The sequence below is a fragment of the Xenorhabdus griffiniae genome (genome assembly GCF_015163655.1).
Lineage (GTDB): Bacteria > Pseudomonadota > Gammaproteobacteria > Enterobacterales > Enterobacteriaceae > Xenorhabdus > Xenorhabdus griffiniae.
This window is the reverse complement of sequence record NZ_JADEUF010000015.1, coordinates 1-48,214: the sequence shown is the minus strand read 5'-3', so window position 1 is coordinate 48,214 and position 48,214 is coordinate 1. Positions and strand designations below refer to the sequence as shown.

Annotated in this window: 44 protein-coding genes, 3 tRNA genes and 3 pseudogenes; 21 read left to right on the top strand and 29 right to left on the bottom strand. The window is 44.3% G+C overall.

Annotated features, from left to right (window positions below; genetic code table 11):
- Positions 1-481: 481 nt before the first annotated feature.
- From deoD to IQ211_RS04385, 13 genes are all read right to left on the bottom strand, one after another.
- Positions 482-1,198, bottom strand: coding sequence for a purine-nucleoside phosphorylase (deoD, locus tag IQ211_RS04445; protein ID WP_189758297.1), 717 nt, complete (start codon positions 1,196-1,198; stop codon positions 482-484).
- A gap of 74 nt (positions 1,199-1,272) precedes the next feature.
- Positions 1,273-2,496 (bottom strand): phosphopentomutase, encoded by a 1,224-nt coding sequence (deoB, locus tag IQ211_RS04440; RefSeq protein ID WP_189758296.1) that lies wholly within the window; start codon positions 2,494-2,496, stop codon positions 1,273-1,275.
- A gap of 77 nt (positions 2,497-2,573) precedes the next feature.
- Positions 2,574-3,929, bottom strand: coding sequence for a thymidine phosphorylase (deoA, locus tag IQ211_RS04435; protein ID WP_189758295.1), 1,356 nt, complete (start codon positions 3,927-3,929; stop codon positions 2,574-2,576).
- An 84-nt stretch (positions 3,930-4,013) separates the two neighbouring features.
- Entirely contained in the window at positions 4,014-4,793 is a 780-nt protein-coding gene (deoC, locus tag IQ211_RS04430) for a deoxyribose-phosphate aldolase (protein ID WP_189758294.1), read from the bottom strand.
- A gap of 108 nt (positions 4,794-4,901) precedes the next feature.
- Positions 4,902-6,167, bottom strand: a complete 1,266-nt coding sequence (locus tag IQ211_RS04425) for a NupC/NupG family nucleoside CNT transporter (protein WP_189758353.1) — start codon at positions 6,165-6,167, stop codon at positions 4,902-4,904.
- Between the two features lie 369 nt (positions 6,168-6,536).
- On the bottom strand, positions 6,537-7,307 hold the full coding sequence (locus IQ211_RS04420; RefSeq protein ID WP_189758293.1) for a TatD family hydrolase: 771 nt from the start codon (positions 7,305-7,307) through the stop codon (positions 6,537-6,539).
- Entirely contained in the window at positions 7,308-8,414 is a 1,107-nt protein-coding gene (locus tag IQ211_RS04415; RefSeq protein ID WP_189758292.1) for a patatin-like phospholipase family protein, read from the bottom strand. It lies immediately after the preceding gene.
- 268 nt (positions 8,415-8,682) lie between these two features.
- The gene (locus IQ211_RS04410) at positions 8,683-9,081 is read right to left on the bottom strand and encodes a BON domain-containing protein (RefSeq protein ID WP_189758291.1); all 399 of its coding nucleotides are present in this window, start codon (positions 9,079-9,081) and stop codon (positions 8,683-8,685) included.
- A gap of 209 nt (positions 9,082-9,290) precedes the next feature.
- Positions 9,291-10,880: a peptide chain release factor 3 gene (gene prfC, locus IQ211_RS04405; RefSeq protein WP_189758290.1), complete on the bottom strand. Its 1,590-nt coding sequence runs from the start codon at positions 10,878-10,880 to the stop codon at positions 9,291-9,293.
- A gap of 197 nt (positions 10,881-11,077) precedes the next feature.
- Positions 11,078-12,085 (bottom strand): nucleotidyl transferase AbiEii/AbiGii toxin family protein, encoded by a 1,008-nt coding sequence (locus IQ211_RS04400; RefSeq protein ID WP_189758289.1) that lies wholly within the window; start codon positions 12,083-12,085, stop codon positions 11,078-11,080.
- The gene (locus IQ211_RS04395; RefSeq protein WP_228011585.1) at positions 12,078-12,686 is read right to left on the bottom strand and encodes a DUF6088 family protein; all 609 of its coding nucleotides are present in this window, start codon (positions 12,684-12,686) and stop codon (positions 12,078-12,080) included. Before IQ211_RS04395 ends, IQ211_RS04400 begins: the two co-directional genes overlap by 8 nt.
- 101 nt (positions 12,687-12,787) lie before the next feature.
- Positions 12,788-13,240, bottom strand: a complete 453-nt coding sequence (gene rimI, locus IQ211_RS04390; protein WP_189758287.1) for a ribosomal protein S18-alanine N-acetyltransferase — start codon at positions 13,238-13,240, stop codon at positions 12,788-12,790.
- On the bottom strand, positions 13,209-13,619 hold the full coding sequence (locus IQ211_RS04385) for a DNA polymerase III subunit psi (RefSeq protein WP_189758286.1): 411 nt from the start codon (positions 13,617-13,619) through the stop codon (positions 13,209-13,211). Before IQ211_RS04385 ends, rimI begins: the two co-directional genes overlap by 32 nt.
- Before the next feature lie 136 nt (positions 13,620-13,755).
- On the opposite strand from IQ211_RS04385, the gene rsmC reads away from it, so the two are divergent.
- The 3 genes from rsmC (at position 13,756) to IQ211_RS04370 (ending at position 15,205) form a co-directional block, all read left to right on the top strand.
- Complete coding sequence (gene rsmC, locus IQ211_RS04380) at positions 13,756-14,769, top strand: 16S rRNA (guanine(1207)-N(2))-methyltransferase RsmC (RefSeq protein ID WP_189758285.1); 1,014 nt, start codon at positions 13,756-13,758, stop codon at positions 14,767-14,769.
- 216 nt (positions 14,770-14,985) lie between these two features.
- Positions 14,986-15,072: transfer RNA gene (locus IQ211_RS04375), tRNA-Leu, on the top strand.
- A 46-nt stretch (positions 15,073-15,118) separates the two neighbouring features.
- Positions 15,119-15,205, top strand: a tRNA-Leu gene (locus IQ211_RS04370).
- Between the two features lie 32 nt (positions 15,206-15,237).
- Here IQ211_RS04370 and IQ211_RS04365 read toward each other — a convergent pair.
- From IQ211_RS04365 to IQ211_RS04345, 5 genes are all read right to left on the bottom strand, one after another.
- A complete protein-coding gene (locus IQ211_RS04365; RefSeq protein WP_189758284.1) occupies positions 15,238-15,516 on the bottom strand; it encodes a DUF1435 family protein in 279 nt (92 codons plus the stop codon).
- A gap of 136 nt (positions 15,517-15,652) precedes the next feature.
- A complete protein-coding gene (locus IQ211_RS04360; protein ID WP_189758283.1) occupies positions 15,653-16,195 on the bottom strand; it encodes a GNAT family N-acetyltransferase in 543 nt (180 codons plus the stop codon).
- Positions 16,196-16,268: 73 nt separating this feature from the next.
- Positions 16,269-17,762, bottom strand: a complete 1,494-nt coding sequence (locus IQ211_RS04355) for an aldehyde dehydrogenase family protein (protein WP_189758282.1) — start codon at positions 17,760-17,762, stop codon at positions 16,269-16,271.
- A 15-nt stretch (positions 17,763-17,777) separates the two neighbouring features.
- Positions 17,778-18,158 (bottom strand): cupin domain-containing protein, encoded by a 381-nt coding sequence (locus tag IQ211_RS04350; protein ID WP_189758281.1) that lies wholly within the window; start codon positions 18,156-18,158, stop codon positions 17,778-17,780.
- Positions 18,159-18,190: 32 nt separating this feature from the next.
- Positions 18,191-19,492, bottom strand: coding sequence for an NAD(P)/FAD-dependent oxidoreductase (locus tag IQ211_RS04345; RefSeq protein WP_189758280.1), 1,302 nt, complete (start codon positions 19,490-19,492; stop codon positions 18,191-18,193).
- Between the two features lie 441 nt (positions 19,493-19,933).
- On the opposite strand from IQ211_RS04345, the gene uriH reads away from it, so the two are divergent.
- Entirely contained in the window at positions 19,934-20,884 is a 951-nt protein-coding gene (gene uriH / locus IQ211_RS04340; RefSeq protein ID WP_189758279.1) for a uridine-preferring nucleoside hydrolase UriH, read from the top strand.
- Between the two features lie 65 nt (positions 20,885-20,949).
- On the opposite strand, the gene IQ211_RS04335 is transcribed toward uriH, so the two are convergent.
- Positions 20,950-21,738 (bottom strand): sulfite exporter TauE/SafE family protein, encoded by a 789-nt coding sequence (locus tag IQ211_RS04335; protein WP_189758278.1) that lies wholly within the window; start codon positions 21,736-21,738, stop codon positions 20,950-20,952.
- Between the two features lie 267 nt (positions 21,739-22,005).
- Positions 22,006-22,176 carry a helix-turn-helix domain-containing protein gene (locus IQ211_RS04330; RefSeq protein WP_311062235.1) on the bottom strand — a complete coding sequence of 57 codons (171 nt, stop codon included), beginning with the start codon at positions 22,174-22,176 and terminating at the stop codon, positions 22,006-22,008.
- 218 nt (positions 22,177-22,394) lie between these two features.
- Between IQ211_RS04330 and IQ211_RS04325 the strand changes: the two genes are divergently transcribed.
- Entirely contained in the window at positions 22,395-22,607 is a 213-nt protein-coding gene (locus IQ211_RS04325) for a helix-turn-helix domain-containing protein (RefSeq protein ID WP_047766682.1), read from the top strand.
- A 39-nt stretch (positions 22,608-22,646) separates the two neighbouring features.
- Here IQ211_RS04325 and sugE read toward each other — a convergent pair whose 3' ends face one another.
- Positions 22,647-22,961 carry a quaternary ammonium compound efflux SMR transporter SugE gene (gene sugE / locus IQ211_RS04320; protein WP_189758277.1) on the bottom strand — a complete coding sequence of 105 codons (315 nt, stop codon included), beginning with the start codon at positions 22,959-22,961 and terminating at the stop codon, positions 22,647-22,649.
- A gap of 204 nt (positions 22,962-23,165) precedes the next feature.
- A complete protein-coding gene (gene efp / locus IQ211_RS04315; protein ID WP_189758276.1) occupies positions 23,166-23,732 on the bottom strand; it encodes an elongation factor P in 567 nt (188 codons plus the stop codon).
- A 40-nt stretch (positions 23,733-23,772) separates the two neighbouring features.
- Here efp and epmB point away from each other — a divergent pair, with 40 nt between their 5' ends.
- The gene (gene epmB / locus IQ211_RS04310; protein ID WP_189758275.1) at positions 23,773-24,804 is read left to right on the top strand and encodes an EF-P beta-lysylation protein EpmB; all 1,032 of its coding nucleotides are present in this window, start codon (positions 23,773-23,775) and stop codon (positions 24,802-24,804) included.
- Positions 24,805-24,970: 166 nt separating this feature from the next.
- Here epmB and IQ211_RS04305 read toward each other — a convergent pair whose 3' ends face one another.
- The 4 genes from IQ211_RS04305 to IQ211_RS04290 form a co-directional block, all read right to left on the bottom strand.
- The gene (locus IQ211_RS04305) at positions 24,971-25,312 is read right to left on the bottom strand and encodes a DUF4156 domain-containing protein (protein WP_189758274.1); all 342 of its coding nucleotides are present in this window, start codon (positions 25,310-25,312) and stop codon (positions 24,971-24,973) included.
- A 110-nt stretch (positions 25,313-25,422) separates the two neighbouring features.
- On the bottom strand, positions 25,423-27,069 hold the full coding sequence (gene groL / locus IQ211_RS04300; protein ID WP_189758273.1) for a chaperonin GroEL: 1,647 nt from the start codon (positions 27,067-27,069) through the stop codon (positions 25,423-25,425).
- Positions 27,070-27,127: 58 nt separating this feature from the next.
- Complete coding sequence (locus IQ211_RS04295; protein WP_074020370.1) at positions 27,128-27,421, bottom strand: co-chaperone GroES; 294 nt, start codon at positions 27,419-27,421, stop codon at positions 27,128-27,130.
- 175 nt (positions 27,422-27,596) lie between these two features.
- A complete protein-coding gene (locus tag IQ211_RS04290) occupies positions 27,597-28,115 on the bottom strand; it encodes an FxsA family protein (RefSeq protein ID WP_189758272.1) in 519 nt (172 codons plus the stop codon).
- Positions 28,116-28,494: 379 nt separating this feature from the next.
- On the opposite strand from IQ211_RS04290, the gene aspA reads away from it, so the two are divergent.
- From aspA to IQ211_RS19965, 6 genes are all read left to right on the top strand, one after another.
- On the top strand, positions 28,495-29,919 hold the full coding sequence (gene aspA, locus IQ211_RS04285) for an aspartate ammonia-lyase (RefSeq protein ID WP_189758271.1): 1,425 nt from the start codon (positions 28,495-28,497) through the stop codon (positions 29,917-29,919).
- 140 nt (positions 29,920-30,059) lie between these two features.
- The gene (locus IQ211_RS04280; protein ID WP_189758270.1) at positions 30,060-31,361 is read left to right on the top strand and encodes an anaerobic C4-dicarboxylate transporter; all 1,302 of its coding nucleotides are present in this window, start codon (positions 30,060-30,062) and stop codon (positions 31,359-31,361) included.
- 147 nt (positions 31,362-31,508) lie between these two features.
- On the top strand, positions 31,509-33,284 hold the full coding sequence (locus IQ211_RS04275) for a protein-disulfide reductase DsbD (RefSeq protein ID WP_189758269.1): 1,776 nt from the start codon (positions 31,509-31,511) through the stop codon (positions 33,282-33,284).
- A gap of 18 nt (positions 33,285-33,302) precedes the next feature.
- Entirely contained in the window at positions 33,303-33,875 is a 573-nt protein-coding gene (gene dicD / locus IQ211_RS04270) for a division control transcriptional repressor DicD (RefSeq protein ID WP_189758268.1), read from the top strand.
- 129 nt (positions 33,876-34,004) lie between these two features.
- Positions 34,005-34,080 (top strand) — tRNA-Phe (locus IQ211_RS04265).
- A gap of 308 nt (positions 34,081-34,388) precedes the next feature.
- Positions 34,389-34,613, top strand: a complete 225-nt coding sequence (locus IQ211_RS19965) for a helix-turn-helix domain-containing protein (RefSeq protein ID WP_223281563.1) — start codon at positions 34,389-34,391, stop codon at positions 34,611-34,613.
- Here the strand turns inward: IQ211_RS19965 and IQ211_RS04255 are convergent.
- On the bottom strand, positions 34,550-35,158 hold the full coding sequence (locus IQ211_RS04255; protein ID WP_189758267.1) for an NAD(P)H-dependent oxidoreductase: 609 nt from the start codon (positions 35,156-35,158) through the stop codon (positions 34,550-34,552). The genes IQ211_RS19965 and IQ211_RS04255 overlap by 64 nt on opposite strands.
- 92 nt (positions 35,159-35,250) lie before the next feature.
- Between IQ211_RS04255 and IQ211_RS04250 the strand changes: the two genes are divergently transcribed.
- Entirely contained in the window at positions 35,251-35,868 is a 618-nt protein-coding gene (locus IQ211_RS04250) for a TetR/AcrR family transcriptional regulator (RefSeq protein WP_189758266.1), read from the top strand.
- Between the two features lie 55 nt (positions 35,869-35,923).
- On the opposite strand, the pseudogene IQ211_RS04245 reads toward IQ211_RS04250, so the two are convergent.
- Positions 35,924-36,037 (bottom strand): annotated as a pseudogene (locus tag IQ211_RS04245) (IncC plasmid conjugative DNA transfer DtrJ family protein); the annotation flags it as partial.
- An 88-nt stretch (positions 36,038-36,125) separates the two neighbouring features.
- On the opposite strand from IQ211_RS04245, the pseudogene IQ211_RS04240 reads away from it, so the two are divergent.
- From IQ211_RS04240 to IQ211_RS04215, 6 genes and pseudogenes are all read left to right on the top strand, one after another.
- Positions 36,126-36,545, top strand: a pseudogene (locus IQ211_RS04240) (transposase); the annotation flags it as partial.
- A 66-nt stretch (positions 36,546-36,611) separates the two neighbouring features.
- Positions 36,612-37,378 (top strand): annotated as a pseudogene (locus IQ211_RS04235) (IS5 family transposase).
- 103 nt (positions 37,379-37,481) lie between these two features.
- Positions 37,482-37,910, top strand: a complete 429-nt coding sequence (locus IQ211_RS04230) for an IS110 family RNA-guided transposase (RefSeq protein ID WP_338113342.1) — start codon at positions 37,482-37,484, stop codon at positions 37,908-37,910.
- A 292-nt stretch (positions 37,911-38,202) separates the two neighbouring features.
- Entirely contained in the window at positions 38,203-39,228 is a 1,026-nt protein-coding gene (locus IQ211_RS04225) for an IS3 family transposase (protein WP_193836330.1), read from the top strand.
- Between the two features lie 255 nt (positions 39,229-39,483).
- The gene (locus tag IQ211_RS04220; protein ID WP_189761012.1) at positions 39,484-44,181 is read left to right on the top strand and encodes a hypothetical protein; all 4,698 of its coding nucleotides are present in this window, start codon (positions 39,484-39,486) and stop codon (positions 44,179-44,181) included.
- Positions 44,178-46,409 (top strand): hypothetical protein, encoded by a 2,232-nt coding sequence (locus IQ211_RS04215; protein WP_189761013.1) that lies wholly within the window; start codon positions 44,178-44,180, stop codon positions 46,407-46,409. The genes IQ211_RS04220 and IQ211_RS04215 overlap by 4 nt, the downstream gene beginning before the upstream one ends.
- A gap of 449 nt (positions 46,410-46,858) precedes the next feature.
- On the opposite strand, the gene IQ211_RS04210 is transcribed toward IQ211_RS04215, so the two are convergent.
- The gene (locus IQ211_RS04210) at positions 46,859-47,014 is read right to left on the bottom strand and encodes a hypothetical protein (RefSeq protein WP_223281845.1); all 156 of its coding nucleotides are present in this window, start codon (positions 47,012-47,014) and stop codon (positions 46,859-46,861) included.
- A gap of 476 nt (positions 47,015-47,490) precedes the next feature.
- Between IQ211_RS04210 and IQ211_RS04205 the strand changes: the two genes are divergently transcribed.
- Together IQ211_RS04205 and IQ211_RS04200 are read left to right on the top strand one after the other, a co-directional pair.
- Positions 47,491-47,724 (top strand): hypothetical protein, encoded by a 234-nt coding sequence (locus IQ211_RS04205; RefSeq protein WP_189761014.1) that lies wholly within the window; start codon positions 47,491-47,493, stop codon positions 47,722-47,724.
- Positions 47,725-48,074: 350 nt separating this feature from the next.
- The coding region (locus IQ211_RS04200; protein ID WP_193836329.1) for an IS1/IS1595 family N-terminal zinc-binding domain-containing protein at positions 48,075-48,214 on the top strand (140 nt) is incomplete at its 3' end.

Here is a 48,214-nt window from a genome sequence, read left to right as displayed (position 1 = left end):
ATATAAAATCATGATATTTATCTAACCAACATAATTATCAAGCGAATTGTTAATTGAAAATATCACTTAAAAAAACCGTTCAAATATTGTTAAGGTAATTAATTTTCATTCGCTTTTCAGAAAAATTAAAACAAAGGAAATACCTATTAAATAAATAGCTAAAAACTATTCTCAATAATATACCAATCGACTTTTATGGTGCGTCTTATATCTACCCGCATAGCGGGAAGATATATACCAATCTCACTTCAAGATGCGTGTGATTTCTCCCCGCGAAGCGGGGAGAAATCAGGTTTCATATCGTGTTATAAATTGCAGCTTGAAGTTTAATGCGTATAAACAATCACATTGATTTGAAGCTGCAACTTGAAGTTGGATTGGTATAGATATCAATTGGCCTGTAATTTATAAAAAAAACCCTTTCCAATAATGGAAAGGGCCTGTAATTCTTTAATGAAAGACTTAAACTATTTACGCTTTTTTAATTGTCACCCATCAGTATGGATTCAAGCGCAATCTCAATCATGTCATTAAATGTATTTTGGCGCTCTTCCGCCGTGGTTTGTTCACCAGTGCGGATATGGTCAGACACAGTACAAATCGTCAACGCTTTTGCCCCAAATTCAGCAGCCACACCATAAATACCCGCGGCTTCCATTTCAACACCCAGAATGCCGTATTTTTCCATGACGTCGAACATTTGCGGATCTGGCGAATAAAACAGATCCACAGAGAAGATATTACCAACACGCACATTGACATCTTTTGCCTTCGCCGCATCCACTGCATTACGCACCAGATCAAAATCAGCAATAGCAGCGAAATCGTGATCTTTAAAACGCATACGGTTTACTTTGGAATCCGTACATGCCCCCATACCGATCACAACATCACGGATTTTAACGTCTTTGCTGACGGCGCCACAGGAACCAATACGGATGATTTTTTTCACACCAAATTCAGTGATCAGCTCCTTGGCATAAATAGAGCAGGATGGGATACCCATTCCATGCCCCATAACAGAGATGCGGCGGCCTTTATAAGTACCGGTGAAACCCAGCATACCGCGAACATTGTTAACCTGACGAACATCTTCCAGAAAAGTTTCCGCAATGTATTTTGCGCGCAGTGGATCACCAGGCATCAAAACAACATCAGCAAAATCGCCCATCTCAGCATTAATATGTGGGGTGGCCATAAATGTATTTCCTTGTTTTTATTACGTATCAAAATAGATGAAAATGGGGGAGACCTGTAGGTCTCCGTCAAAACTTAAAACATCGCTTTACCATAATCCATTGGGGTTAGATCGAAGTATTTTGCTACTGTCTGCCCCATGTCGGCGAACGTTTCACGATGGCCTAATGAACCCGGTTTAACTTTAGGTCCGTAAACCAGAACCGGAACATGTTCACGGGTATGATCTGTTCCCACCCAAGTTGGGTCACAACCATGGTCAGCGGTCAAGATCAGAATGTCATCTTCTTTAACCAATTTCAGCATTTCTGGTAAACGACGGTCGAACAGCTCCAGTGCTGCCGCGTAACCGGCGACATCACGGCGGTGACCGTAGGAAGAGTCAAAATCAACAAAGTTGGTAAATACGATAGTGTTATCCCCCGCCTGCTCCATTTCAATCAACGAAGCATCAAACAGGGCATCAATGCCTGTCGCCTTGACCTTTTTGCTGATCCCGACATTCGCGTAGATATCTGCAATTTTGCCAATGGAAACCACTTCACCTTGCTTTTCATCAAGGAGTTTTTTCAAGACGGTTGGCGCTGGTGGCTCAACGGCCAAATCATGACGGTTGCCAGTACGTTGGAAACTTCCGGCTTTATCCCCCACAAATGGGCGGGCAATAACGCGGCCAATGTTATATTCGCCAATATTCAACTCTTCACGCGCGATTTCACACAGCTCGTACAGACGATCCAGGCCAAATGTTTCTTCATGGCAAGCAATCTGGAAAACAGAATCCGCAGAGGTATAAAAAATCGGCTTACCGGTTTTCATGTGCTCTTCGCCCAACTTGTCCAGAATCACAGTACCAGAAGAGTGACAGTTACCCAGATAACCAGGCAGATTTGCACGTTCGACCAGTTTATCCAGCAATTCCTGTGGGAAGCTGTTTTCTTCGTCACGGAAATAACCCCAGTCAAACAGAACCGGAACGCCTGCAATTTCCCAATGCCCTGACGGCGTGTCTTTACCAGAAGAAAGCTCACTCGCGTAACCATAGGCACCAATAATTTCGGCTTCTTTATCCAGGCCAATCGGGAACGTTCCGCAAGACTCTTCTGCAGCCTTACCCAATCCCAGACGACTTAAGTTTGGCAAATGTAGTGGTCCCTTACGGCCAATATCAGCCTCACCACGGGCACAACGTTCTGCTATATGACCCAAGGTGTTAGATCCCGTATCACCAAACTTTTCGGCATCAGCAGTTGCACCGATACCAAAGGAATCCAATACCATGATGAATGTACGTTTCATAATTTTCTCCTGCGTCAATTCACGCTCTCAATGCGGAAACTGCCAGCTATTAAAATCAATTTCATTGCTTGTATGGTTTATTCTCGGATATAACGATAAACCATCGGTGTAGTAGCTTGTGTCTCGCTTTCCTTAAAAACAAGAGCCTTACGTACTGCTTCTGCGGCTTCATGCCAATCATGCTCACTGCTAGCATGAATCATTGCCAAGGGAGTATCTGCATTCACGTTTGTGCCTAGCGCAATGATATCACTCAGCCCCACACTGTAATTAATCGGATCTGTCGCCTTACGACGCCCTCCACCTAATGCAACAACAGACATTCCTAAGGCACGGGTATCCATTTCTGCAACAATGCAATTTTTTCCCGCTAACGTCTGTTCAGCTAACACCTCTCCAGCCAATACTGGCTTGACAAATTCCGCAGTCGGGAAGTAACGCGTGTAATTCTCAACAAAATCAATCGGCCCTTTCTGCGCTGCCACCATACGACCAAATGTTTCCGCCGCCCTGCCACTGTCCAGTGCTGCCTGTAACTTATGGTATGCATCGCCACGATCAACTGCCAAATTACCTGACACCAGCATTTCAGCAGACAATGCCATGGTGACTTCGAGTAACCGCGGGTTACGATATTCCCCCGTCAGGAATTGGACAGCTTCACGCACTTCCAAAGCATTACCCGCGCTGGATGCCAAAACTTGATTCATATCCGTCAATAGTGCCGTAGTCTTACATCCCGCACCATTGGCGACTTCAACGATGGCTTCAGCCAGCCGTTCCGATTGTTCGTAGGTCGGCATAAATGCCCCAGAACCCACTTTCACGTCCATGACTAAAGCATCCAGCCCTTCAGCTAATTTTTTACCCAAGATAGAGGCGGTAATCAAAGGGATAGAATCAACGGTCGCCGTGATATCGCGTGTCGCATAAAAGCGTTTATCCGCAGGTGCCAGCGAATTTGTCTGGCCGATAATGGCAATGCCTACATCGCGAATAATATCGCGGAAACGGTGCTCATCAGGGAAAATGTCAAAATCGGGAATGGATTCTAATTTATCCAGCGTTCCGCCGGTATGCCCCAAGCCACGCCCCGATATCATCGGTACATATCCCCCGCAAGCCACCACCATTGGGCCAAGTATCAGGGAAGTCACATCCCCCACACCGCCCGTCGAGTGTTTATCGACAATCGGGCCGGGTAAATTCAATTTCCTCCAGTCTAAAACCGTACCGGAATCACGTATCGCTAATGTCAATGCAACACGTTCATCCATCGTCATGTCCTGGAAATAGATAGTCATTGCCAGTGCGGCAATCTGTCCTTCAGAAACCGTATTATCGCGGACGCCGTTAATAAAGAAGCGGATCTCTTCTTCATTCAATGGATGACCATCACGTTTTTTGCGGATAATTTCCTGTGCCAGAAACAAAGCTACCTCCCAATCATTATTATCTGAAAAGAATGGCAGTAATGCACACTATCTTAACCTGTGTGCAATTAATCATTATTGATCTCAATAACCACTACTCTGTTTTTGGCTCTGGTAACCAAGAGTCGTCAGCAAACTGCCCAACAAACTGGAAGCACCAAAACGGAAATGGCGGGAATCAACCCATTTGTCGCCCATAATGCATTCTGCCAACGCCAAATATTGTGCGGCTTCTTGAGTCGTGCGCACGCCACCCGCCGGTTTAAAACCAACGCTATCACCTACGCCCAGATCACGGATCACACTCAGCATAATTTCGGCACTTTCCAGCGTCGCATTAACCGGAACCTTACCGGTTGACGTTTTGATGAAATCCGCTCCAGCCTGAATGGAAATTTCAGATGCCTTACGAATCAAGGCCGCTTCTTTTAATTCACCTGTTTCAATGATGACTTTTAGCCAAACGCCCGATTCAGCACAAGCCGTTTTACAGGCTGTGACCAAATCAAAACCAATCTGCTCATTACCAGCCATCAATGCGCGATAAGGAAAAACAACATCCACTTCATCAGCACCATAAGCTATGGCAGCACGAGTTTCAGCCAGTGCAATGTCGATATCATCATTGCCATGCGGGAAATTAGTCACCGTGGCAATGCGAATATCAGGGGTTCCCTGTTCACGTAATACCTTACGTGCCACAGGGATAAAACTTGGGTAGATACAGATAGCGGCTGTCTGTCCGGCAGGACTGTTTGCCTGACGACAAAGTGCAGCCACTTTCTCATCTGTATCATCATCATTAAGCGTAGTTAAATCCATCAAACTCAGCGCCTGCTGAGCGGCGGCGGTTAAATCGGTCATAAAACTCTCCAACGGTATTATTATCGTCACTGAATCAGACAACAGACTTAAAACAAATGCAGGTGAGAAATCTCACCTGCATTCAATGTGATATAAACTTCCGACGTCTTACAACGAGAGGAAGAATCCGGCAATTGTTGCACTCATCAAGTTAGAGAGTGAACCCGCCAATACAGCTTTCAAACCGAAACGGGCAATGTCACCGCGACGGTTTGGTGCCATACCACCTAAGCCGCCCAGAAGGATCGCGACAGAAGACAGGTTAGCGAAACCACACAGAGCAAAAGAGATAATGGCTTTAGTATGATCAGAAAGCACTTGCAGACCTGCTGCCTTAACGACATCATCTGTTGCCAGGTATTCACTAAAGTTCATGAATGCCACGAATTCATTGACAACTAATTTCTGCCCAATGAAAGAACCCGCGATTGTTGCCTCATTCCACGGAATACCAATCAGGTAAGCGATTGGTGCAAAAACCCAACCCAAAACCAATTCCATCGATAATTGAGGATAATCAAACCAGCCGCCGATACCGCCTAAGATACCGTTTAGTAAAGCAATCAATGCGGTGAAGGCTAATAGCATGGCGCCGACATTCAGGGCTAACTGCATACCGGATGCGGCACCCGATGCTGCAGCATCAATAATATTTGCAGGGCGCTCTTCCGCCGCAACCAACGACATCGCGTCAGCCGTATCGTGCGTTTTTTCTGTTTCCGGCACCAGCAATTTTGCAAACAGCAGACCACCTGGCGCAGCCATAAATGAAGCCGCAATCAGGTATTCTAATGGAACACCCATAGATGCATAGCCCGCCAGTACAGAGCCAGCAACAGAAGCCAATCCACCGCACATCACAGCGAACAACTCAGATTGGGTCATGGTCGCGATATAAGGGCGTACAACCAAAGGGGCTTCGGTCTGACCTACGAAAATATTCGCCGTTGCAGACAAAGATTCAGTCCGTGAGGTTCCCAGTATTTTCTGCAATCCGCCACCCAATATTTTGATGACGATCTGCATAATGCCCATGTAATACAACACCGCAATGAGTGATGAGAAGAAAACAATGACTGGCAGGACACGCAGGGCAAAAACAAAACCACCGCCGCCGAACAATTCAAACATTTTGTCGGACACCAGGCCGCCAAAAATAAAATCTGTTCCTTTTTGTCCGTATCCTATTACGTTGGAAACGCCTTTTGACATTCCCCCCAGAATATCTTTACCGGCTGGTACGTAAAGTACAAATGCCCCAATGGCAACCTGAATCAGAAAGGCGCCCAGGACAGTGCGGATTTTAATGGCTCGATAATTACTGGAGAAGAGTACTGCGATAAAAACCAGCACTGCCATACCGACCAGGCTCATAAGGAGTTGCATTGGAAGAATCCCTGTTCACTAAAAAATAATAAGAAAATATGTCAGTTATTCCATAAGATTCTACTGACATTGTGTGTGGGCCGATTATACCTAGGACTAAAAAAGAACAAGCAACTAACATCACAAATTAATACAGCAAAAAGTAATATAAAAATGAAAAATGAGACATGCATCACATAAAGCCATCTAATTTCGGTAGGATTAGATAATTTAACGGAGGAAAAGGTAAAAAACAGGATAAACAGGCAAGAAATACAAGTTAAGCATTATTAATATGTTATATACCAATCTAGCTCCAAGATGCGTGTGATTTCATAGAGTGTTGTAAATTGCAACTTGAAGTTTAATGCGTATAAGTCAACCCAGTGCAAATAGGGTCATACTATTTTGATAAATTTGATTGGCAATTTCATCTGTCGACTCTCGACGCAACTGACACAATACGGAAAAAACCTGTGCAACTCTTTCTGGTCGATTTGGCTGCCCCTGAAATCCCGATAATGGCATGTCAGGCGCATCCGTTTCCAATACCAAAGATGACAGAGGTAATTGTGCGATAGCACTACGTGTTTTTTGTGCCCTGTCGTAGGTAATTGTCCCTCCGACACCAATGTAAAATCCCAGGCGAATAAAAGCTTGAGCTTGGGATAAACTCCCCGCAAAACCATGAATAACCCCGGCTCGTGGTAATTTGTGTTTTCTCAAGATTGCCGCCAATTGATCATGGCTTTTTCTGGAATGGAGGATCACAGGTAGATCGTATTGTTTAGCGAGTCTTAGCTGTACTTCTAACATGCTTTTCTGCTTTTCAAACTGCGGATTTGGCATATAAAGGTCAAGGCCAATTTCACCTACCGCCACACATTTGGCCTCTTTTTTCTGTAATTTTTGCGCCAACGCATCCAAATGAACCTGTTGGTGTTCAGCAATATAGAGAGGATGTAAACCAAATGCGGCATAAATCGGAGAATAAGTCTCAGCCAACGCAGAAACTCTCTGGAAGTTTGTTTGACTTATTGTGGGAACGATAATTTTTTCCACCCCCATTTGGCTGGCTTGTTGCAGACTCGCTATTTCATCACCAGCAAAAGGAGGAAAATCAAAATGGCAATGTGTATCAATAAGCATTTAGTCCAACTTATCCATCATGAGGGTTCTTGACGGCTCTACCACCTCAGGCGCAGGCGGTTCCACTGGCGAACAATGATTGCCACTGTTCAGGAAATGGTTTCGCCGAAAACAGTTGCGATCAGAACTCAACCCTGTACGGCATACCCCATAACTTTTACGTTCTGGATATCCAAATTTTCCTTCAACAAAAGTATGCCCAATCGTTGCCAGAAAATATCGTCCGCAACGCCGCCCCAAATGATAATCCTGATTTAGCGCATTGAGCCGACTGCCTAAAGCCATTGTTGCCAATGGTGCTGGTGGATAAATTTCGAAGATTTGCACATCATCCGGTGGATTTTCGATAAATTTCTGAGTTCGACGGTAACTTTGTGCATGAAGGTTAAGCATCTTGACCATTTTTTGCAAACTACTTACCTCTAACCAACGCTCTATGCGCTTGAACCACTGAGGTGTATAGTAAAGCTGTGAAGGCACTGTGCGAATCACAACAATAGTATCCGCGCCTCGGCGATAGGCTTCCTGCACAGGGATCGCATCACAAATACCCCCATCTTGATAAACCACATCCCCAAGAGTCACACCATTACGATAAAATCCCGGAATGGCACTTGAGGCTTTGACAATATCCATCCAATTTTTGTCATCTGGATGCAGGTAACTCGGTTCAAAATTATCCGAACGGCAAGCACACATGTAAAATTCACGTCCAGCATCAAACTGACGCATCGCAACAGAAATATTGAGCGGTAACTGCTCAGATATGGTATCGATATACCAATCTAAATCGATCAAATGTCCACCACGCACAAAGCGCAATGGATTAAAAAAAGCCGGGTCGGTTGTATAACGGTTGATTACCTTGCGGGCATATCCTCTCTGACCACAAATATAGGCAGAAAGGTTTTGCGCTCCCGCAGATGTTCCAAGGAATAGTTCAAACGGATTAAAACCAAGACGGAGAAACTCATCCAAAACACCAGCAGTAAAAATCCCTCGCTGACCACCACCTTCACAAACGAGAGCAATTTTCCCAGGTTTAATCTGTGATTTATAAGCTAAAGGTTCGATATTACCCAATGTTATTGAAATATGTTTCCCCACTCTTCTCTCCCTCTGAAAGCCGCCGGATATTTATCAGTATATCGTTGCTCAAACAACTTGCTTGTAACATTTTTATAAAAAGTGAAGAAATAAAGCATCAATCGTTAAATTGATATGAGAATAGCAAGTTACCAAAATACCGCCAGCGAATAGCATTCCTATGCATAATCTCGTCACTTAACAAGATATTATTTGAGGAAAAGAAGCAGAAAGAGTGGCTATTATCAGCCACTCTATTCTCAATATTTGTTATTTTTTCAGATTAAGATTATTTTTTAATCTCTATCGTGCTTTTTACTGATTTGACACCTTTTATTCCATGAGCAATCTTAACTATCTTTGCCGCTTGATGTTTGTTTTTGACAAAACCAGAAAGATGGACAATGCCTTTTTCCGTTTTCACCGCAATGTCACGGCTATTTATGCCCTTATGTTCCAGCAATTTTTTCTTCACTTTTGCTGTAATGGCACTATCGTCTAAATAAGCATCTGCTTTTTTCAAGGAGTTATCAATTTTATCTCCTGCTTTGTCTAGAGATTTATCGATTTTTTGTCCTGTACTCTCCAACGTTTTTCCCACAGAAAGATCCGCTGCCAGAGCACTACTGGTCAATACCGAGCCTAGAAAAACAGCCAGTAGTGAATGTGTAAACTTAATGCTTTTCATCCTACCACCTTATTTAATTTCAGCCTAAACACAGTTATCAAAACAATATGCAGTATGTCAATTAGGCAATGGCGATAAAATCAGATTTACAAAAAATAACGTATATTTTCATTAACACAGGGAGTTATTCTTTTATTAGTATGAAAAACAGCATATACAGATAGAATAAATAATAAGGGCCAACAGAATAGTTGGCCCAGAAAGAAGGATTAATGTTCCCGTGTTTTGCGGAAGGAAACATCAGGATAGCGTTCACTGGTCAAGTTTAAATTGACCATGGTTGGTGCGATGTAGGTTAAGTTATCGCCACCATCGAGAGCCAGGTTCTGCTCATTTTTGCGCTTGAACTCTTCCAATTTCTTCGCATCGCTGCACTCTACCCAGCGAGCCGTAGAAACGTTAACAGGTTCATACAGCGCTTCAACGTTGTATTCACTCTTCAGACGGGCAACAACTACGTCGAACTGAAGCACACCTACCGCCCCGACGATCAAATCGTTATTGGACAGCGGGCGGAATACCTGTACAGCACCTTCTTCTGACAATTGCACCAGACCTTTCAGCAACTGTTTCTGCTTCAACGGATCGCGCAGACGAATACGGCGGAACAATTCAGGGGCAAAGTTAGGGATGCCGGTAAACTTCAGCTCTTCGCCTTGGGTAAAGGTATCGCCAATCTGGATGGTGCCATGATTGTGCAGACCGATAATGTCCCCCGGATAAGCGTGCTCGACATGAGAGCGATCCCCTGCCATAAAGGTCAGTGCATCAGAAATGACAACATCTTTCTTAATGCGAACTTGACGCAGTTTCATGCCTTTTTCATATTTACCGGAAACAACACGCAAAAATGCCACACGGTCACGGTGTTTCGGGTCCATATTCGCCTGAATTTTGAAAACAAAACCGGTGAATTTTTCTTCACTGGCAGAGACTTGACGCGCATCAGTCTGACGCGGCATTGGGGTTGGAGCCCATTTAACCAGGCCGTCCAGCATGTGATCAACACCAAAGTTACCCAATGCAGTACCGAAAAAGACCGGTGTTAATTCTCCCTGTAAAAAAGCTTCCAGATCGAATTCATGGGATGCACCTTTGACGAGTTCCAACTCTTCACGCAATTGATCCGCCAGCTCTTCACCCACTGCCGCATCCAGTTCAGGGTTATCCAATCCCTTGATAGCACGAACCTCTTGAATGGTATGTCCCTGGCCTGATTGGTACAGGTAAATTTCATCAAGGTAAAGATGATAGACGCCTTTAAAGGACTTACCACAGCCGATTGGCCATGTAATCGGGCTACAGGCTATGTTCAGCTCATTTTCCACTTCATCCATCAGCTCCATCGGATCACGAATATCACGGTCGAGCTTGTTCATGAATGTCAGGATCGGCGTATCGCGCAGGCGAGTGACTTCCATTAACTTACGGGTACGATCCTCAACCCCTTTCGCGGCGTCAATGACCATCAAACAGCAGTCAACGGCTGTCAAAGTACGGTAAGTATCTTCCGAGAAGTCTTCGTGCCCTGGAGTATCCAGTAAGTTAACCAAACAGTCAGCATAGGGAAACTGCATCACGGAAGTGGTAATAGAGATACCACGCTGTTTTTCCATCTCCATCCAGTCTGATTTAGCGTGTTGGTTGGAACCTCGGCCTTTTACCGTCCCCGCTTTCTGGATCGCCTGTCCGAACAGTAATACTTTTTCGGTAATGGTTGTTTTACCCGCATCCGGGTGGGAAATGATTGCAAAAGTGCGTCGTTTCGCGACTTCCTGCTGAAATGAGGAGTTTGACATCAATTAGAATCTTCTAGTCCGTAGGCGGATTGATATCACTTGGAAAGCGCCTCGTGATTGGCGCCCCACTTGCAAATCCGTCGTGTTAATCGTGATTGGCGCTTATTTTGGCTGAACTTGGCGTTATAAACAATCAGTGATTTGTAGACGATTATCCAAATCTACTTCAAATAACGTCGAGCGCAGTAAAAGTCGAATTACTGCCATGCGTTAATTTTGTATTCAATTTGTTTTACAACCTCTATCAGTTCCCCGAACGAAGGTGCAATACCGTATATCATCTCAGCAGAAATCATGTTTTGGTAATCAGCTTTAAGCGCCGATAACCCTTCGCTATTTGGCAACAATAATAATCGTCCAGCTAAACATTCTTCATATCCGGCATAACTTGCGTTAAAAAAGACTGACTTATGCCTGATGACATCTTCAAGAAGAGTGCGATCACACATGGCCTTATAGCCGACTTCATGCCGAGCCAACATCACTAAATCGTACCAATGCCTTGAAAGGCGAGCTGCACTTTCTCTGAGACCACGACGACACTCAACATGAATCAACGTGGCTTTTTCCCAAAAAGTACGCTCTGGAGACAGAACAATGACTTGTCCGGTAGGAAACTCAAGTTCGGGGATTAAATCCGACACATAAGGTTTAACAACATGCAATTCATTCGGATCGATAACATTGCGTCCCCCTAATTCAATTAGAACTTCACTCCTTAAATACTCATCAATTTCCTCGGTAACAGATGGATAGCTCATCCAAATTTTTTCACCTGAATCATCAATTCGAATTGAGTGTAATTCAGCAGAAGGAAGTTTATTTAATTGAGAGCGAATATGAGGAACCATAATGTCATTTGCATACTGTTGCACATGCTGCTTAAGTTGTTCACTCAACTTTCTTAACTTATTTTTACTATGGCCGCCCCAAAAAGGATCAAAGCCATTTGCAAAATGCCGATAATCAAGGGTGATATCAATATCTTCAGAGAATCGATTGATAATATTAAAAACTTTTGATAACGAAGTTCCCCCTTTAAAAGCCATAGGAGGTGCGTCTGTTAGGCTGAATAATGTTTTTAATACCCAGCAAACCCAAATATCTTTTTCTAAGACATTTTCAGAGCGCCCTAACTGCTCCGCTGCATATCCCAAAATCGCCTGTTGTTCATCAGGCATAATCGCAAAATAAGAGTCAGTCATGGCGGGGAACACTATTAACATAGTGAATGACTGATGACATCCACGCAGGTAATTTGCAAGTTTTTAATAAACCAAATTCGTCCTCACTCATTAAGCTACGGACTTGCTCTACAGTGGCAGGCGTAACTGATTCTTTTCCCAAATACCATAAAGCTGAAATAGCCATACCAATTTTCGTACCTGCATATTGAAGTTTACGTTGGCTGGAAGTATGGATCAGTTTTACTTTACGATTTCCAATCCTTACCTGCCTTGATGAACCACTGGTATAGTAAACCAAAGTCGTTGGCATTTGAGTACTCAACTTAAACCTACGAGCAGCCTCAGCACCATGAATTTGGATCGTTTCACCATTTTGACATGTGATCATTTCAACCACTTTTGCGATATCAGGATGCACTTTTCCAACGAACCGATTCACTTTTGGCTTGATAAAGATACCACGTGCAACACGTTCAATTTCTCTCTTTTCGACCAAACGGGAAAGCGCCTTGTCAACCGCAGCACGTGAGCCAAAAGACAGGAAAGATTCACTCGTAAATAGCTTTCCTGCCCCATAACTGTGGATGCATTGCCTTATCGATTTTGAAGTTGTCATCATTTCCTCCATAAGACAGAAAAACTCATATATTTTCTGACATCTGGCAGCAAATTATGACCACAAAAAGAGCAAAAATCAACCAACCGATCAATAAATAGTTATCATTTTCCACCAAACAACGGCAATGCCATAATAATGGCATCTTCCTTACCCGCCGCTGTCGGGTAATAATTCTTACGGATGGAAACTTCATTTAAGCCCATCTCTTCGTATAAACGAATGGCGGCTAGGTTAGAACGCCGGACTTCAAGCCACAATGTATTAATCTGTTTTTCAGGTAATATGTTGATGAGATACGCCAGCAATGCCCTGCCATAGCCTCGTGATTGATATTGAGGATGAATAGCGATATTAAATAGTGTTGCTTCGTCCATCACACACTGTGTTATCGCAAAACCGATAATTTGGTCATTCTGCGTTATCTTATAGTTGAGATAACGTTCCCCTTGATTAGAGTAAAAGGTCTTTTCACCCCACGGAAACGCATGGCTGGCCTGTTCTATTTGAAATGCTGTGGAAAGATCAGCGGGAGTTAATAGAGAAATATTCTTCATAATGGTAAATTTGTTGCCAAAGAGCGCGTTTTGCATTCCCATCAAGAGATAAGTCATTTAATGCCGGGCTTCTCAAAGAAATCCCTTGTACTGGTAAGGTAATATCAACCCCCAGCAGCCAGCTTGGGCAATGGATTGATTCCGAAAGTAGCTCAACATCTTTTGTCGTGATGCAATATACCGATGAGGCTTCGATCCCCATGGCTGTAAAAATATCAGCAAACAATGAATGACTTAAGTCAATGTGATCATGGCTAATGATCAATAGACGGGTTGAATCAGGGATGAGGACAGATAATTCACCTTGCAAAGCCATTGGGCTACGCAAAATCCATTGGGTGATCCCCAACCGGGAGAGTAATCTGTCACGCTTTGTCATCGTGTTTTATTCCATCTGCCATAAGAAAATAACAGGTCATATATTATCAGAGGGCTTAGCTCTGCGCCAACCAGCCTGTCAGTACTGCCCGCTGATATTAATATTCAGATAAAGATTTATAAGGAGCTATACATAGATGTCAGTATTAACCCCGGCCAGCGAAGTTATCCTGCGCCATCATGAGCAATTTCGCTCCCATCATCTGCTTTTTGCCGGTGATCTTCAGGATAACCTGGCAACGGAAATCGAAGCCGCAAGTGTGCGTGTGCATACTAACCAATATCACCACTGGCAATCCCTGATCCGCCAGCTTGGTGATAATGCTTGGTTTGGCCTGGTAGCGGACAGCGCATTTATCAAAGGATGTGATACGCTGATTTATTATTGGCCAAAAAGCAAACAGGAAGCGCGTTTTCAACTACGCAACCTGTTTTCCATCCTGCCACCCGGTACGGATATTTTTATTGTGGGTGAAAACCGTAGTGGTGTACGCAGTATTGATAAGTTAATGGAAGGCATCGCTACTTTCCACAAAATTGATACGGCACGCCGTTGTAGCCTGTTTTACGGCCAATTGAAAAACCAGGTTCAATTTGATCAAAACAATTGGTGGAACAGCTATCAAGTGGAAGATATCGCTGTTAATACGCTGCCCGGCGTATTTAGCCAGGATAATTTGGATATCGGCAGTCGTCTGCTGCTTTCTACTTTCGATACCCCTATCTCTGGCAGTCTGTTGGATATGGCTTGCGGTGCTGGGGTATTGGCAGCCGTGTTAGGTAAAAAGAACCCAGATTTGTCCCTGACACTAAGCGATGTCAATGCTGCCGCCATCGTATCCAGTAAGGCAACCCTGCAAGCTAATAAACTGAAAGGCAATGTCGTCACAAGTAATGTGTATTCTGCCATTGAAGAAAAATTCGACTGGATTATTTCTAATCCTCCCTTCCATGATGGCCTGAAAACCAACCTGACGGCGGCTGAAGATATGATCCGCATGGCACCTAATTATCTGAAATCCGGCGGTAAATTGCGGATCGTTGCAAACGCTTTTTTACCTTACCCTAATCTGCTAGATAATACCTTTGGCAGCCATGAAGTCATTGCGCAAACAGGTAAATTCAAAGTATATCAAGCAACTAAGAAATAATTCAGGTAGCAAACGCAATCCCTGTGTTGCCTGCCCGTTAAATTGAGGCAGGCAATTTCTATTTTCCGGCATGTCATTCTGTCCTGACCAAACATATTGACATGCTGATTTTTACACCAATCACACATTTTCTCCCTAAATAATGATTGACGCCAGCCATAAAATCTCTAGAATGCGCCTCCATGCTATTCGTTTAAGCAATAGTATCTGATTAACGCGAGGGTGGCGGAATTGGTAGACGCGCTAGCTTCAGGTGTTAGTGTTCTTACGGACGTGGGGGTTCAAGTCCCCCCCTTCGCACCAAATCAGATGGCTATCGATTAAACAAACTAGATAAATGGCAGTACCTGCGAGGGTGGCGGAATTGGTAGACGCGCTAGCTTCAGGTGTTAGTGTCCTTACGGACGTGGGGGTTCAAGTCCCCCCCTTCGCACCACTGTTACATTTTTCTTCTCTCCCTGATCTTCCTTAATATCCCAAATAGCGCAAGCAGGCGAACAAGCTGCATATCACTGCAATGCCGGCAGGTATCAATAGAAAATGACGGGCATTACGATGCAGTAACAGAACAAGTGTCAGCAGTAAGGCGCCTTGAATGATAAATTTAAATTGTTCTATTCCTGCACCGACTATTTCCAGCACGGATACAACCAGTGCTGATGTGACCAGACTGGATAACAGCAATCCCCAAAATCCCATCATGCTTTGGCAAAAAAACGGCTTTAACTTCCACTTTTCGCTAAACATAGTCAGCCCCCACTACAACAATAATGATTCTCAATACCAAATATGATAGCGAATTAATCACAAGTTGAAAGTAAATCACCGAGATGATAAGCAACATGATAGAGAAAAGAGGCGGGAGAACATTTCCCGCACTGTATTAAGTAGCGATGGTATAAACCAGGTGAATATCGTCAGGTTCCCGTTGGTAAAGTTCAATATCAGGCTGAGCAATCAGCACACATCCTATATGCCGATAGAAATTCACCGCATTTTCAGACGGTATTGATGAGATATATAACCCTTTCGCGCCTTTTTCCTTGGCAAAATCAATACAGCAATGAAATAACTGTTTTCCCAACCCTAAGCCACGATATGCCTTGCTAATATGCAAAAATGACAATTGAAGCAGGTCACTATTTTCACCTCGCCAATGAGGATCAACGCTGGCGACAGCAATCAATTTGTCATTTTCGTTCTCTGCGAAAACGCCTAGAAAGAATGCCCCGCGATCATAACTATCCAGAAGAATTGGGGTATAAATTTCAGCTTCCCCTTCCGGCCAGCCTTGCATATCAAAACATTGCGGCGTAAGTATTAATTGATCTCGTTGCTGGACATATAAATTTTCGATCAATTCAGTGCGATCAATATTCCAGACTTCAGGGATTTCCTGACGGGATAACTGACGGATCGTCCTCATTTGTCACCATAATTTACTATCATAACTACGCTACCTTTTGCATAGAATAAAAAAGCTATTATTAACGTCTCCATTAATAACGCATCATGACCGATTTTAGCTCCGTATAATGTTCTATGAATGCACTGCCAAACTCACGGCCAACTCCTGAAGATTTAATCCCTCCAAATGGAACCGCAGGATCAAGGAACGTATGCATATTAATCCATAGCATACCCGCTTTAATGCATGGGGTCATACGCATCGCTTTACTCATATCATTCGTCCAGAGGCTGGCAGACAACCCAAATGGTGTCGCATTCATCATGGTAATAAGCTCTTCCTCATCATCATAACTGAGGAAAGTACCAATCGGCCCAAATGTCTCTTCGTTCATTAATGTATCTTTAACACTATTGGCTTTAATCACTGTTGGTGCGACAAAAAATCCCGGCCCCTCCAAGGCATAGCCTCCGTAGACAATTTCATTGCCCTCCTGACGCGCTGTTTCAAACATAGACAAAATTTTTTCGTAATGTTTTTTGTTTGCCAAAGGCCCCATTTCTGTTGATTCATCAAGGGGTGAGCCAATTTTCATCGCAGATAAACGTTCAGTAAGTAATGTCAAAACAGCATCCATGTGAATGGATGGAATATAAAAGCGCTCCGCGGCTGCACAAATTTGCCCTTGATACACATATCCCGCTTCCAGTATGCCATCAACGATCTTTTCAACGGCCATATCAGACAGAAAAGCCGCCGCGTTTTTACCGCCAAGTTCCAGCGTTGTGCGCTTCAATCCCTGCTCCAAGGCCAATTTTCCCACGCTTATTCCTGTTGGAACGGAGCCTGTAAAAGTGACTTTGGCACATTGAGGGTGATTAACCAGAGAAGATCCAACCCGAGCACCTGTACCGTTAACGATATTGATCACACCATCTGGAATTCCCGCTTCTTTTGCCAGTTCAGCCACACGAAGTAAGGTTAAGGGCGTATATTCACTGGGCTTAAGCACAATCGTACAGCCACAGGCCAGTGCCGCCCCCAATTTCCAGATCGCAATCATGATGGAAAAATTCCACGGAATAATGCCAACTACGACGCCGATAGGCTCACGGCGCGTGAATGCAGAATATTTTTCCCCTTTAAACGATGGCAATGAAACATTCAGTGTTTCACCCGTAATTTTGGTTGACCATCCGGCAAAATAGCGTAAATAATCGGCTGATGCTGCTACATCCAGCATACGGGATAATTGAATCGGTTTACCGGAACATAAACTTTCCAGCTGTGCTAACTCGTCACTATTTTTTTGTAATAGATCAGCCAACCGATTCAGGCAATTTCCCCGCTCCATAGGAGAAGTCTGCGCCCACACGCCGTGAAAAGCATCTGATGCTGCCTGCATTGCCTGATTAACTTCGTCCTCTCCACCCTGATTGACCGTAGCTATCGTTTCACCGGATGCTGGGTTAATGATAGAGAAAGTTTCATTTTCCTGACCAGGAATAGAGACGCCATTAATATAATGGCCATGAGAGTGCTGCAAAAAAGTTGTCACGGACTCCAGCAAATGAATGTCACTCATCACTTTTTCCCCTGTTTAATCAGACAATTGCCCATTTATACAAGCCATATAATGTTTGACGAAACGCTCACTGGTGATATCCCACAATACTTCGCACCCTTTTGCCGCAAACCACGAATCGCCTTTATGGTATTCGACCATCACCCCTGTTTTGACGTCTGTCAGTTTCACTGAACCTTCATGCACTGTTGCCATTTCATCAAAGGGATAGATCATTTTAAATTTGCCCTTGGTACAGGCAAAAATACCACATGTCAGATTATCCGATGGTTCCCCGTGGATCATGGCGACACTTGCCTGCGGATCGCCCTCCACCACAACAGAACCAAGATTAGTAACACTGCCAATTGGCATTAATTCAGGAAGAGTTTTATCTAACAATAATGGCTTTATCATAACTTTTACCTTTAACTGTGACCGTTGAAAAACTAACGACGCCCTTTCCAGTAACCTGAAGCCTGATGCCAAGTCTTACCGACAGAGAGCAACACATTTCTCAGTTTATCTTTCCCGATAATATCGAGGTGTGGAATCGAACTAAGTAGCGAATAACGCTCCGAACCTTCACTCATTCCCTCAGCCAGAATTTTGCAGATGATGTGGCTTGGCGTTACCCCAAATCCCGAATAACCTTGAACATAGAACACATTTTTATGATTAGGCAGAGAACCCATTTGTGGAAACAAATTAGCGCTGCAACATAATGGCCCGCCCCATGCCAGTTCTATCTCTACGTCTTTCAAATAAGGGAAAGTCTTGAGCATGAGATTGCGGTTCCATGCTTTTAAATCGGAAGGTATATATTCAATAAAGTGTGTCGCGCTGCCATATAGCAAGCGATTTTCTTTGGTAACACGGTAGTAATCAATGACTGGACTAATATCACTGTAGGCTCCTCGAATTGGGCTGATCCTTTCAATCAAATCATCCGACAGTTCTTCCGTCATCAATTGGAAAGCATAAGTATTGATTGTTTTTCTATAAATAGTCGGTTCGAGTCCATCCAAAAAGCCATTACATGCCCACAGCATCTTATTGGCGCGCACTGATCCCGTTACTGTGCGTACTGTGACTCTGGGACCATACTCTACGCTCACAACTTGACTGTTTTCGAAAATTTTGACGCCATATTCAGAAACAGCTTTGGCTTCTCCCAGCAGCAAGTTGAGTGAGTGAACATGCCCACCCCCCATATGTTTTAGGGCACTGGTATAACGGTCTGAGCCAATAACTTTTTTAACATCAGCTCCCGTATAAAGCTCAATTTCCTCATCGGGGAAAGCCGAACGAAATTCCTGCAACCAACTATGCAGGGTTTTATCATGACGCGAATTCCAGCCAAGATAGGCATAGCCTTGGCAAAAATCAGCCTGAATATCATATTTGGCAACTCGATCACGAATAATTCCCGCTCCCAAGCTGCTGATTTTAAATATAGTTTCCAGGCCTTTTTTACCCACGTGACGTTTGATCTTATCCAAATCATGACCAATGCCCGTCATCACCTGACCACCATTACGGCCTGTACCGCCATACCCCAAAGTTCGGCCTTCCAAAATAGCAATATTGGTGATGCCTTTTTCTGCCAACTCTAATGCGGTATTGATACCGGAAAAACCTCCGCCAATGATAACGACATCAACATCCAAATCTTCTGTCAGCATTGGAAAACGAAGATCATATTTTTTCGTCACCGTATAGTATGTTAATGAATCAAGTTTATTATTCATGTTATACCCCATGAGCATCTGCTTATCCCCTGATGGCGTAACCTTGCTATTCCTTTTATCAGGGGTGCTTATCACATTTTTTGAACATTAGTTGTTCATGTGTATTAACAAAACAATAAAGAACAAAACATTAATAAGTTAATAAACTAATAAAATCAGACATCCATGCATTTTGTGTCTGGTATATATATGAATCATATGTACTTGAAATGCTCAAATCATTTGTTGTTTTCATGTTAACAAAATCACAATTATTAAAATATTTATTAATAAATTGTAATTTTTACATTTTCATTTTGTGATGGAGTTGGAAGGAATTTTTTCTGTTAGTAAATTATCCTGAACGTAAATATTTACATATGTACTTAATAGGTTTCGAGTTGTAGCCGACAAAACAGCAACTTGAGAAATGAAGTTCATAATCACTGGAAAGGAATAAATATGCTACCCAAGAAAATTATCCTTGACTGCGATCCGGGGCATGATGATGCCATTGCTCTCCTGCTTGCCCACGGAGATCCCAATATTGAATTGTTGGCGGTAACGACAGTTGTTGGTAATCAAACCCTGAATAAAGTCACCCGCAATGCGCTTTGCGTTGCACGCATCGCTAATATTCATAACGTTCCTTTCGCAGCAGGTTGCCACCGACCACTGGTTCGGGAGATCAATACAGCCCCAGACATTCACGGTGAAACAGGTCTGGATGGTCCTATTCTTCCTGAACCTAGTATGAAACTGGATGAACGCCATGCCGTCGATCTCATTATTGATGTGATTATGGAAAATCCGCCCAAAAGTGTGACTTTAGTACCAACTGCGGGTTTGACGAATATCGCGATGGCCGCACGCAAAGCACCACAAATTGTTGAACGTGTAAAAGAAGTTGTATTAATGGGAGGGGGCTATCATAAAGGAAACAGAAGTGCTGTTGCAGAATTCAATATCGTGATCGATCCAGAAGCTGCCCACATTGTTTTTAATGAAAAATGGCCGCTGACGATGGTCGGTTTAGATCTCACTCACCAGGCACAAGCAACGCCTGAAATTATTGAAGCAATCACCCAGATTAAGACACGTTCCGCCCAGTTCGTTTTGGATGCACTGAAGTTTTATGGTGACAGGTATCGTGAGCACCAAGGATTTGGCTATCCTCCTGTGCATGATCCCTGTGCTGTAGCTTATGTGATCGATCCTGATGTTATGACAACCCAAAAAGTTCCCGTTAATATCGAACTGATGGGAAGCTTAACCACTGGCATGACCGTTGCGGATTTCCGTTTTCCACCACCTGAAGATTGCCATACGCAGGTCGCTGTCAAACTGGATCATGCCAAATTCTGGCAATTGGTGATTGATGCTCTAAAAAATATTGGTGAAACAACTTACTGATATTATTAATTTATTCTTTGGCTATTGAGGTTATCTTTCTGCCTCAATAGTCAAAAGCATTTCTGTCAAACTAACCGGATACCCATTAACACAGCACTACATAAGATCAAGAGTAATGTGACATATTGCAGCACTTTGTCAGACAAATACTTGATCAAATAATTGGCAAAAGGGATCGCCAGCAAAGAGCCAACAAACAGTACCAGAGCCAGTTTCCAATCCGTATGTCCGCCATAGGCATAAGCAAAAGCCGATGAGCCGGATAATATCATCGTGATAAAAAGGGAAACACCCACCGCTTGTTTAATACTCATTTGTCCATAGCGTAATAATAATGGCAATACCACTATACCACCTCCCACTCCTGTCGCCCCAAGCACCAACCCCGCCCCCGTACCAGGCAGCAGAAAAGGCTTAATCAACCCAGATTGTAATTGTGATTGCGTTTGGTTCATGTGCAACTGTGGCTGACGTATTCGGCAGTAAAAAAGATAAAGGGAAAACAAGATAGCCAATAAAACCAGTACATTAATTCCCCATTCAAATTGTCCCCGATCATGGCTTAAATGACTGAGCATTGTGATGCCATAACTGGCGAATACTGTGCCGGGTATCATGATCAGCAGAATAATCAAAGATTGGCGTAAGGGAATATTTCCCATGCGAAAGTGCATATAAGAAGATGATATTTTCATCAACATTGAAAGAAAATTAGCTGTCGCGACAGAAGCTAATGCATCTAATCCAAAAAAATAGGTCAGGATCGGTAAGACTATCACTCCACCACCAACACCGGTAATACTGATAATCAAACCAACAACCGCCCCAATCACAAGTTCAGGGATCACTAACATCGTTTTGTTCCCAGCTGATATCTACATTTTCTTACCAAATTTCAGCAAGCCTTGCTTACAATATGACAAAAATATATATCATATTCAAAAATAGAATATCACTCTCAGTTTGGCGCTAGGGCCAAACGACAAGTAAACATGGTTCTTTCAAGTCGCAGCTTTATTGGCTGCAACTTTGCAATTGAAAGTAAAGAAGATGAAAATATAGGAGATAAGTTGCTGAAATTTATATTTCTAACGAGCTGTATTTTATCTTACTCGTTGATTTTAATGGGGAGGATGTATTGTCCCAAAATCGAACAATTCACTGAGTTCAATCTGTAGTCCATTTGCTATCACATTAATTATTTCCAAGGTAGGATTCCTGACACCACGTTCAATACCACTGACATAAGTGCGATCCAGTCCACATTTATCGGCAAAAGCCTCTTGTGACATCCCAGCTTCTCTCCTGAGATACCTAATTCTTTGACCAAAAAGGGATCTGATGTTGTTCGATTTTTTCATCCGATAAGTATCGATTCATGTTACTTATCCGACCACGGACTATAAGTCACGTTTCAGCTAGATTTATGCTATGATGTGTGACTTATAGTCTACTGAATACTCATTTACTTTTTAATTAAAAAGATAATTGATAACTGGAGAACTTAAGAATGGAAAAAAAAGACTGGCATTCTGCTGACATCATCGCTGAATTGAAAAAACGCGGAACAACACTGTCAGAAGTATCGCGAACAGCAGGCTTGGCGTCATCCACTCTTGCCAATGCATTGCAACGACACTGGCCAAAAGGCGAACGTCTCATTGCAGCAGCGCTGGGACGCACGCCGGAAGAAATATGGCCTTCGCGTTATGAAAAAAAATAATCATAAACCCAGCACTACGCTGGGTTTATTTATAAGTAATCAGCTCGCTAACTTTAAGCCAATAATGCCAATCACAATCAGGCCAAGGCTCAATATCCGAGCGAAATTTGCAGATTCCCCCAACACCATGATGCCGAAAACCGCCGTCCCTACCGCACCAATACCTGTCCACACTGCATAGGCCGTTCCTGCCGGTAGGTTTTTCATGGCATAAGCCAGTAACCCCATACTGACCACCATTGCGCTGATCGTAATTAAACTCGGCACCCAGCGTGAAAAACCGTGGGTATATTTTAGGCCAACCGCCCACACGACTTCCAACAAACCAGCAATAAGAAGGATCAACCAAGACATGTCTTTCCCTTTATATCAATGACAAGTGGGGCCGTCCCCGATGAGATGACGTTTATCCAGGTCGTCCAGGATAACGATAAGAAATGAAATTGGATTATAGCTACCCGATTTAATAGCTGCAATGAGGCTAACCAAGAAGTGATGACAAAAAAACCGCAACCTCTGGACGAAGAGGCTGCGGTTTTTTTAGAATAGCAAACGCGGTTATTTCACGCGAGAAACGTATTCGCCAGAACGAGTGTCAACTTTGATCACTTCGCCGATTTGGACAAACAGAGGAACTTTAACGACAGCGCCGGTGCTCAAGGTTGCAGGTTTACCGCCAGTACCAGCAGTATCACCTTTCAGGCCTGGATCAGTATCAACGATTTCCAGTTCAACAAAGTTTGGTGGAGTTACAGCGATAGGACGGCCATCCCACAGAGTCAGAATACATTCTGCCTGATCGATCAGCCATTTTGCATTATCACCAACGGCTTTCTCATCCGCAGCCAACTGCTCGAAAGTCTCGTTATTCATGAAATGCCAGAATTCACCGTCGTTGTACAAATAAGTCAGGTTGACATCCATGACATCTGCACTTTCAGCAGAATCTGTTGATTTAAAAGTTTTTTCCAGCAGTTTACCAGAAATCAGCTTACGAATACGAACACGGGCAAATGCCTGCCCTTTACCTGGTTTAACAAATTCACTGTCAAGAATAGCGCACGGCTCGCCATCTAACATGATTTTAAGACCTGAACGGAATTCATTGGTACTATAAGTAGCCATGGAGATCCTCTAATTTTTAACAAAATGGCTTAGCCAAAAAATGGCACACATTATAACCCATATTCACCCCGTCAGAGAAGTCTGGCTACAACAACTCGCGGATGTTATTACTGATCCCAATGAGTTGTTGCAACTATTATCCTTAAACACACATACGAAGCTGCAAGAAGGTAATGAAGCAAAGCGCTTATTTCCTCTGCGTGTGCCAAGAGCATTTGTCACACGAATGAAAAAGGGCGATCCTCGTGATCCTCTTCTATTACAAGTCCTGACCTCACGGGAAGAGTTTGCTATATCCCCTGGTTTCACCCCTGATCCATTGGATGAACAACGCAGTGTTGTGCCAGGTCTATTGCATAAATATCACAATCGAGCCTTGCTATTGGTCAAAGGCGGCTGCGCGGTTAATTGTCGCTATTGTTTTCGCCGCCATTTCCCTTATGAGGATAATAAAGGCAATAAAAACAATTGGCTGCTTGCTTTGGATTATATTGAACAACACCCTGAGCTTGACGAAATTATCTTCTCTGGGGGTGATCCATTAATGGCTAAGGATCATGAACTGGACTGGTTGATCAACCGTCTTGAATCTATCCCACACATTAAGCGGTTACGTATCCATACACGTTTACCGGTTGTGATCCCCGATCGTATCACGCTTTCATTGTGTAATCGTCTAGCACAAACTCGTTTGCAGGTCATCATGGTAACCCATATCAACCATGCAAATGAAATTGATAATACGTTCCGCACAAGTATGATGCGACTAAAACAAGCTGGAGTGACACTGCTGAATCAAAGTGTGATGTTACGTGATGTCAATAATAATGCAGATACTTTGGCTGACTTAAGTAATGCACTCTTTGATGCGGGCATATTACCTTACTACATCCACGTTCTGGATAAAGTTCAAGGTGCTGCACATTTTCTCGTGGACGATGAAGAAGCAAAAGCTATCATGCGAGAATTATTAACTAAAGTATCCGGTTATTTGGTTCCAAGCCTGACCAGGGAAATTGGTGGAGAGCCAAGCAAAACTCCGCTGGATTTAGGACTAACACAAAACGAGTGATCGTTCCTATACCAATCGATCACTGGATAGGCCACGTTATTACCATTAACGCTCTTCTAAACAGGCAGTGCACAGAAACTAAATGTATACGCAAATCTTGCTGTTGCGAAACATTCTTTCTGGGCATTGCCCAAACCATTTCTTCACTAACCCCATTGATTAATGCCTAGGGACACTTGTAGACCTGACCAATCATTTTACTATCCAGGGGGACAAAACTTGCCAACAATCCCTCTGATGGACTATTGATGCCATAAATAACATTGCCACCCATGTCAGCCGCCTTATTACGTAAGTCATTGGCTGCACTACGCATAGAACTGCTCTCATTGCTAACGCCATTGAGCCAGTTGCTTTGAGTGCCAGTCACTTCACCTAACCGCTGGCATTCACTACCTGGTTGAGTATCCGCAAAATGCACATTAGCGCCAGCAGAGGTTAATTGATGAGTTGTTGTACAACCGGCCAACAGTAATACTGACGCACCAAACAAAATTTTAATTCGCATAACTTCCCTTATTAGTGATAGGAACAATAAAAAGGCGAGCAAGTTTTCCCTGCTCGCCTTTAAAGACTTATCCTAACGGATGGGCAATACCATCATCAGGATGAACAGCATTACATCATGCCGCCCATTCCACCCATACCGCCCATACCACCAGCAGCACCTAAGTCAGCTTTGTCATCTTTAGGCTGTTCAGTCACCATTGCTTCGGTAGTGATCATCAAACCAGCAATAGAAGCTGCGAATTGCAGTGCAGAACGGGTTACTTTAGTTGGATCCAGGATACCCATTTCGATCATATCGCCGTACTGTTCAGTTGCAGCGTTATAACCGTAGTTGTCTTTACCTGCTTTCACGTTGTTTACAACAACAGAAGGCTCTTCACCTGCGTTGTCTACGATCTGACGCATTGGCGCTTCCATTGCACGCAGTGCAACACGAATACCAACGTTCTGATCTTCGTTGTCACCAGTCAGGTTAGAGATCGCGCTAGCAACACGCACCAGAGCAACACCACCACCAGCAACAACACCTTCTTCTACAGCCGCACGCGTTGCGTGCAGTGCATCATCAACGCGAGCGCGTTTTTCTTTCATTTCAACTTCAGTTGCTGCACCTACTTTGATTACAGCAACACCGCCTGCCAGTTTAGCAACACGCTCTTGCAGTTTTTCACGGTCATAATCAGAAGTAGATTCTTCGATTTGCTGACGGATCTGAGTAACACGTGCAGCAATTGCGCTTTCTTCACCAACACCATCAATGATAGTTGTAGTGTCTTTGTTGATAACAATACGTTTTGCCTGGCCCAGATCTTCCAGAGTCGCTTTTTCCAGCTCCAGACCAATCTCTTCGGAGATAACAGTACCGTTAGTCAGGATAGCGATATCTTGCAGCATGGCTTTACGGCGATCACCAAAGCCAGGTGCTTTAACCGCAGCAACTTTCACGATACCACGCATGTTGTTAACAACCAGAGTTGCCAGCGCTTCACCTTCAACATCTTCAGCAATAATCATCAAAGGCTTGCTTGCCTTAGCGACGCCTTCCAGAACTGGCAGCAGTTCACGGATGTTGGAGATTTTTTTGTCAACCAGCAGGATGTATGGGTTTTCCAGTTCAACAGAACCCGCTTCTGGTTTGTTGATGAAATAAGGAGACAGGTAACCACGGTCGAACTGCATACCTTCAACAACATCCAGTTCGTCTTCCAGGCCAGTACCTTCTTCAACGGTGATTACACCTTCTTTACCGACTTTGTCCATCGCTTCTGCGATCAGTTTACCTACAGTTTCGTCGGAGTTTGCAGAGATAGTACCAACCTGTGCAATAGCAGTGGAATCAGAGCAAGGTACGGACAGTTTTTTCAGCTCCTCAACAGCGGAAACAACTGCTTTATCGATACCGCGTTTCAGATCCATTGGGTTCATGCCAGCAGCAACAGCTTTCAGACCTTCAGTGACGATAGCTTGAGCCAATACGGTTGCTGTAGTGGTACCATCACCTGCCGCATCATTAGCTTTAGAAGCGACTTCTTTAACCATCTGAGCACCCATGTTCTCGAATTTGTCTTCCAATTCGATTTCACGTGCTACAGATACACCGTCTTTAGTGATGACAGGCGCACCGAAAGATTTATCCAAAACTACATTACGGCCTTTAGGACCCAGGGTCACTTTAACTGCATCAGCCAGTACATTCACACCGCGTAGCATTTTGCTGCGAGCATCATTACCAAATTTTACGTCTTTAGCTGCCATTGTGTCTTTCCTTTAAATTCGTTCAATTAAGAAGATCTAAGCGTAATAAGATTCTCAATTACGCTTCAACAATTGCCAGAATGTCGCTTTCAGACATGATCAATACTTCTTCATTATCGATCTTTTCTGTTTTAACGCCGTAACCTTCATTAAAAATAACGGTATCACCCACTTTTACGTCCAGCGCCTTCACTTCCCCATTTTCGAGAATGCGACCATTGCCGACTGCCAAAACTTTCCCACGGGTAGATTTGCCCGCAGCAGAGCCAGTCAAAACAATACCGCCAGCGGATTTTGATTCAACTTCTGTACGCTTAATGATAACGCGGTCATGTAATGGACGAATTTTCATTGATAGATCTCCTATAAATAAAGTCCATATCAGGTAAGAGGATTGATACCAGAACCCAACAGAACCAGTATCATGAAGCTACAAATTGGGGCTTGAGATCATGACTTCAAGGGTAGGTAACAAAAAAATTTTACTTTTTTCTTACTGTCTGAAATCCCAGCCAATGTAACGGCAATCATTTCTTATTGCGCTCACTGTCAGATTCACCACAATTTTTTTGGTCATCCGATATACGGGAAGCGTCATCTTGCCTGCGCTCATATTCTCCCTCAAAAGTCTGCCCGTTCTGCCCATAACCGCCATGATGATTACCGGAACCATAAAAAGTATTCGGGCGATAAACCTTAATATGAGGCAATAACTTCGCTGTCAGAAGTTTCTGTACGGGAGACAATAACAACAGTAATCCGAGAAAGTCGGTGAAGAAACCGGGCAATATCAGCAAGAATCCAGCGATGACCAGAGAAACACTCTTAACAGCTTCTTCCGCAGGACTCTCACCGGCTGCGAGTTTTTGCTGCATAGAGAGGAAATTCTTAATACCTTGATTACGCACAAGGGATACACCAAGACAAGACGTCAGGATAACCAATAACAGAGTCAGCAAGACTCCAACTTCAGAGGCAATCCGAACAAACAGGACAGACTCGATGTAAACCAGAAGGCATATAAGGATAAGCGGGAGCCAACGCACGTGGTTCTCCTTTCATTATTATTGGGGGTTCACACTATTCGATCATTCACACTCTGTGTGACACCTAATATCGGGTTAGATCACATAATATGGTGTTAGATAACCTATGTGGGGATAATCGTGGCCGTTTTCAACACGTCAAACTCTCAACTTTTTCCTCCCGTAATCGTGACCTTAGTCACACATATGTTATTTCATCAATAAAATAGCACTATAAAGTGATCCAGGTTCAAGGCATTTCTTACAAATCCACATATGATCGCGCCAGCAATTTCATGATAAGTGTCTAATATCAGGGAAATTGTTATTGGCAACATTATTTTTCAACAAACACGTAATAGAACAGTCAAAAAACGTATCCAATTTTAAGAAGGTTCTCATGTCAAACAACATTCGTATCGAAGAAGACCTGTTAGGTAAACGAGAAGTTCCTGCTGAAGCCTACTACGGTATTCACACTCTACGTGCGATTGAAAACTTTTATATCAGTGACCGTACCATCAACAATGTGCCTGAGTTCATCCGAGGCATGGTGATGGTGAAGAAAGCTGCGGCACTGGCAAATAAAGAACTCCATACTATTTCTGGAAAAGTGGCAGATATTATCGTCAAAGCATGTGATGAAGTTCTCATTAAAGGCAAATGTATGGATCAATTCCCTGTTGATGTTTTTCAGGGCGGCGCCGGTACTTCACTGAACATGAACACGAATGAGGTGCTGGCAAATATTGGCCTGGAGTTGATGGGACATCAAAAAGGTGAATATGAGTACCTGAACCCAAATGATCACCTAAACAAAAGCCAATCAACCAATGATGCTTACCCTACCGGCTTCCGAATTGCTGTTTATAACGCACTGATGCACTTAATTGATTCCATTGAATTGCTGAAAGAGGGTTTTGACAAAAAAGGCGTTGAATTCGATGACATCCTGAAAATGGGCCGTACCCAGTTGCAAGACGCGGTTCCCATGACTCTGGGCCAAGAATTCCGTGCTTTTTCTGTGCTGTTGAAAGAAGAGATCAAAAACATCACTCGCACGGCAGAGCTGCTGCTAGAAGTAAACCTTGGCGCGACTGCTATCGGTACTGGCTTGAATACTGCACCAGGTTACCAAAAGCTGGTCGTTGAAAAATTGGCCGAAGTCACAGGATTGCCTTGCCAACCAGCAGAAGATTTGATAGAAGCCACCTCTGACTGTGGCGCTTACGTCATGGTTCACAGTGCGTTGAAGCGTCTGGCTGTTAAGATGTCCAAGATTTGCAACGACTTGCGTCTGCTCTCTTCCGGCCCTCGTGCTGGCCTGAATGAAATTAACCTGCCAGAATTGCAGGCGGGTTCTTCTATCATGCCAGCGAAAGTTAACCCTGTGGTGCCAGAAGTTGTTAACCAAGTTTGCTTCAAAGTCATCGGTAATGATACCTGTGTCACTATGGCAGCAGAAGCAGGCCAATTACAGCTTAACGTCATGGAACCGGCAATTGGTCAGGCTATGTTTGAATCTATGTCTATCCTGAACAACGCCTGCCGTAATTTGGTGGAAAAATGCGTCAACGGCATTACTGCCAATAGAGATGTTTGCGAAAACTTCGTATTCAACTCCATCGGGATCGTGACTTATCTGAACCCCTTTATTGGTCACCACAATGGCGATATCGTGGGTAAGATCTGTGCTGAAACAGGCAAAAGTGTCCGTGAAGTTGTGCTTGAGCGCGGTTTACTGACCGAAGCTGAATTAGATGATATTTTCTCCGTTGAGAACCTAAAACATCCAACTTATAAAGCAAAACGTTTTGATGACTAATTAAATGATTATAATAACGAGTTCGTCTTAATTATTAAGGCACGCTATTCCAACCGGATGCGTGCCTTTTTAATTTTCTGCAAACACAAATTATTAACCATAGATTTTCATAATACTAAATAAATGAAGGAGTATTTAACATGTTAGCCGTAGAATTGGTCATTGTTCTGCTGGCCATTTTTTTGGGGGCACGATTAGGGGGAATAGGTATTGGTTTTGCTGGTGGGATTGGTGTTCTCGTCCTTGCCGCCATCGGTGTTAAACCAGGCAGTATTCCATTTGACGTTATTTCAATTATCATGGCCGTCATTGCTGCGATATCAGCCATGCAAGTGGCGGGAGGACTAGATTATCTCGTTCAGCAAACTGAAAAATTACTGCGCAAGAATCCCAAATACATCACAGTTCTTGCACCTATTGTCACTTATTTTCTGACGCTATTTGCAGGTACGGGGAACATCTCACTGGCAACATTACCTGTTATTACAGAAGTTGCCAAAGAGCAAGGCATAAAACCATGCCGTCCACTCTCTACTGCCGTTGTCGCTGCTCAAATCGGGATCACTGCTTCACCTATTTCTGCGGCGGTTGTTTACATGGCATCGATTATGGAAGGTCAAGGCATCAGCTATATCCACCTGTTAATGGTATTACTGCCTTCAACATTTTGTGCCATCATCCTTATGTCATTCATTATTTCATGGCTGTTTGATGCCAAATTGTCGAATGATCCTGTTTACCAAAAACGTCTTGAAGATGGCTTGATAGAAATGCGTGGCGCCAGCCAGATTCAAATCAAACCCAAAGCAAAATGCTCTGTTCTGTTGTTCCTGCTCGGTGTTGTCGGTGTTGTCATTTATGCGATTATTAATAGCCCAAGTGTCGGCCTGGTTGAAAAACCGCTAATGAACACCACCAATGCGATTTTGATCATCATGCTCAGTATCGCTACGCTCACCACCATTATTTGTTCCGTCGATACTGATGCCATCCTGAACTCAAGCACTTTCAAAGCAGGTATGAGCGCATGTATCTGTATCTTAGGAGTTGCATGGTTAGGCGATACATTTGTTCAAGCGAACATAGACTGGATCAAAGAAACCGCGGGTAGTTTGATTCATGCCCAACCCTGGTTACTGGCAGTCATCTTCTTCTTCTGTTCAGCATTACTCTATTCACAAGCAGCAACAGCCAAGGCATTAATGCCAATGGCTCTGGCTCTGAATGTCACGCCATTAACGGCGATCGCTTCTTTCTCCGCAGTGTCTGGTTTGTTTATCCTGCCAACTTATCCGACACTGGTTGCAGCCGTACAGATGGATGATACTGGAACCACCCGTATAGGACGTTTTGTTTTCAACCATCCATTCTTTATTCCGGGTACTCTTGCCGTTGTATTAGCGGTCACATTCGGTTTTCTGTTTGGTGGTATTATCCTGTAGCTTCACAATTTCGATTATTTGATATTATTATTTCAGGGGCGTGCCAGCCCCTGAAATCTTCCTGACACATCTTTTCCTGTAAAAAACTCTGCATTGTCTTAATATTAGGAATCAAACCCACGATACAGGCAGGCTAAAGACTATCTTATGATGAAACGTATTATTATGTTGCTTCTACTGTTCAGCAGTATCGCTTTGTCGCCTAACAACGCTAGCGCACTGTTTGAACAACCAGGGAAAAGCCTCTACCTTCCTGCTGATCAGGCATTCATGTTTGATTTTCAGCAACAAGGAAACAAACTCACGCTGAACTGGGATATTAAACCTGGTTATTACCTTTATCGAAAACAATTCAATATCATTCCCAATCAAGAAGTATCATTGGGTGAAATTTCATACGCCAAAGGCGTCGATCATGAAGATGAGTTTTTTGGTAAGACAGAAGTCTATTTTCAATCAGCACGGATTGATGTTCCCATTCTGTCTGCCACCAACAACGGCTCTCTCCAGGTTACATATCAAGGATGTGCAGAAGCAGGTTATTGTTATCCGCCTGAAACCTTAAGCGTACCATTGCAAGCCGTTACTACTTCTACCCTATCAGGCAATAAAACCGCGGCATCCACCAACATAACAACAAATAAAGAAGACTCCTTACAAACACCTCCGCAACAGAGAGATATACCATCCGAGTCCCACGATGTGCCATTTTCGCCACTCTGGGCGTTATTAATTGGCATTGGTATTGCTTTTACTCCCTGCATACTGCCCATGTATCCGCTGATTTCCAGCATTATTTTGGGCCAACAACGTCCTGAAAGCCTGAAACGGATTTTTTGGCTCGCCATGAGTTACGTTCAGGGAATGGCGCTCACTTACACAATACTTGGCTTAATCGTCGCGGCGGCTGGCTTGCAATTTCAGGCTGCCCTGCAAAATCCTTACATTCTCGTAGGGCTGTCAGTGCTGTTTATTTTGCTCGCCTTATCAATGTTTGGGCTATATACATTACAACTTCCTTCTTCTCTTCAAACTCGCCTCGTGGATTGGAGCAACCAGCAACAAAGCGGCTCTTACATTGGCGTATTTGTGATGGGAGCCTTAGCCGGTTTAATCGCGTCTCCCTGCACTACAGCACCACTCAGTGCCATTTTGCTTTATATCGCCCAAAGCGGTAATACATTAGTCGGCGGCTTAACGTTGTACCTCTACGCATTGGGAATGGGCTTACCGCTTATCGCCGTCACACTATTTGGTCACAAACTCCTGCCACGCAGCGGCCCGTGGATGCAATACGTTAAAGAAGCCTTCGGATTTATCATATTGGCCTTGCCAGTTTTCCTGCTGGAACGTGTACTGGGTGACACATGGGGCATAAGATTATGGAGCCTATTGGCTGTTTCTTTCCTTGGTTGGGCATTCGCATTAACCTTAAACAGCAAAAACGGCTGGGTACGGACCTTACAAGTTATCTTACTCGCTTTGGCACTCATTGCTTCACGTCCTTTACAAGATTGGGTATGGGGAAGTCCTGCGGCAGAACAACAAAAAGTTACTTTACAGTTTCAACAAGTCTCTGACTGGCAAGAGTTAAGTCAAATTCTGGCGGAAAATCATTCTCGACCGATTATGTTGGATCTCTATGCTGACTGGTGTGTCGCCTGCAAGGAGTTTGAAAAATATACTTTCAGTGATCCAAAAGTGCAGGCACAATTAAGTCAATTCCTCTTGTTACAGGCAGATGTCACGGATAACACCCCAAAACAAAAAGAACTGTTGCAAAAACTGCAAGTGCTGGGACTCCCCACTATCTTATTTTTCGATAAAGGAACAGAGCTAACCGATGAGCGAATCAATGGATTCATGGATGCTCAGCGTTTTAACCAGCATGTACAGCAATTACAACATCGACAACAAAAATAATCTGGAAGGAGAGCCACCGTGCAACGTGAATATGTGCTTAGCCATGTCTTGAACTTATTAGAGCAACATGGCCTGTCAGCGACACTGGAGACGCTTTTAGCCTCTATCGATATTGATATCAACCATATAAAACATTTTTGGCCTGATCGTGAAGCCTTACTCTACGACTGCCTGCGCCATCACAGCCAGCAAATTGAAATCTGGCAGCGCCAAACTCTATTGGATGAAGGCCTAAGCCCTGAGCAAAAATTACTGGCACGCTACGACGCTCTCAAAGAAAAAGTACAAGAACAACGTTATCCAGGCTGCCTGTTTATTGCTGCTTGCAGCGCATTTCCTGACGCCAACCATCCAATCCACCAATTAGCAGAATTACAAAAACAGAACTCTTTCCATTACACGGAAGAATTATTACAACAACTTGATATTGACGACAGCAAGCAAGTCGCTCAACAGATGGAACTTATCCTTGAGGGGTGTCTGAGTAGGCTATTAGTGAAAAGAGACTTTGAAGATGTGATCACTGCGAAAATTCTGGCTCAAGATATTCTAACCATCGCAAAATGCCGAAAAAATGGGGCGTTAAGTTAATAAAAAACGGTATTAGCTGAATAACCACACTGAATTGGTATAAAAATAAGGCAAACAATCAATTTTTATCGTTTTTTTGCAGAAAGTGTTTGACGGATTGGGCTGAATACGGTTTAATGCGCCCCGTTAGCCCGGATAGCTCAGTCGGTAGAGCAGGGGATTGAAAATCCCCGTGTCGGTGGTTCGATTCCGCCTCCGGGCACCACTTCAACTTCCAGTGAAGTCCAGCCCAGTCAAACAATTCCTGCTAAATCCAGCAAAATCAACATCCATTCTTATTTTTACGTCTAGTTTCGTCTGTTGCAATCAAGATGCAGCGAAGGGCATAATTCGGGGCACCTACCATTCGATTACCCAAACACTGGTAGGATATTTCTGCCAGTGCGCTTGCTATCACCCTTTCAATGGTGATTCAGGTGGGGGAGGCTTCGGCCTCGCCGGTGGGTACTCCGGTCTGCTAACCCTGTCTGAATCGCCACCATCAATATTAATTAATGGAAAGGGGTAGCAGGAATGAATAATAACAATGTTCAAAACGACTGGCATCAGGCCGATATCATCGCCGCATTGCGCAAACGCGGGACAACCTTAGCAGCGGTTTCTCATGAGGCAGGACTCAGTTCATCAACACTCGCATGGCAGAAAGTTGGCTTTGATTCTGAGTTAACCGGACATTATGCTTCTGGAGCGTCAGCCATGATGAAAATACGACGACCAATTCTGTATGCAGCTTCTTGATACGCATTTGTCTCTTTTAATTCAGGATGAAGCAGTAATTCTGAAGTGATGACAGGGGCACCACAATAATCAAAAATGCCATGATCAACCTGTGTTCTCATAGCTTCCCAAAAACCATGTTTTAAATAAGTCTCTCTACCAGCCGCTCCAATAGCAACCAAATGTACCGGAAGATGCTGGAGTTTTTTTTCGAGTCTTCCATCAGGATGTTCGTTATAAGCCCAACCATGACAAAACACACGATCGATCCACCCCTTAAGTAAAGCAGGCATTGTCCACCAATAGACGGGATAGACCAAGACAAGCGCATCAGCCAGCGCAATTCGTGACTGCTCAGCAATGACATCAGCTGGAGGTAAACTTTCTCTGTAAAAAGCCGCAATATCCGATTCAGTAAAGCTTGGATCAAATCCTTCTTTTGCAAGATCGGCAATCTCGGCACTATTTTCGGAGTTTGACTGCGTGATTCCATCGGCAATATATTGAGCCACATGACCACTGAGAGAGTCAGAGATAGGGTGTGAGATAACGATAAGTGCGTGCACCAAATGCCTCCTTCTTGATTATGAGAAAAGACAAGCGTAATCTATATACCAAAAGTAGGTTACCATCAGTAAGTTACCTTTGGTATATAAATATGTCAAGCAACAAAGCCTATCCAAAACTGGCTAATTCGCAAACACGTGTTCGCCTCACAAGAGAAGAACGCTATCAGCAGCTAATCGCCATTGCCTGGCAGATCATTAGGGACGAAGGAACAGAGGCGCTAACTCTGGGCAGGCTGGCTAAAAAAGCGAGTGTGACAAAACCGGTTGTTTATGACCATTTTGGTACACGTTCTGGTCTATTGGCAGCACTGTACATTGCATTTGATAGCAACCAAACTGAGATCATGGACATTGCTATTCAACAAAGTGAACCCACTTTGGAAAAAAAAGCCGCGGTTATTGCATCCACTTACATCAATTGTGTGCTTGTTCAGGGGCGTGAAATACCCAGTGTTATTGCCGCCTTAGCCGGCTCACCTGAACTCGAAAAGATCAAACGCGAATATGCACGGCTTTTCGTAGAAAAATGCAGAATAACACTGATGCCATACACCAAAGGCGGAAAAATTACCGCAGCACGTCTCTGGGCAATGCTGGGAGCGGCTGAAGCTTTATCTTATGCAGCCGCTAACGGAGATATTACTGCAACTGAGGCAGAAACCGAACTTTTTTCAGTCATTATTGCGATGGTTGAAAGAAGTCTTTAATGACCAGACTGACGCGCCGCGATGCGGCTTGTCTGCCATCGTCCAGCGCCGACTCTCATAGATACTTTTTAAACATCGAGGTGGTGATCACGACCACCATCCCCAAAAGTAATGCTGCCGGCAACAATATTACCGCCAGATACACTACATCCGGCCAGGATAAATACAACTTGTAGTGATGTGATGGACGTCCCCTTTTTCAGCAGCAAATAGTGCCATCTTTTTTTCCGATGCACTGAATTTCGGGAGAACATCTCATGAATACGATTAAAGTCATTGGCATTGACCTCGCCAAAAACGTTTTTCAAGTCTGTGTCTGGATGGAGGACGGTTCTGTCGCCTCGAACCGAAAAATTTCACGGCAAAAATTGCTTGATACTGTGCGCACTTTTTCGTCAGGAACCCTCATTGCTATGGAGGCCTGTGCAACTTCTCACTATTGGGGCAGAACCCTTCAGGCGATGGGATTTATCATCAGACTTGTGCCGACCCGGTATCCATTTTGTTCCGGTCAAGACGGTGGAACAGCAAGATATCAAGGCACTGCGCAGTGCCCGACACTCATGGTGGAACAACGTACCGCACTCGCCAACCAGATTCGGGCTTTCCTCGCTGAGGAGGGGGTGATCGTTCCTGCTGGTATTCAGAAACTGCAACAGTACCTGCCTGAGATTCTATATAGTGTCGTCATAAATAAATTCATGTAATAATAACTCTATATTACATGAATGGATGACTTAACCATGAGCACACCCGTACACCGCCGTCACGATATTTCCGATCATATTTGGAGTTTGCTTGAACCTCACCTACCGGGGCGTAAGGGGGCCTGGGGGCGTGTTGCTTATGATAATCGATTATTTATTAATGCCGTGTTCTGGATTTTACGGACAGGCGCACCCTAGCGAGATTTACCGCCCGATTATGGCGACTGGAAAAATACGCATCGCCGTTTTTGTCGGTGGCGGGACAAAGGCGTATGGGAAGGACTGCTTGAAGAACTCATCTTTGAACCCGATTTCGAATGGCTGATGATTGATGCCAGCCATATTAAGGTTCATCCCCATGCCGCAGGGGCGGCTGGAGGCAATCAGGATATGGGGCGCACAAAAGGGGGCTCAATACAAAGATACATCTGGCCGTGGATGCGCATGGTATGCCGATCAGAGCGCTTATTACAAGCGGTCCCACAGCGGATTGCTCACAAGCTGCGGCCTTGATTGACGGAATAGATGCAGAACATTTATTAGCGGATCGGGGTTATGACAGTAATACCGTGGTTGAACAAGCAAAAAAACAAGGCATGGCAGCGCAAATTCCCGACCGAAAAAATCGCAAAGTAAAACGAGAATATGATCGGGACCTCTATCGACTCAGGCATTTAGTTGAAAATGCGTTTCTTCATCTTAAACGCTGGCGGGGTATAGCGACCCGTTATGCCAAAAATAGTGCCTCATTTCTTGCTGCTGTTCAGATCCGCTGTCTTGTTCTTTGGTTAAATATCTTATGACGACATTATCTAGAAGAGGAGGGCCATGAGCTGTCCTCTGTACTACGACGTTTGCTTCATACTTTGGGGGAAGACCTACGGAATCTGAACATTCGCATATGAAATAGCGGCACTTTCTCGTCAGCAAAGTGGTTATCACCCTCTGCTCACGATCCCCGGCGTCGGTCCTCTTATTGCAGCCGCCTTCGTGAGTGAAGTCAGTGCGCCCCAATTTGCCAATGGCCGGCAACTTTCTGCCTGGTGTGGCCTGGTTCCCCGACAACACAGTTCAGGTGGAAAAAACCGGCTGTCTTCCCTGAGCAAAAATGGAACCCGTCATCTCCGAACGTTAATTATCCACGGTGCTCGTGCCGTGATGCGCTGTGTCCAAAATCGTGATGATTGTCTGGGAGAATGGTTGAGAAAACTGATTGCCCGATGCGGGTTTATGAAAGCCACGATCGCTTTAGCCAACAAACTGGCCCGGATTATCTGGCGTGTTCTGCGGGATGAAGTGGATTTTAATATGCAAAAATCTTTTACTATTAATTAATTGAGCAACAAAAATAGACGCATTATCGCGTTTGCAAACACTGATGAGAAAACGGCTACCGTCCCTGTAATAGCCTGTTCTTATACAAGGTAGTGATATACCGATGTAGTGAGAAGGAAGCAGGGTGCGGATGACATCATGGCGCGGATAATTTTTCCATTATGACGCCGGATATAGGGTCGCAAACCGTATAACTTAGTGCTTGCACAACTGGGGCGTCCATATATGGTATAAGGATTTCGGACACGTCAAAAGCCTGCTAATATTATTAACATGACAATGAGGTGTAACGATGAAATTGAAACCCACCAAACGCCACTATTCCGCTGAATTTAAGCTGAAAGCGGTTCAACAGGTTGTTCTCCATCAGCAGCGGGTTGTTAAGGTCGCCAGTTCACTGAAGATTGATGCCAGCCCCCTGGGAAAATGGGTTCGCCAATACCAGATACCAGGCCGAAATGCAGGGAGTTACGCCTGTGAGCAAGGCACTGACGCTCGAACAACGCCAGATACAGGCATTAGAAAAACAGGTGAAACGCCTGGAAATGGAAAAAGAAATTCTCAAACAGGCGACCGTGCTGATGAACGGGATGCGCAGTGGTGCTATGCGTTGATCACACGGCTGAGTTCCCGATGGCCGATCACGGCATTATGCCAGGGGCCTGAGGTGTCACGCAGTGCCTATTATGACTGGCGACAACGTTCCATCGACACGGAACGTTTGCAGTTACGCATTCGGGTGCGTGAACGGTATAACCAAAGCTGTGGAGCGATAGGCAGTCGCACATTGAGTCATTTATTGCCCCATGAGGGCAGGCCGGTTGGACGCTGGAAGGCCAGACGATTGATGCAGGAATGTGGTCTCAAAAGTTGTCAACCGGGGGCTCACCGTTATCGTCCGGCCGGTGAAGGCCATCCCGCTTCGCCGAATCTCTTGCGGCAACAGTTTGCCCCACTATGCCCAAATACCTCTTGGTGCGGAGACATCACGTATATTCGTACAACAGAGGGATGGTGCTATCTGACCGTGGTAATAGATTTATTTTCCCGCTGGGTTGTGAGATATCCATTCATGATGTCGTCCGCCAGGAAATGCTCACCATTTATCGAGAAGGCGACTACCGCATCATCGTTGGCGATCGCAAGGCCGATTTTGCCAACTCCGCTACAAGAGGCCTGCTTGATGAGGGGCTGCACTGTTTTCGCAACAATAATCTGGTTTCGGAATGTTTTATTTAGCAGGGGCAGCATGTCTACATTCTCCCCAATCTGGGCGAGTAAACACGTTGTCGGCATTACTTATCCAGCGCGGTCTTAAAGCGAGATCATTTGCCAGTGTGATTGAAGTTGAAAAAAACCACGGTCGCGGAGGTTAAACAGGCGTTATCCAACGCACTTCAAGAAGGTTTGCCATTAGAATCCTGTTTGCCGTAAGCATCGCTGAAAAGTGCCTCGAAAAATATGATGAGTTCTTACCAGAGGCATTGCTGACACAGGAGTATGGATTACGCGCTTTTGATGTTGAACAAGTGACAGAGTGGTTGCGGGAATATTTATATTAAGGGGTAGAAAAATGAGAAAAAGTTGGACTATTGAGGAAGATTGTAAGCTGTTAACCTTAGTGCGCCAGCACTTTTCCACACTGGCCAGGCATGAACGGCTGAATGCCACGATGCCATTTAGCCAGCAACTCCACACTGCATTTGCCTCACCTGACCGCGATGCCCCAGCGCTGTTATTTCGCCTAAAAGATGCCGGTATTCTGGGCTTTGCCGGGCAAACTGGCGTTGGCCCAGAAAAACAACCCTTCCGCTGCCTGATAAACAATGATTTGGTGCTCTATGATTACAGCCTCACCTTTCCAACGCTCAGGAAAGCATTGCATCCAGATACCGTTGCAGCAGCGCTAAACCACTTTACTGTTAGCAATCCGCACGAGCCGCTATCCGATACTATAAGTGAAATCGCGACTGATTTGCACCTTGCCCCAATGCAAGTGGAAAAGGTTCTGATCGAAAGCGGCCAAATAACCATCAATAGTTACCGTAAATATGAACGTACTGGAGAGAAAACTATCGATAATAATCTGAAAGACCTTATATCCAGCCAAACTCCTGACGCAAAGCTGATTGAAGATATTAACACTTGTCGCGCCCGGGCTTCCCAACTTTATCACGTGCATGAACGTGATGGCGCTGAGGTCATCTTCAGTTCCGACGGCACGGGATTCGGCAAAAGCTATGGTGTGATTCAGGGGTATGTCGAATATCTGGAGCGCTTTGCTAAAACCCAGAAGCCAGGTTATCTGTTTCCCGAAGGTGGCTTTACCAACCTGCTGTTCATATCGCCGCAAAAATCACAAATCGACCTGGACAGCAGCCAGAAAAACAGAATTCAGGCAGTTGGAGGAGAGTTCATTTGCGTTCTTGCCCGTAAGGATATTGCCGACCTCGACTTTATGGATTGGGCATCCGGTCTAAAAAACCGCGACCGCTATATTCAGTGGTACGAAGGGGCGAAAGGCAGCGCCCTTATCAAGGTTGCTATGCGTTCGCTCAATTATCTTGTCTCACAAGTCGATCGTTGTGAAGAGCAACTGGAAAAGCTGGCGACATACAGTTCCCAGGATACCAACTACGACAGGGAAATGCTCGAAGAGCAGCTAAAAAACTGCCGCCACAGCATCCGCAATACGATTGAGTCAGCCTGTAAATCACTATTTGGTTCGGATAGTGAAAAAACTTCCATTAAAGAATACATTCATCGCGGACTTCTTGCTCGTAGAAAGCGAGAGCTTAACGCTATGCAGGGAAAACCTTCGTCAAAAATGAGCGTACACGAAGTCTACTTCGAGCTTATCAAGCAGGTGTTACCTTTCGAAGTTTGCCAGTACCGCCCGTCTGTGCTGTTAATGACCACTAACAAGTTCGACACATCAACTTATCGCCTGGCACCTCGCCAACGAGGTGAAGGCGTGCGTTTTGAGTCTGTGGGTTTTGACTTGTTGGTTGGCGGCAAGCTGAAGCCAGAAGATCCGCAGATCAGCACCGTTGCGGCTACTGGTCATGCTAGGCAAGTAGCCTATCTTCGCGACGAACACTTCAGACGCAATCCAGGCTGCCCTTTCCGCCGAAATAATATCCGCTTTACAGTGATAATTGATGAACTTCATGAAGCCTACACTCGCCTTGAAGAAACATGCCATGTAAAACTGGTTAAACAGGAAAACAACCTGGCGCACGTTATCTCAGTAACAGGACGTATTCACAACGCGGTATGTAGTCTGGAGCACCGAAACAAGCCCAAAGAAGCTCAAACCACCTTTGAGCAAGAAATGGTCAAATTCATCGCCACCCTGCGCGAGTTACTGGAAGAAAAATGCGAACTTTCATCCGGTGTGACGCTGGGAGCGATACTGGAAATGTTTCGGGACCAGTTAGGAGCATTTGAAGTCAACGGCGACGCCGCCGAACGTATTATCTCAATTACCCGCAACGTCTTCAGCTTCAACGCTAAAATGTACGTCAATGAAGAGGGGCTTAAACGAATTCGTATGCGCAACAGCGAAGGAGACATAACGCGTACCGAGCTGTATTACGAAGTCGAAAATGATACCAGTGATACTAACCCCACCTTACACGATCTGTTCCAGTTGGTATCCGTCATCCTTGTCGCATGCGCCCAAATCACCAACCGCCACTTTAAGCGCTGGGTGAAAAATGGCGGCCAGGATAATTCCAGCAGTCAGAACACGCCGTTAGGTCAGTTTGTTGACGCAGCCAATAATGTAGCTGGTGTTGTACGCCATATCTTTGATCGCACCACCGATGAAAATTTGTTGATTGATCACTTCTACACTTATCTGCAACCTAAAACCGTGTTCACGATGACACCGGTAGCCGAACTAAATTACGTCAATGCGGGGGCAGAGCGCACAATAATTCTGGCGTTCGAGATGGATCTGGTACAAGAGTTGCCCGAAGCCATGCTACTGCGTTTGCTCACTGGCACTCACAATAAAGTAGTAGGACTTAGTGCAACCAGCGGTTTTAGCCACACCAAAAACGGTAACTTCAGTCGTCACTTCCTGGAACGCTATAGCCACGACCTTGGCTACCGGGTTGTTGAACGCGAAATGGCAGATATCGATATGCTCAAGGAACTGCGCAAACTACGGGCCCGTATTCGCGACGTCAAGTTCAAGGTGTTTGATGATGAGTTACCGGCATTGACCGATATCCACCAAAACTGCGAGATCTTCCGTAAGGTGTATAACGACTTTTTTAAAGCACTGAAGGAACCGCTGGAAAACACTCTGAAAAATCCCTATAAGCAGCGTCAGTACCACCGAGAACTGGAAGCTTTATTGCTTGCTGCCTACGAGGGTAGAAACAGCCTGATTCTGTCACTTTCAGGAGGTTTTAAGCGAGCCTTTATTCGTGCCTGGAGCACTCATCGTACAGCGTGGCGTCAGCTGTACGGGATGAAATCCCAGTGCGATGAAAAAACGGATAACAGTAAGAAGCATGACCAGATCCTGACCTTTACTCCCTTTCCAGAACGTCACACTATCCGTCTGGTGTTCTTCGACTCACCGTTGGCTAATATCGAAGATATTAAGAGTCAAACCTATATTGATGACAGCAACACCGTGCTGGTATTTATGAGTACCTATAACAGCGCGGGCACCGGTCTCAACTACTTCGTTAAGTACCACGACGGCAATATTAATGATACGAATGCGCCGCGTCTGGATGTCGATTTTCAACGCTTAGTGTTAATCAATTCATCGTATTATAGCGAGGTGAAGGGCAATGGCGCAAATTTCAATACATTGCCTAACTATGTTACCGTTCTTAAACATTACGCCGATGATGATATTGCCGTCCACAAGCTGGCAGATTTCAGCGTTAATTTCGCCCAAGGTGAAAATTATCGCCTGTTGATGGCCGAACATGATATGAGTCTGTTCAAAGTCGCCGTACAAGCCGTAGGTCGAGTCGAGCGCCGCGACACTCTATTGAAAACAGAAATCTTTTTACCCCGCGACGTGTTCCGTAATGTTGCATTTCAGTTCGCCGCTCTCAGTGAAGATAGCGGCAACGAGGTGGTATCAGAAAGCATGTCCTTGCTTAACCACCGCCTCATGGAGGAATGCGAAAAACTTATTCAGAGTCAATCATTTAGTGATAAAGGACAGCGACATACTTTTGAGCAGGCTGTCATAGCAAATGGTCGTCGCATAGATACTGTTCACAAGCGAGTCCTGAAAACTGGCTGGATAAATCAGGTACGCGCAGGTAATCTCGAATATCTCGAATTATGTAATTTGTTCCGCGCGCCTGAATCCTTTACTAATCCAGAGCGCTGGCTGGCAAAACTTCAAGCCAATCCTCTGTATGCTGCCAATCGGCAAATGCAGTCTATCCACAACGTCCTGTTTATTCATCGCCAGCAGGACAATCAAACCATCTTACTTTGTCACAAGCGCGGGCCGGATGGACTTGCCCACAGCGATTACTCCGCCCTGTCGGACTTCGTTGGAGGTGCCAGGGAATACCGACCAGAGCTAACCATCTTCCCGCAGTATAGAAACGATGTCTATTCCGGCAATCTGGTCGGTGAGTTGATTCGTGAATGCGCAAGGCTCCAGGAAACAGCATTCGAAAAATGGGTGCCCAACCCCATGCTAGTTCCGTTGCTCAAAGGTAACGTCGGAGAATATCTTTTTGATAAGGTACTGAAAAATTATGGTGTTGCCCCACTCTCCGACCAGCAAGTATTTGAGCGCCTTGAACCGTTGGTATATGAGTTCTTTGACCGCTTTATTGAAGTGGGTGATGACCTGATATGTGTCGATGTCAAGCGCTGGGCGACTCATCTGGACGATTTGACGCGGGCAGAGGAAGCGCTTGAGAAAAGTAGCAATAAGATTCGCCAGATCCGAAATATCGCTAGCCAAAAGGCTGATACAGAGGGGCAGAAACAGCTACAGGCCGCGTTAGCTGGTCGTTACGAGTGCATTCGGTTTGTTTATCTGAATGTCGCCTACAGCCAGAATCCCAATAATTTGATGTGGCAGGATAACGCTGATCACACGATCCACTACCTCAATCTGTTTCAAACTGACTATCAGTATTATCAACCCAAAAATCGAGAGAGTGGACGTCCTCTGGAAAAATCGAAACTAGGCACCACTCTGGACATTAATCCGATGTTACAAGCCCTTCTAGGTATAGAAAAGTTGCCGACTAAAGGAAAATTTTCATGATCCCTAATCTGAATAAACTGACAGATACCCCGATTGCCCGCACCAATTTGATCAAGCTTGAAGAAGATCAGTTGACAACAGTTCAACGTTTATTAGCCCCAATATCTAATTTATATACGATAGACTTTATGGTTCAACGCTTCATTAAAGAAAGAAAAGAAAAATCCGCTGATTACTATGCACGTATTCATCAGGAGGTTAAATCTTGTGTGCGGCAGAAGCTTGGGCTAGAGGCCAATCAGGACGTAAAATATGAGCTACATCGCTTACCCAATTACCAGCATGTCTTTTTTTTCTTAGCTCCTGCATCTGCACTAAACAGTTCGGCTTATCTCTCGCTGACAGAACGCATTAAAAAGCTTTGCCAGCAACTCATCGCCGAAAACCACGACTTGTCTCGCCTGATTCAGGGCTTGTTCAGCTTGCATCTGAAAATGGTGATGCTGGAACAAGCCCGTGAGCGTTTTTCAGTATCGCCAACCTATTTTAATTCGACGCTCTATCTCAATGCTCGCCTGAGTCAGCCCATCACGCAGAAAAGCGGCACCGGCGTGATGGAGGCATTCGAACTCGGCGTTTATGCTTCGGAACATAAAGAGCTCGCATTTACCTTGCACAAACAAAAATTCCTGGTTGAGCCAGCTGATGAATTGTACCTCTCTCTGGATGATACCAGCGTGTGGTTTAATATCGATAATCGTCGGCTCAAAGCCAAGCGCAAACTCGATGCTCGAGATAGCAAACTGGACTTTTTCCGTGAACGCAGCGGCTATGGTGAATGCCAGGCCTACACCTATAATGTGGTAATGAATGCAGCCTGCGAGCGCCTTACAGAGCTGGAAATTTCACACTACCCCATCCCGTTTCAGGCCACCCACGAAGTCAATCAGTTCATTACCGACCTCGATCGAAATCTGGCTAACACTTTGTTGGTGGTTAACAACGGCGTCGAATTCAGCGCCACGCAAGAAGCTTATTTCTTTGACGCGTTAGCCTCCCAATTTCTTGGATATCAACTATGGCCGCTAGAATCGCTTAAACATTCTCAGCAAACCGGTTTTTCTGAGTTGCCGGCCAATACTTCCATTCTGGTACTCAACACAGTAGATGAAGAACGGAGCAACAGCATCCGTCAGCAAGATGATGAATCTGCTGAGTACAGTGATTTTTATGCTGTATTTGATGCTGCCCGGAAACAACCTGAACTCGACTGGGATACCTACACCCAGCTTAAACTAGCTCGCTTGCAAGGATGGTTACATCAGAGGCCTCTGCCCGTAGTCTTGCAAGGTATGAACATTGATTGCAAATTACTGGATGCAATCGACCTTATTAATGAACTGTCAGTAAATAATCCTAACCAATACAAAGCTGATCTTGCAAAGCCTCGTAGCCGCCTCAAATCGGCAGTTAACTTGCTAAGTAGCAAGATTCGTCGGACAAAAACCGAGCTGTGGTTCAAAGAGAGCTTACTCAATGAACACCACATCTCACTACCAGACCTGACGGATGGCCACTATACTGCCTATGCGGTACGTAATACGAAAAACAATTTCCCCTTGCTTGGGCATGTTGAACTGAAAGTAGAAGGCGGCCATCTTAAGGTGGTAAATACAGGTATCACTGAAGGTAAACTAGACTGGCTATCGGTTGAACATCCCCCACTGGAACGATTAAAAAAAGTATTCGACAAAAGCTTTTATCTTTACGACCACGCTGCAGATGTTCTACTTACCACCTACAACAGCGTGCGCGTGCCGCGCCTGATTGGTCCAGCTCAACTTAATGTCGTCGATTTGTACGCTTATCAGGAGCGAGAAAAAGAGCTGGCGGAACGTAAAGGGGATAATTTTGATAAGTACACCATTACTCGCTCGGCAAAATCTGATCAAAACATATTGCCTTATCTGATATCACCAGGCCGTTCGAAGCACGACCCGCTGACCAAATCGCAAAAAATGAAGCATCACCATACCTACCTGCAGCCACATGAGAATGGAGTATTTATCCTGGTGAGCGACGCTCAACCTACAAATCCTTCAATTGCGCGGCCTAAGCTAGTGGAAAATCTACTGATATGGGATGCCCAGGGCAATGCCGTGGATGTATTTAACCACCCGTTAGCTGGCGTTTACCTCAATAGCTTTACCCTGGATATGCTCAAGAGCGGCGAGAGCAGTAAGAGTTCGATTTTTGCAAAGCTTGCCCGGTTGGTGCTGGAAAATTAGAGGAAAGTGGAGCGGAACGGTGACTGCCAGAACAGATCTGAGCCGATACAAAACCGAGAAAAGCTATCTTACCGTTCGACTATGCAAAAGCAAATAACCCCATGCAGCAACAAATAATTACAACGACTGAGCAGCATTCGTAATCTTTACCACTACATTAGGCAACTATATCGAATTGCTAGTAACCATTAAAACAAGGAATCCGGAGTTACCGGATTCCTTGTTTCAACGCAGTTGTTTATTTGTAAGCATATACATTTATGTTTCACGCACTTTTTGAGATTTCCGATTTTCGGTCATCAACCTGACCTGCTCCTAATAAACTTTACTTTCCATTTAAGCTTCGCTCCTCTTGAAAAAAGGAGCGTGAGAGTTGGAGACAGTACAATCCCACTAGATTGTTCATTAGTTCAATTAATGCACGATTTCCTGCGACCAACTGTTTTCCATTAGCATTCGGAATGACATACCACCAGATGCTCTTCCAAAGTGGGTTCTCCCGCATCCACTGCTGTTTTAACGTGTTCGGTCAACAGTTCAAACAAGCGACGTTTGTACTCAGTGTCATCATTCCCTTTCAAATGCTCGCCCTTGGTCTCCAACACTGAGTTACGGTACCCTCTATAGAGGCAGCTTTCCTTGCATGATAGAGTCATAGGGCATTATCTGAACATTCATCATGATCAATAAATTGAGGGCATGATCAATTTTTATTATATAAATTCTATTGTTCTAACTGTGATTATTTATCATGAAAAATCGAATTCAATTTGACCGTTGACGATTTCCCATTTGAAATGAAAGAGTGTTATTATAATATTAATTAAAACAAAATTTAGAATGTTATTCTATTTATCATATACACATTAAACTTCAAGTTGCAATTTACAACACTCTATGAAACCTGATTTATTCCCGCTTCGCGGGAATAAATCACACGCATCTTGAAGTTAGATTGGTATATGTTTTATTTTTGTTGAGTGACTATTTATTTTTTTATGATCATTTGGCTCTAACATAAATGCGCAATATTCCGATGAATGTAAGCTGGAAGCAATTCAGCAGGTTAATTGCTTCCATTATGAAAAGTACTAATCTGGATAAATCAGTTTCCATGACACACTTTGGTATGGATATACCAGTGCACTATGTTTTGCGCAAGAAAAGCAAACAGGACATTTGCAGCAATCTGAATATTGATACCACCATCAAGTGGATGCCGAAACTGACAAGGGAGGGGTTAGTTAAAAATGACTTTCCTGACGAGAGCTTTTCCAACTCGCCGTGTTATCAGGTTAATGTATTAGCCCAATAACACAGAGAAAACGAGCATAACACGTTAATGTGATTTTAATCCGTTGTGATCCGTGAAATTTAAATGACGCAATTAATTGATTTTATTTAACAGTAGATATCAATCACAATTTTCCTGATGTATTTTTATCCGCGGTTGTATTTATAAATAGTTCTATTATATTCTGCTCCGTAATGTACCCAAAATATGCAATAGTAATTTTATTACTAAATTATTTTCACCAATATTAACTAAGGATTGATTCACCCAAATATTATGGAGCGTACAAATGAGCAGGGTAATGGATAAAATCGGTCACGTATTCAATTTGTTGTTTCTCATGTATACTCCTCACTTTTTCAGGAAATCAGATGGCAACGGTAGAAGTGAAATGTCGATTTTGTCAACAAACCGAATCGGTAAGAAAACATGGCACGGGTCAAGGTGAACGTCAGCGTTATCGTTGCCTGTCTTGTCGCCGTACTTTTCAGCTTGAATATGCTTATCGTGC

Bases quoted from the DNA above. Each gene is read 5' to 3' on its own strand.
- deoD (WP_189758297.1), bottom strand. From the start codon at position 1,198: ATGGCCACCCCACATATTAATGCTGAGATGGGCGATTTTGCTGATGTT.
- deoB (WP_189758296.1), bottom strand. From the start codon at position 2,496: ATGAAACGTACATTCATCATGGTATTGGATTCCTTTGGTATCGGTGCA.
- deoC (WP_189758294.1), bottom strand. From the start codon at position 4,793: ATGACCGATTTAACCGCCGCCGCTCAGCAGGCGCTGAGTTTGATGGAT.
- IQ211_RS04425 (WP_189758353.1), bottom strand. From the start codon at position 6,167: ATGAGCCTGGTCGGTATGGCAGTGCTGGTTTTTATCGCAGTACTCTTC.
- IQ211_RS04420 (WP_189758293.1), bottom strand. From the start codon at position 7,307: ATGCTTATTGATACACATTGCCATTTTGATTTTCCTCCTTTTGCTGGT.
- IQ211_RS04410 (WP_189758291.1), bottom strand. From the start codon at position 9,081: ATGAAAAGCATTAAGTTTACACATTCACTACTGGCTGTTTTTCTAGGC.
- prfC (WP_189758290.1), bottom strand. From the start codon at position 10,880: ATGTCAAACTCCTCATTTCAGCAGGAAGTCGCGAAACGACGCACTTTT.
- IQ211_RS04400 (WP_189758289.1), bottom strand. From the start codon at position 12,085: ATGACTGACTCTTATTTTGCGATTATGCCTGATGAACAACAGGCGATT.
- IQ211_RS04395 (WP_228011585.1), bottom strand. From the start codon at position 12,686: ATGATGACAACTTCAAAATCGATAAGGCAATGCATCCACAGTTATGGG.
- rimI (WP_189758287.1), bottom strand. From the start codon at position 13,240: ATGAAGAATATTTCTCTATTAACTCCCGCTGATCTTTCCACAGCATTT.
- IQ211_RS04385 (WP_189758286.1), bottom strand. From the start codon at position 13,619: ATGACAAAGCGTGACAGATTACTCTCCCGGTTGGGGATCACCCAATGG.
- rsmC (WP_189758285.1), top strand. From the start codon at position 13,756: ATGTCAGTATTAACCCCGGCCAGCGAAGTTATCCTGCGCCATCATGAG.
- IQ211_RS04365 (WP_189758284.1), bottom strand. From the start codon at position 15,516: ATGTTTAGCGAAAAGTGGAAGTTAAAGCCGTTTTTTTGCCAAAGCATG.
- IQ211_RS04360 (WP_189758283.1), bottom strand. From the start codon at position 16,195: ATGAGGACGATCCGTCAGTTATCCCGTCAGGAAATCCCTGAAGTCTGG.
- IQ211_RS04355 (WP_189758282.1), bottom strand. From the start codon at position 17,762: ATGAGTGACATTCATTTGCTGGAGTCCGTGACAACTTTTTTGCAGCAC.
- IQ211_RS04350 (WP_189758281.1), bottom strand. From the start codon at position 18,158: ATGATAAAGCCATTATTGTTAGATAAAACTCTTCCTGAATTAATGCCA.
- IQ211_RS04345 (WP_189758280.1), bottom strand. From the start codon at position 19,492: ATGAATAATAAACTTGATTCATTAACATACTATACGGTGACGAAAAAA.
- uriH (WP_189758279.1), top strand. From the start codon at position 19,934: ATGCTACCCAAGAAAATTATCCTTGACTGCGATCCGGGGCATGATGAT.
- IQ211_RS04335 (WP_189758278.1), bottom strand. From the start codon at position 21,738: ATGTTAGTGATCCCTGAACTTGTGATTGGGGCGGTTGTTGGTTTGATT.
- IQ211_RS04330 (WP_311062235.1), bottom strand. From the start codon at position 22,176: ATGTCACAAGAGGCTTTTGCCGATAAATGTGGACTGGATCGCACTTAT.
- IQ211_RS04325 (WP_047766682.1), top strand. From the start codon at position 22,395: ATGGAAAAAAAAGACTGGCATTCTGCTGACATCATCGCTGAATTGAAA.
- sugE (WP_189758277.1), bottom strand. From the start codon at position 22,961: ATGTCTTGGTTGATCCTTCTTATTGCTGGTTTGTTGGAAGTCGTGTGG.
- efp (WP_189758276.1), bottom strand. From the start codon at position 23,732: ATGGCTACTTATAGTACCAATGAATTCCGTTCAGGTCTTAAAATCATG.
- epmB (WP_189758275.1), top strand. From the start codon at position 23,773: ATGGCACACATTATAACCCATATTCACCCCGTCAGAGAAGTCTGGCTA.
- IQ211_RS04305 (WP_189758274.1), bottom strand. From the start codon at position 25,312: ATGCGAATTAAAATTTTGTTTGGTGCGTCAGTATTACTGTTGGCCGGT.
- groL (WP_189758273.1), bottom strand. From the start codon at position 27,069: ATGGCAGCTAAAGACGTAAAATTTGGTAATGATGCTCGCAGCAAAATG.
- IQ211_RS04295 (WP_074020370.1), bottom strand. From the start codon at position 27,421: ATGAAAATTCGTCCATTACATGACCGCGTTATCATTAAGCGTACAGAA.
- aspA (WP_189758271.1), top strand. From the start codon at position 28,495: ATGTCAAACAACATTCGTATCGAAGAAGACCTGTTAGGTAAACGAGAA.
- IQ211_RS04280 (WP_189758270.1), top strand. From the start codon at position 30,060: ATGTTAGCCGTAGAATTGGTCATTGTTCTGCTGGCCATTTTTTTGGGG.
- IQ211_RS04275 (WP_189758269.1), top strand. From the start codon at position 31,509: ATGATGAAACGTATTATTATGTTGCTTCTACTGTTCAGCAGTATCGCT.
- IQ211_RS19965 (WP_223281563.1), top strand. From the start codon at position 34,389: ATGAATAATAACAATGTTCAAAACGACTGGCATCAGGCCGATATCATC.
- IQ211_RS04250 (WP_189758266.1), top strand. From the start codon at position 35,251: ATGTCAAGCAACAAAGCCTATCCAAAACTGGCTAATTCGCAAACACGT.
- IQ211_RS04225 (WP_193836330.1), top strand. From the start codon at position 38,203: ATGAAATTGAAACCCACCAAACGCCACTATTCCGCTGAATTTAAGCTG.
- IQ211_RS04220 (WP_189761012.1), top strand. From the start codon at position 39,484: ATGAGAAAAAGTTGGACTATTGAGGAAGATTGTAAGCTGTTAACCTTA.
- IQ211_RS04215 (WP_189761013.1), top strand. From the start codon at position 44,178: ATGATCCCTAATCTGAATAAACTGACAGATACCCCGATTGCCCGCACC.
- IQ211_RS04205 (WP_189761014.1), top strand. From the start codon at position 47,491: ATGAAAAGTACTAATCTGGATAAATCAGTTTCCATGACACACTTTGGT.